Annotated in this window: 51 protein-coding genes and 1 pseudogene (2 of these 52 cut by a window edge); 4 read left to right on the forward strand and 48 right to left on the reverse strand. The window is 38.5% G+C overall.

Annotated elements, in window-relative coordinates; translation table 11 throughout:
- The 6 genes from MH215_RS23795 to MH215_RS23820 all read right to left on the reverse strand — a co-directional run.
- Window positions 1-382: the 5' portion of an SMI1/KNR4 family protein gene (locus MH215_RS23795; RefSeq protein ID WP_239293608.1), read on the reverse strand. It extends 473 nt beyond the left edge of the window; the window shows 382 of its 855 coding nt (coding positions 1-382); it begins with the start codon at window positions 380-382; the stop codon falls past the left edge of the window.
- 36 nt (window positions 383-418) lie between these two features.
- Window positions 419-676 carry a DUF7660 family protein gene (locus tag MH215_RS23800; RefSeq protein WP_239293609.1) on the reverse strand — a complete coding sequence of 86 codons (258 nt, stop codon included), beginning with the start codon at window positions 674-676 and terminating at the stop codon, window positions 419-421.
- 80 nt (window positions 677-756) lie between these two features.
- Window positions 757-1,041: a hypothetical protein gene (locus MH215_RS23805; protein WP_239293610.1), complete on the reverse strand. Its 285-nt coding sequence runs from the start codon at window positions 1,039-1,041 to the stop codon at window positions 757-759.
- Between the two features lie 504 nt (window positions 1,042-1,545).
- Window positions 1,546-2,289, reverse strand: coding sequence for a DUF3600 domain-containing protein (locus MH215_RS23810; protein ID WP_239293611.1), 744 nt, complete (start codon window positions 2,287-2,289; stop codon window positions 1,546-1,548).
- Window positions 2,286-2,867 carry a sigma-70 family RNA polymerase sigma factor gene (locus MH215_RS23815; protein WP_239293612.1) on the reverse strand — a complete coding sequence of 194 codons (582 nt, stop codon included), beginning with the start codon at window positions 2,865-2,867 and terminating at the stop codon, window positions 2,286-2,288. Before MH215_RS23815 ends, MH215_RS23810 begins: the two co-directional genes overlap by 4 nt.
- A gap of 368 nt (window positions 2,868-3,235) precedes the next feature.
- Window positions 3,236-3,784 (reverse strand): hypothetical protein, encoded by a 549-nt coding sequence (locus MH215_RS23820; RefSeq protein ID WP_239293613.1) that lies wholly within the window; start codon window positions 3,782-3,784, stop codon window positions 3,236-3,238.
- A 725-nt stretch (window positions 3,785-4,509) separates the two neighbouring features.
- On the opposite strand from MH215_RS23820, the gene MH215_RS23825 reads away from it, so the two are divergent.
- On the forward strand, window positions 4,510-5,988 hold the full coding sequence (locus tag MH215_RS23825) for an Lsa family ABC-F type ribosomal protection protein (RefSeq protein ID WP_239293614.1): 1,479 nt from the start codon (window positions 4,510-4,512) through the stop codon (window positions 5,986-5,988).
- 228 nt (window positions 5,989-6,216) lie between these two features.
- On the opposite strand, the gene imm48 is transcribed toward MH215_RS23825, so the two are convergent.
- The 4 genes from imm48 to MH215_RS23840 all read right to left on the reverse strand — a co-directional run bounded on the left by imm48 (window position 6,217) and on the right by MH215_RS23840 (window position 8,530).
- Complete coding sequence (gene imm48 / locus MH215_RS29360; RefSeq protein ID WP_481857484.1) at window positions 6,217-6,495, reverse strand: Imm48 family immunity protein; 279 nt, start codon at window positions 6,493-6,495, stop codon at window positions 6,217-6,219.
- A gap of 75 nt (window positions 6,496-6,570) precedes the next feature.
- Entirely contained in the window at window positions 6,571-7,026 is a 456-nt protein-coding gene (locus MH215_RS23830; RefSeq protein ID WP_239293615.1) for an SMI1/KNR4 family protein, read from the reverse strand.
- A gap of 3 nt (window positions 7,027-7,029) precedes the next feature.
- Entirely contained in the window at window positions 7,030-7,380 is a 351-nt protein-coding gene (locus tag MH215_RS23835; RefSeq protein WP_239293616.1) for a hypothetical protein, read from the reverse strand.
- A gap of 247 nt (window positions 7,381-7,627) precedes the next feature.
- Window positions 7,628-8,530 carry a diacylglycerol/lipid kinase family protein gene (locus MH215_RS23840; protein ID WP_239293617.1) on the reverse strand — a complete coding sequence of 301 codons (903 nt, stop codon included), beginning with the start codon at window positions 8,528-8,530 and terminating at the stop codon, window positions 7,628-7,630.
- 332 nt (window positions 8,531-8,862) lie between these two features.
- Here MH215_RS23840 and MH215_RS23845 point away from each other — a divergent pair, with 332 nt between their 5' ends.
- Window positions 8,863-9,972 (forward strand): nuclear transport factor 2 family protein, encoded by a 1,110-nt coding sequence (locus MH215_RS23845; RefSeq protein ID WP_239293618.1) that lies wholly within the window; start codon window positions 8,863-8,865, stop codon window positions 9,970-9,972.
- Between the two features lie 86 nt (window positions 9,973-10,058).
- Here MH215_RS23845 and MH215_RS29365 read toward each other — a convergent pair whose 3' ends face one another.
- The 18 genes and pseudogenes from MH215_RS29365 to MH215_RS23930 form a co-directional block, all read right to left on the reverse strand.
- Window positions 10,059-10,889 (reverse strand): YihY/virulence factor BrkB family protein, encoded by an 831-nt coding sequence (locus MH215_RS29365; RefSeq protein ID WP_481857485.1) that lies wholly within the window; start codon window positions 10,887-10,889, stop codon window positions 10,059-10,061.
- Between the two features lie 35 nt (window positions 10,890-10,924).
- Window positions 10,925-11,428: a DedA family protein gene (locus MH215_RS23850; RefSeq protein ID WP_239293619.1), complete on the reverse strand. Its 504-nt coding sequence runs from the start codon at window positions 11,426-11,428 to the stop codon at window positions 10,925-10,927.
- Window positions 11,428-11,766, reverse strand: coding sequence for an Asp23/Gls24 family envelope stress response protein (locus MH215_RS23855; RefSeq protein ID WP_239293620.1), 339 nt, complete (start codon window positions 11,764-11,766; stop codon window positions 11,428-11,430). The genes MH215_RS23850 and MH215_RS23855 overlap by 1 nt, the downstream gene beginning before the upstream one ends.
- Window positions 11,767-11,992: 226 nt before the next feature.
- Entirely contained in the window at window positions 11,993-13,885 is a 1,893-nt protein-coding gene (locus MH215_RS23860; protein WP_239293621.1) for an LTA synthase family protein, read from the reverse strand.
- A gap of 150 nt (window positions 13,886-14,035) precedes the next feature.
- A complete protein-coding gene (locus MH215_RS23865; protein WP_239293622.1) occupies window positions 14,036-16,249 on the reverse strand; it encodes an MMPL family transporter in 2,214 nt (737 codons plus the stop codon).
- A gap of 228 nt (window positions 16,250-16,477) precedes the next feature.
- Complete coding sequence (locus tag MH215_RS23870; RefSeq protein WP_239293623.1) at window positions 16,478-17,125, reverse strand: response regulator; 648 nt, start codon at window positions 17,123-17,125, stop codon at window positions 16,478-16,480.
- Complete coding sequence (locus tag MH215_RS23875; RefSeq protein WP_239293624.1) at window positions 17,112-18,320, reverse strand: sensor histidine kinase; 1,209 nt, start codon at window positions 18,318-18,320, stop codon at window positions 17,112-17,114. Before MH215_RS23875 ends, MH215_RS23870 begins: the two co-directional genes overlap by 14 nt.
- Before the next feature lie 1,097 nt (window positions 18,321-19,417).
- Window positions 19,418-20,272 carry a hypothetical protein gene (locus MH215_RS23880; protein ID WP_239293625.1) on the reverse strand — a complete coding sequence of 285 codons (855 nt, stop codon included), beginning with the start codon at window positions 20,270-20,272 and terminating at the stop codon, window positions 19,418-19,420.
- Window positions 20,273-20,324: 52 nt separating this feature from the next.
- Window positions 20,325-20,636, reverse strand: coding sequence for a cyclic nucleotide-binding domain-containing protein (locus MH215_RS23885; protein ID WP_239293626.1), 312 nt, complete (start codon window positions 20,634-20,636; stop codon window positions 20,325-20,327).
- Between the two features lie 815 nt (window positions 20,637-21,451).
- Complete coding sequence (locus MH215_RS23890; protein WP_239293627.1) at window positions 21,452-21,910, reverse strand: hypothetical protein; 459 nt, start codon at window positions 21,908-21,910, stop codon at window positions 21,452-21,454.
- Between the two features lie 84 nt (window positions 21,911-21,994).
- Complete coding sequence (locus tag MH215_RS23895; RefSeq protein WP_239293628.1) at window positions 21,995-22,159, reverse strand: hypothetical protein; 165 nt, start codon at window positions 22,157-22,159, stop codon at window positions 21,995-21,997.
- 47 nt (window positions 22,160-22,206) lie between these two features.
- On the reverse strand, window positions 22,207-23,178 hold the full coding sequence (locus tag MH215_RS23900) for a type II toxin-antitoxin system SpoIISA family toxin (RefSeq protein ID WP_239293629.1): 972 nt from the start codon (window positions 23,176-23,178) through the stop codon (window positions 22,207-22,209).
- A 148-nt stretch (window positions 23,179-23,326) separates the two neighbouring features.
- Window positions 23,327-23,794: pseudogene (locus MH215_RS23905) on the reverse strand (poly(ADP-ribose) polymerase family protein); the annotation flags it as partial.
- A gap of 101 nt (window positions 23,795-23,895) precedes the next feature.
- On the reverse strand, window positions 23,896-24,918 hold the full coding sequence (locus MH215_RS23910) for a hypothetical protein (RefSeq protein WP_239293630.1): 1,023 nt from the start codon (window positions 24,916-24,918) through the stop codon (window positions 23,896-23,898).
- A gap of 397 nt (window positions 24,919-25,315) precedes the next feature.
- Entirely contained in the window at window positions 25,316-26,254 is a 939-nt protein-coding gene (locus tag MH215_RS23915) for a hypothetical protein (RefSeq protein WP_239293631.1), read from the reverse strand.
- A 126-nt stretch (window positions 26,255-26,380) separates the two neighbouring features.
- Complete coding sequence (locus MH215_RS23920; protein ID WP_239293632.1) at window positions 26,381-27,928, reverse strand: TnsD family Tn7-like transposition protein; 1,548 nt, start codon at window positions 27,926-27,928, stop codon at window positions 26,381-26,383.
- Window positions 27,925-29,577: an ATP-binding protein gene (locus tag MH215_RS23925; RefSeq protein WP_239293633.1), complete on the reverse strand. Its 1,653-nt coding sequence runs from the start codon at window positions 29,575-29,577 to the stop codon at window positions 27,925-27,927. Before MH215_RS23925 ends, MH215_RS23920 begins: the two co-directional genes overlap by 4 nt.
- A 1-nt stretch (window position 29,578) precedes the next feature.
- Complete coding sequence (locus MH215_RS23930; RefSeq protein WP_239293634.1) at window positions 29,579-29,890, reverse strand: hypothetical protein; 312 nt, start codon at window positions 29,888-29,890, stop codon at window positions 29,579-29,581.
- A gap of 657 nt (window positions 29,891-30,547) precedes the next feature.
- Between MH215_RS23930 and MH215_RS23935 the strand changes: the two genes are divergently transcribed.
- Window positions 30,548-31,261 (forward strand): hypothetical protein, encoded by a 714-nt coding sequence (locus MH215_RS23935; RefSeq protein WP_239293635.1) that lies wholly within the window; start codon window positions 30,548-30,550, stop codon window positions 31,259-31,261.
- Between the two features lie 303 nt (window positions 31,262-31,564).
- Here the strand turns inward: MH215_RS23935 and MH215_RS23940 are convergent, their stop codons facing one another.
- The 16 genes from MH215_RS23940 to MH215_RS24015 all read right to left on the reverse strand — a co-directional run bounded on the left by MH215_RS23940 (window position 31,565) and on the right by MH215_RS24015 (window position 54,266).
- On the reverse strand, window positions 31,565-32,617 hold the full coding sequence (locus tag MH215_RS23940) for a hypothetical protein (RefSeq protein WP_239293636.1): 1,053 nt from the start codon (window positions 32,615-32,617) through the stop codon (window positions 31,565-31,567).
- A 214-nt stretch (window positions 32,618-32,831) separates the two neighbouring features.
- Window positions 32,832-33,986 (reverse strand): hypothetical protein, encoded by a 1,155-nt coding sequence (locus MH215_RS23945; protein WP_239293637.1) that lies wholly within the window; start codon window positions 33,984-33,986, stop codon window positions 32,832-32,834.
- Window positions 33,987-34,003: 17 nt separating this feature from the next.
- Entirely contained in the window at window positions 34,004-34,606 is a 603-nt protein-coding gene (locus tag MH215_RS23950; protein ID WP_239293638.1) for a hypothetical protein, read from the reverse strand.
- A gap of 811 nt (window positions 34,607-35,417) precedes the next feature.
- On the reverse strand, window positions 35,418-36,188 hold the full coding sequence (locus MH215_RS23955) for a ParA family protein (RefSeq protein ID WP_239293639.1): 771 nt from the start codon (window positions 36,186-36,188) through the stop codon (window positions 35,418-35,420).
- A gap of 789 nt (window positions 36,189-36,977) precedes the next feature.
- On the reverse strand, window positions 36,978-37,421 hold the full coding sequence (locus MH215_RS23960) for a hypothetical protein (protein WP_239293640.1): 444 nt from the start codon (window positions 37,419-37,421) through the stop codon (window positions 36,978-36,980).
- A 485-nt stretch (window positions 37,422-37,906) separates the two neighbouring features.
- Complete coding sequence (gene brxL, locus MH215_RS23965; protein ID WP_239293641.1) at window positions 37,907-39,961, reverse strand: protease Lon-related BREX system protein BrxL; 2,055 nt, start codon at window positions 39,959-39,961, stop codon at window positions 37,907-37,909.
- Between the two features lie 18 nt (window positions 39,962-39,979).
- Window positions 39,980-42,532, reverse strand: coding sequence for a BREX-1 system phosphatase PglZ type A (gene pglZ, locus MH215_RS23970; RefSeq protein ID WP_275446317.1), 2,553 nt, complete (start codon window positions 42,530-42,532; stop codon window positions 39,980-39,982).
- Between the two features lie 85 nt (window positions 42,533-42,617).
- Window positions 42,618-46,130, reverse strand: coding sequence for a BREX-1 system adenine-specific DNA-methyltransferase PglX (gene pglX, locus MH215_RS23975; protein WP_239293643.1), 3,513 nt, complete (start codon window positions 46,128-46,130; stop codon window positions 42,618-42,620).
- A gap of 75 nt (window positions 46,131-46,205) precedes the next feature.
- Window positions 46,206-49,769 carry a BREX system P-loop protein BrxC gene (gene brxC, locus MH215_RS23980; RefSeq protein ID WP_239293644.1) on the reverse strand — a complete coding sequence of 1,188 codons (3,564 nt, stop codon included), beginning with the start codon at window positions 49,767-49,769 and terminating at the stop codon, window positions 46,206-46,208.
- An 18-nt stretch (window positions 49,770-49,787) separates the two neighbouring features.
- Window positions 49,788-50,354 (reverse strand): DUF1788 domain-containing protein, encoded by a 567-nt coding sequence (locus MH215_RS23985; protein WP_239293645.1) that lies wholly within the window; start codon window positions 50,352-50,354, stop codon window positions 49,788-49,790.
- Window positions 50,355-50,357: 3 nt separating this feature from the next.
- Window positions 50,358-50,957, reverse strand: a complete 600-nt coding sequence (locus MH215_RS23990; RefSeq protein ID WP_239293646.1) for a DUF1819 family protein — start codon at window positions 50,955-50,957, stop codon at window positions 50,358-50,360.
- Between the two features lie 3 nt (window positions 50,958-50,960).
- Entirely contained in the window at window positions 50,961-51,251 is a 291-nt protein-coding gene (locus tag MH215_RS23995; protein ID WP_239293647.1) for a TIGR04540 family protein, read from the reverse strand.
- A 333-nt stretch (window positions 51,252-51,584) separates the two neighbouring features.
- Window positions 51,585-52,211, reverse strand: coding sequence for a MarR family transcriptional regulator (locus MH215_RS24000; RefSeq protein ID WP_239293648.1), 627 nt, complete (start codon window positions 52,209-52,211; stop codon window positions 51,585-51,587).
- Between the two features lie 300 nt (window positions 52,212-52,511).
- Window positions 52,512-53,072, reverse strand: coding sequence for a hypothetical protein (locus MH215_RS24005; protein WP_239293649.1), 561 nt, complete (start codon window positions 53,070-53,072; stop codon window positions 52,512-52,514).
- Between the two features lie 143 nt (window positions 53,073-53,215).
- Window positions 53,216-53,572 (reverse strand): hypothetical protein, encoded by a 357-nt coding sequence (locus tag MH215_RS24010; RefSeq protein WP_239293650.1) that lies wholly within the window; start codon window positions 53,570-53,572, stop codon window positions 53,216-53,218.
- A gap of 10 nt (window positions 53,573-53,582) precedes the next feature.
- A complete protein-coding gene (locus MH215_RS24015) occupies window positions 53,583-54,266 on the reverse strand; it encodes a Fic family protein (protein ID WP_239293651.1) in 684 nt (227 codons plus the stop codon).
- A gap of 189 nt (window positions 54,267-54,455) precedes the next feature.
- Between MH215_RS24015 and MH215_RS24020 the strand changes: the two genes are divergently transcribed.
- Complete coding sequence (locus tag MH215_RS24020) at window positions 54,456-54,776, forward strand: toxin-antitoxin system TumE family protein (protein WP_239293652.1); 321 nt, start codon at window positions 54,456-54,458, stop codon at window positions 54,774-54,776.
- 513 nt (window positions 54,777-55,289) lie between these two features.
- On the opposite strand, the gene MH215_RS24025 is transcribed toward MH215_RS24020, so the two are convergent.
- The 4 genes from MH215_RS24025 to MH215_RS24040 all read right to left on the reverse strand — a co-directional run.
- Window positions 55,290-55,520, reverse strand: coding sequence for a hypothetical protein (locus MH215_RS24025; protein ID WP_239293653.1), 231 nt, complete (start codon window positions 55,518-55,520; stop codon window positions 55,290-55,292).
- Window positions 55,521-55,726: 206 nt separating this feature from the next.
- Complete coding sequence (locus MH215_RS24030; RefSeq protein WP_239293654.1) at window positions 55,727-56,197, reverse strand: hypothetical protein; 471 nt, start codon at window positions 56,195-56,197, stop codon at window positions 55,727-55,729.
- A 123-nt stretch (window positions 56,198-56,320) separates the two neighbouring features.
- A complete protein-coding gene (locus MH215_RS24035) occupies window positions 56,321-56,980 on the reverse strand; it encodes an SEC-C domain-containing protein (RefSeq protein ID WP_239293655.1) in 660 nt (219 codons plus the stop codon).
- Between the two features lie 678 nt (window positions 56,981-57,658).
- On the reverse strand, window positions 57,659-57,671 hold the final stretch of the coding sequence (locus MH215_RS24040) for a TrmH family RNA methyltransferase (protein WP_239293656.1). 776 nt of this gene lie beyond the right edge of the window; the window shows 13 of its 789 coding nt (coding positions 777-789); its start codon lies off the right edge, out of view; its stop codon occupies window positions 57,659-57,661.

A 57,671-nucleotide genomic window follows, 5' to 3' on the forward strand; every position in this document is an offset into this window, starting at 1 on the left:
CAACTTCACCTATAAATCGTTCCACATCTACTTCATGAAGGGCATAAGGACTAAACAACCACTGGACATAGTCACATTTCTTCGAATAATCCATCCTTATCCAATGAGATTGTTGGATTTTTAACATGTAAGATAAGCAACGTTCCCAAATCCACTCTTTCTTGTGTTCTAGCCAGTTTGACCAACGTTCGATCTTATTCATATCTGTAGCTGACTGAAGCTCTACAATCGTTTTCAATACACGCTGAGCCAGTTCCGCAGTATACGGACTTGCCTGTATATCGATATCAGAGGGACTGAGGTTAAATTTAGCTTCGAATATAGCTCTATGGAGGGCAAGCAGTTCAGTTTCTTCCTCGACCACCAGTTTAGAACTGTCCATTCACGTTACCTCCTCATTTCTCTATTACTATCATGTTCACTCATACCGACTTCCTGAATATAAGATCATAGCAACTAGCTTCCAGTCCAAGTGTTCCAATTGTTCTCTCTCGGATTCTGGGTACAGCCCATCCATATCCTCAATCCATGATGCCATTCCGTTTAAATAATCCTCTAGTGAAATGTTCGCCCAATCCTCCGAATTGTTCTTCAAATCATCTACTAAAGAGGAAATAAATCGAACTATATCTTCTCGATTTTCAATCTTCTCCAGATTCTCATAGATACTAGACATATCATTTGCTTCTGAACTACTCATTCTGATCACCACTACTTTCTGATCGCTATGTATTGTGTCTAGACGCTTTGTTAGGTTTAAGCTTCCGTTTCTGACTGAGCTTTTTCTAAGCTTCTACCGATCCTGATCAGTAATTGAATCTGCTCATCACGTAAATGTTCATGTAACCCATCTATTTCATCATCTAGAAAGTTAAGACCGATATGTTCTAGACAAGTAGATAAGATAGCGATCATACCGTAAGGATTATATTGCTCCCAATCATCACCTAATTTGCCCCAGTTCTCAATTACTTTAAGAAAACTCGCAAAATCATTTACTGTTTCGAATGGTTTGTTCCAATCTGCCTGATCGGCGCTCATTACGATCATATCCTTTCGATCCATTTAACATCTCATTTTCTAGAAATGATGTATACTCCACTTCACACGCCCAAGTTGGATGTTTTTCATTCAATTGATGTAGTAATCCTCTCATGATTGGACATTTTCTCGATCTTCTTTTTCAGAATTCATTATATTAACGCAACCATCCTTCTATTAAATTCAAAGTTCTATACGTAGTATGCCACAGCAACATCTGAGTTGTAATACGAGTACCAACAATTCAAAGTTGCAAATATGTAAATCACGTTCACTTTAAGATGCAAGAAGTCTATAGGTTTATTTGGAAAAGAAAAGCAAAGTGTAAAATAGAAACTCCAACTTAAAAACTGGAGCAGAAGGCATAACCCAGCCCGGCTCCAGTCAGTCTGTATATGACTCCCATACTTCTACGCTCATATTACTTAATAACAACCATGACGCCAGCCAGTGGATGAGCATAATAAAATTGATTCTCAACCTATTTCTCACGCTGCCCTCTTCCTATCGCACACTATAACCGATCTGATCTAAATACGAATAAAATTGCTTTCGCACTTGATCCAAATCCTGCTTCTGTTCTGCTGATAATCGTTCCTCATGAATGCTACCATTCTCGTCCACAACAATGGCTTCATACTTCTCCATATTCTCGAACAAGACTTGAAATTCAATAAACTCTTCCTTCGAAAGCATCTCCTCGGCAGCCTTGTATGTTTCAGTACGGAATTGTTGACGATCCATCAATTCCTTCTCTTCACTAGCACCTTCTAACCGTTCAAAGAAAGACTCCAAACTTGCGACTAGTTGGTTGTACTTCTCCTGATCTGCTGTACTCCATTGCTCTGGATGCATTTCTCCTTGCGAATCAGCGTGAGTCAGAGACATCTGCCCCCATTGTTTCAGGAGCCCCATATACTGAGTGAACTCCACTTCACTGAAATAGGCTTTGGCTTCCTGCAGTTTCGCTTCCAAACGGTTATAATCAGCCGAGGTTCCTCCCATCACTCTTATGTTTTCTTCAGCACCATAGATATCATCTGCAAGATAGGTGTAGCCTGCATATGCGCCTGTAGGGATAATTAGAACGGCCGCTATTACGGTTGCGACTAACCATTTACGTGGACGATTTTTCCCCTTCGACTCACTTCGGATAGCTTTCAGCATATTTTCCTTCCCTTCTGGTGGGGTAGCCCACGTACTTGTTTCTCCTTGGTAAGCTTCACGTAATTCATCCTCCAGTTTCATGCCAGTCCTCCACCTTTCCTATTTTCAAATGAATAGATCATACTCTTCTTCTGGCGTAGCTTAGTCAGTGCAGCATGAATTCGAGACTTAACCGTACCGAGCGGAATATCTAGAATCCAGGCAATTTCTTCTTGGGTGTATTCGTTTAAATAATGCAGGGTAACCACTTGCTGCAATTTGTATGGCAACCGACGTACTTGTTCTAGCAGAGGCTGATGTGCCAATTTACTGATTAGATCAACAGAGAAATCAATCTCCATGCCAGTGTCTGATTTCTCAATCCGTTGATTAAACCGAAATTGGGTCAACCTCCGCCGCCGATAATTTTTCACCTGACGCATCGTGATGCCCATAAGCCACGGACGAAAAGCACGCTCCGCATCATATCGATCCAATGACCGATACGCCTGAATATAAATATCCTGCACCAGATCTTCCGTATCAGAGACATGATTAATCAGAAACCGGACTGTCCGGTACACATCCGTTACTGTTCTCTCATACAACTCTCCATAGGCTTTATCATCACCAGCTCGTGTTAACGCTACAAGTTCTATGTATTCGTGTTCCTCTCTCATCAGCCAACCCCTCTCCTCTATTCACTATATATTGGCATAACGGGCTCATATCGTTCGATTTATTTCAGTTGCAGGTGCATCTACACGGTTAGGAAAAGCAACGGACTAAGTAATTCACTGAACAGTGATGGAATGTCATAGACTGGCTTGAGTTCACCTGCTGTCTTCGAGATACCGGCAATGATCATTGATGAGAGGAAAACCGGTTCACAACTAACCTCCATGGTAAGGAAGTGTTCTACGTTTGAAAGAAAAGATAAAAAACCTGACTAGACTGAGACTGTGCTCTTGTCCGGGTCAGGTTTTTGGTTAGTCTTAATTTTCAGTTCTAAACCAAACTCGTTAGTTGAATTTTAAAAGAAAGACATTCAATAGCTTATAGTGATATTTTTAAATTTTTTAATCTGTCGATCGGAATTTTTATTATTTACATTTATCTCATATGTATGTGGTTTATAATACTTATATTGTTTGTTCTCTTCATCGTAAAAAGCTTCTCTCTCAATTATTTCAACTTCTTTTGCCCCAATAAAACATAAAAGGACATCGCGAAATAAAGATAACAGCTTGACATGTGAAAGACTTCGCAAATTCCCCTCATATACCACATTTCCAGAAGTATCACTTGTCGTATACATACCTTTTCTATTTTCATCTATAAACATAATCTCTTCATTGTGAACAAAAATTGATGTTTGATCTCCATTAAAACTAATAAACAGATGCTGTTTCTCCCCATCAAAACATATAAATTGAATTGGTGTACTTGATGTTATTTCAATCTCTCGATCGTCTTGAGACAATGTTCTTATAGCTATAGATGAGTTATTCTCGAATTTAGTTATAAAATACTTACAAAGTTCTTCATTAGAGAATTGCATACATGCCCTGGAACCATAGTTCACTTCTTCTGGCATTGATTAAACACCTTCCTTGGTACAAGTGTAAAAGTCATGATAACATTTACATCGATTAAGTTTATTGTTGAGATAAAAGTGCCGATATTTCTAATCATTAAATATTCTACATTAATTCCCACAATTTTCTCAAGGTAAGCCAAAAGCTCCATCTAAGGATATAAACTGAAGCTTAAAACAATGCAGCCGCACATAAATGAAAAACAATATCCTCCCTATATACAATATCACCACATACATATCCCTGAAGGGCGCTCATACCTTGACCCCTAGTTGTATTCCATGTTACGTTTCCTGTATTAAGTCGTTAAGCTTTTAAAGGGGGATCGGCAATGACTGAATTAGAAATCGTAGATGTTTATGTGAACCTGTCAACGAACATCAACACTGGCATGGTTCACAACATAACTAATCAGAATCCGGCACTTTATCCTCCTACTATATAGAGTAGCTTGGCACTAATACTTAGTGCTAAGTTTCTTCAACGTATATCTAGGCTGATGTTACGCAAAAAGGCACCGGAAAATGGGGCTTTTTATGTTTTTCATCTTAGGATATCCGGAAATTTTGACTAACCTAAACTTCTCAAACATTAGATAAAGTCATTCATTTCAGAGACGATCTGAAATTCTGATTATGTTCAAATGTAAAAGTGAAGCAATCCATGTCATGGTAGCTACTCTGCCGGACTAACTTTTATATTTCACATAAAAAGGATGATCTTTATGTCGTTAATTAACGTTACTAACCTTACCTTCGCCTATGATGGCAGTTACGATAATATATTTGAACATGTGAGCTTTCAGCTAGACACTGATTGGAAATTAGGATTTACCGGCAGGAACGGGAGAGGCAAAACAACTTTTCTGCAATTGCTGCTTGGTAAATACGAGTACAGTGGGCGGATCTCAGCGCAGGTTGACTTTGAATACTTCCCTTTCCAGGTAAAGGATAAAAGCATGATGACCCTCGATGTCGTCGAGGACATTTATCCTGAGTACCTACATTGGCAGCTCGCGCGTGAGCTTAACCTCTTGAAAGTATCGGAAGATATTCTATATCGGCCTTTCGATTCCCTATCTCAGGGGGAACAGACCAAAGTCATGCTGGCAGCCTTATTCCTGAAGGATAATCAGTTCTTGCTCATCGATGAACCTACTAACCATCTGGATCTACATGCGCGAAAAATCGTGAGTGAGTATCTTCGCAATAAGAGTGGATTTATCTTGGTATCTCACGATCGATCTTTCCTGGATCACTGTGTAGATCACATCCTATCTATCAACAAGACGAACATCGAGATTCAAAAAGGGAATTTCTCCGCCTGGTGGGAGAACAAAAGAAGACAAGATCAGTTCGAACTCGCCAGCAATGAGAAACTAATGAAGGATATCAAGCGTTTATCTGACTCAGCCAAACGGACGGGTGGATGGTCGCATGAAGTAGAGAAAAGCAAGAATGGCACCCGAAATTCCGGCTCCAAAGTAGATAAAGGCTATATCGGACACAAGGCAGCCAAGATGATGAAACGTTCCAAAAACATCGAACAGAGACAGCAATCTGCCATCCAAGAAAAGTCTAAACTACTCAAAAATCTGGAAAACGCAGAACGTTTACAGATTCATCAGCTCGATTTTCACAAGAATGAACTGGTCGAATTAGAGAATGTAACGATCGCATACGGCTCTAGTACGGTGTGTACCGATGTAAGTTTTGCGATTGAAAAAGGAGATCGCATTGCTCTATACGGTAAGAATGGATCGGGTAAATCAAGCCTGCTTAAATTAATCTGTGGCGAGGATATTTCATATACAGGTCTTTGTCGTAAAGACCCTCAGCTCAAAATCTCCTATGTGTCGCAGGATACTTCCGATCTTAGCGGTAATTTATCTGATTATGCGTCTAATCAAGGAATTGATGAGAGCCTGTTTAAATCCATTCTGAGAAAACTCGATTTTTCCAGACTACAATTGGAGAAGGATATTTCGAGCTTTAGCGCCGGTCAGAAAAAGAAAGTGCTCATTGCCAAAAGTTTAAGTGAGCAAGCTCACCTGCACATTTGGGATGAACCACTCAACTTCGTGGATGTTATATCGCGTATGCAAATTGAAGATCTACTGTTGGAGTTTGAGCCAACACTTCTCTTTGTAGAGCACGACAGTGAGTTCTGCGGCAATATTGCAAAGAAAGTGATTGAGCTATAGTTGCAAACAGAATGGAAAAGTAAGCCAATAAAGCCGCCATCAGGCGGCTTTTCGTTGTATATTCGATGTACGTACTTACTGCATTATTCTAACAGCGAATCCTTAAAATGCTCCTCACATATGAATGACCTCTCATCTATCGGAATTCCGCAGTTTTAGCATCATAGATAACCAGAGTGTCGGAATGGGTTGCAGGCTTACTACATAATACAATAGAACCATCTAAATTTATGCTTTCTTATTAACTGTATGTATAATATCAAGTAAATTATTTTTCAAATCATCAATCATATTTTCCAAATATTTAAAGTATCCATCTACTCCTCTACGAATTATTGCATTCATTACAGGATGGTAGTCTTTACTTGTCGCTTTAATCAAATCCTCTGCAAAGTTTACTGCTTGCTTTTCACTATATTTAAACTCGTTAATTAGTAATCCAATTATCAGAGCATGTGCCTGTGATGAAAACAGTCGTAATTCATTTGCAACATCACTTACTCCTATCTCATCATTATTTAAGTTTAATAAGTCCGTCTTTTTTCATCTTCTTTCGCGTATAGTCAATTAAACGTTTTTTTATCACAATTCCGTATGTTCCTCCTCTTCATCTTCAACTAATTTGGTGAAAAAATCTAAAAAAGTTTCCCATGTATCTGGTGGTGAAATGAAAGACATTGTATCTATTCTTTCGATATCCGTTGCATCACACCATATAACGGATGGATTATTTTGAGTATCCATAATAATAATACTGTTCGGTGGCTCAGCTAACACAACAAAATTTGATGGTAATTTAATTGCGTTCCGAAGCCTAAGTGTTTCGTCTACAATATTAGGTGTAATGTCCTTATATGCAAACGCAAAACAACTTATTCCCCCTAGTAAACCCCCACTGTAAAATTTCGCTATATCACAATAATCGTCGGGAAGTTTTAACTGAAGAATTTCTTCGATTTTTCTTATAACATCCTCGTTGATTCCATCTTCAGGACACAACTGCATATATCTCTCATATATTTCATCTAGACTTGACAAAGATTAAGCCTCCTTAAAATTATTTTTTTTCAATATTAACAAGTATGGGTGGTCATACGTGTAGTGTACAACACAGTCTGGCTCAGCGCCACTGCGCAAACGCTTCAATGTATCGTACGTGTACTGTTTATTTTCTTCCTTCAGCAGCAAGCCCGATAGACTGTACTCGTACTTAAATTGTTGTAAACGAATGCCATGTCCGCTCGTATCCGTCAGACGAGTCAGTTGGCCTGCGGCATAGTATTCCCCGTTGCTCCTGGTTACCGTTTTGGCGCGGGGTGAGATGAGGATCAAAGCAGCCGAAATGTTATTATCCCGAATGGAAAGCCCGAACAGCCTCATCAGATTTCTCATATGGTAACCAAGCCTATTATAAGAGAGTCTACACCCAGTATTATGGCAGCCAATCCGGAGCTTGTAAGCAAATAAAGGCTAAGCAATATATCCTAGTGATAATACGGGAACGTTTTACCGTAACTCGTAAGTGCTATAGAAATAAAAAGAGTGGGTATCCAACAGATGGATAACCCACTTCTTTACATTTTGGAATTCATATGACAAATCTCTATGTCGAATACAATTTTTATATCATTCTGCTCAACTACGCCACATCCGAGCTGCACGGCACTATCATCGTTAATCCACGCGGGATTACTTCAATATCCATTAACCCATTATGGTGCATCTCACCATCAATCCCCACTTTTGCTATGTCATCACCATATTGAGTAATTCTTAAGCGTTTTGTCGTAAAATACAAGACATCTGAGCGGTCAAGATGTCTTCCATTTTTTATATCTAAAAGAAGTTGCAAAGTATTGAACCATGACTTTTTTTGAATGACAAGCACATGAAGTTGACCGTCATCCATCTTAGCATCCGGTAAAATGCCCTCAATCCCGCCAATAATCGCTGATTTTGAAACCAGGTAGAGAAGCGCATCATGTTCTTGTTCTATTTGGTCACATTCAATCTTAATATGTGTTCCCGATAATATTTGGGGGAGTTTAGGTAGAGCAGACAAATAATACGCCTTATCTCCTATAACGTTTTTCAGCATCTGGTTGGTTGTATAGCTAATGGAATTCATTGCACCACCCGCCACAACGTAATGAAAATATTCATTTCCAGCCAAGCCGATATCAATCTTCTTGGTCATTCCTTTTTCAAGCATTCTCGTAAAACCTTCATAGGATCGTGGTAATTTCAGAGCATTACCAAAATCATTGACAGTACCTGTCGGTAGATAAGCTAGAGGTATATCTAAACCTAGATTCTTCATCGTGTTAATTGCGTAATGCAGGGTTCCGTCACCACCAGCCACTACCAGTGAATCACAATCTTCAAAAAATGAATTTCCTAAGTCATTATTCTCCTTACTTGTGTAAAAAATATCCCGATCATGCAAAGCATATTTCTTTTTCATATACGCTATAACTGAAGCCTTCGTTTTGTATGCTGTATGCTGCCCTGATACGGGATTTACAATCATTTTTGGTCTCATCACTGGAATGCTCCCTCTCAATAAATTCCCTTTCTTCTATGCTTTAATTTTATATTCATTACGAACGGTCAACATCGTACATAAGGGCGGATCTGATCCTGCCCTTTCGGGTACCTGTGAATAAAATAGGCCTCCGATTAACATACAACTCTATTTACAGACACTGTTCATGGGATACTTTCATTTTTTACATATGCCCAAAAGGGAAGCATAAATCTGCCTTTTTGAACGATGTTACAATTTTTTATCAGTTGTAGTATAGGTGTAAGCTATTAAATTAGTTGTTGGCATAGCAAAGCATGATCGTTATACGAAGAATTGAGAGGAGAATAATGATGAAGAATACTACGATGAGAATGTTGACCGCGAGTTTGACAGCTTTGGCCATTATGACCGTTGCTGTAGGTTGTGGAAATAATACAGATCCAACCTCTACCCAAGTTGAGGAGAATGTGAGTTCAGACGAATCTATGGTTAGTATTTCTGATTCCTATGACAATACAGAAGAACTTGCGGTTAAATTCCCAATTATTAACTCAACACCAATTGAGTCTGAGATGGAAAAGAATATACAGAACAGACTCCTAAATGGTTTTGAGAACTGGAATAGAGGATATGAGGCATGGGAAGCCTGGGGGGACATTCTTTATACAGAGGATTCTCTCTATAACGTCCATGGCGTGAAACTCACGTTGAAGGAGTATCAGGCTGCTATGGATGCACAGCTAAAGTCTACCGATATTCAGATGGGTAACTTCAACAATATGATCATTAACGATGATTGGGCAGCAATTCGATATGACATCTCATCGACTGCTCGAGACAGCCAGCAATCTTCCGATGGAAGTGTAATGGAGTTCGTCCATTTCAAGGACTATGGTGATTCGCTCGGAACTCGAGTTGTTGAAGGCTGGGCTGGTACAAAGGGAGCAGATTTTGACGCATTGACCCATTTTCAAACGGATGAAGCGAAGGCGGCACAACAAGCTGCATTGGATGAGATCGTTAACACCAAAATCCCTGATACTACAGATCTCAAAACCAAATATCCTGTTACTTATCCCACGCCGGTTGATACCGATATGGCTAAAAAAATTCAAAGCGCCATTTACAGCGATTTTGATAGATGGAACCAAGGTTTTGATGCTTGGAGTGACTGGGCCAATACGTATTATAGTAACGATCTGAAATATCACACTAATGCAGAGACTATGACTCTCGATGAGTACAAGGATGCCGTCAAGAATGATGCCGCAGCGACCGAGGTCAAACGTATTCGTTTTGATAATATGCTTATCAGCGGCGACTGGGCAGCCATTCACTATAGAATTACGAATGAGGACACGAAGACAGGGGAAAAGACTGCTGGGGACGTCATGCAGTTTTTACACTTTGCCGAAGAGAATAACAGCCTAAAAGTTATTGAATCCTGGACGAAGTGACCCAGGTGGTTATGAGAGCACTAAACACATACGAGGAGTATCCAACAATGGGTGCTCCCTTATGTGTTTTAGAAATGTAGTTGTGATCAGCAACTTACTTGTTTAACCCGATAATGGTATGCGTTTATAGAAATACCTAAAGTAAATACATAGGATAAAATGTACATCCACATGATTAAAACAATTACATTGGCAAAGTCTCCGTATAAATCGCTGTATTGGTTATTAAAATGATTAAGGTAATATGAGTATGCAAATGTTGAAATCACCCATACAATGCTTGTAAAAAGCGCTCCAAAATTGGTGTACTTTCCCGGGATTCGATATCTAGGTGTTACCATATACACAATTTTAATTGTAAGAAATAAAAATAATAAAACGACAGGCCATCTCAAAATAGCTAACAACAGCTTTGTTATTTCATTCATGCCATGAAGTAAATCGAAATGCAAAACAATACTACTATAGCTATACACCAACAGGCTAAATATAATCATAATAACTAACATGATGGTCAGAAGAAGTGCTTTCAGTCGACGAAGAAAATAGTTTCGATGTTTGAAACTAAATAGAGTGTCCGAACAGACAAGCACTGCATGCATTCCGTTAGAAGCCAGAATAAATGCAAAGACCATCCAGACACCACTATGAAGCGTGAGCCCTTTTTCAGTATAAGGAACCAGCATTTCAAATACAGACGTTGGAAGTATTCCTTTTAACGATTCTAGAATATCAATGATCGGAAATTTCAAATAGGATGATGTGTAACTAATCAAAATTAAGATTGGAATTAGGGATAATACGAAAAAAAGAGTAAGATGCCCGGGGAGTAAACGTAACTCAGGGACGACAATCTGCTTTACTTTATTCCAGTATGGAGCGCATTTTTCTTGAATATGTATGTAGGTTTCTTTAATTGCAAATCATCTCCTTTATATACGATCATCATATATCAATATCCCAAGACTTGCATCAACGATAAAACAGGCGCTTTAAAATAAATACCTATAACAAAATAAGTCATTGTCCAGATCAGCGCACTTGAATAGGTAAAAAGGGCAAATTTCTTGAAATGAATCTCACTCATTCCAATCAGCAAGGGCATGACATAGCGCACCACCGGAATAAACATTCCAATGAGCATTGCTAGATCACCCTTTCTCCTCAGCATAAACTCCGCTTTCAAGAAATAACGATTGGTTAACCATCTTTTTTTAAATCTATGCCCAAAAAACCTTCCTATGATATAGGAAGTTGTGATTGCAGTCAATAAGCCTGTTAGAATGGAAGTATACGTTCCCCAATACTTGACGACACCACTATGACTTAATATGGATCCAGATAAAATGATGACTTCATTAGGTACAGGAATTCCAAAAGGACCTAGTGAAAAAGCCAAGAAGAAAAATACATATCCGTACTGATTAACAAGTTCTAATAAAGTATCACTCATCATTATTGTTTAATACCTTCAATACGAATGTGGATCTGATCTGGAGAAATACCCGTCATATGATTCACCGATTCAAATATGCTGGACTGTAATTCACGGCTGACATAGTGGATTTTCACTCCGTAAGTGACAACAATTCGAAGCTCAATGATTAATTTTGAGTTTGAGAAAGTAACCGATACTCCCTTATGCATTTTTTTCCCGCTCACGTGTTTAATTAGGCTATCTACGGCTCCTGTTGACAACAGTATTATTCCAGATTCTAATCTTGCAACTCCTGAAACAATTGTTGTAATCGCCTGCTCTAAAACATTTATCTTCCCTATATCTGTCTGTATCATCAATTTTAATGTCCCCTTTGAACAATTTTGTAATGGTATACATCCATTTTATCTTGAATTAAGAGTTAGCGTAATGTACCTTGGGGCAGAGAAGTATTGTACCTTTGGGCATGTGCTTTTCATATCCGAGGAGCACACACAAAAGGGAGACATCGACTACTAATGTCTCCCTTTGCCTGTATCCCGTATCATAAAACAGTTATCCTGCAATCACCCATTCTAACTCTCATTTCTCCTGATTACTGTAGGCATCAGGTAACTGTAGTAAGTAGCTATTTGAGAGGTCAAGTAAACGCTGGGCGGCCGAGAATTGAGATGCAGTAGATCCCCCTTCAACGATCCTATTGTTACTTAGTTCATAATGTACTCCGTCGGCATATTGATTACCTGTCATATATAATATTTTATCATTTATAAAAGAACCATCAGGTAGAAAGTGTCTTAACGGAATCAAATTACGCTCTTGATTGAACAAGTCTTCACCTAAAACCAGTTGATGTCCCAATGGAATTCCCAACAGATTGGCTACCGTTGGTAGAATATCAATTTGTCCACCTATCGTATTAATTACAGGAGGAAGCTGTCCTGAAGGCGAATGCACAATGAATGGGATGTTCATCATATCTGTGTACCCATAGTTATGACCTAACAGGGAATTCATCAGTTCTTTTTCTTTTCCTGTAAGACCAGTCATTGGTATCCCCTGATGATCCCCATAAAATACAACCACACTGTTATCCCATAGTCCAGACTCTATCAGCTCATCAAGAAACTGACCCAGCGCAACATCTGCATAATTTTGAGCCTGAATATAATCACCCATCAATGTATCCTGGAAACGATCAGGAAGCTTCATTTTAGCCTTTTCTTCAGGCAAGTGATAGGGATGATGTGCACTCATGGATATGACCATCGCATAGAAAGGTTGATCCTGCTTATCCAACATGGACAATTCAGCAGATGTTTTGGCGTACAAAGCTTCATCCGATGCACCAAAAGCAATAGGATCATCTTCTCCAAAAAATACTTGATCATAATACCGTTCAAAACCAATGGCACGATATAATCGATTACGATTCCAGAAATCCACACTATTGGTATGGAACGTCGCTGTATCATAACCATTTTCCTTCAGTAAGTGCGGTAGACTTGGAAGCTTTTTATCCATATATTTGGATGAAGTTGCTGGTTCATCCTTAGGTACGTAAAAGGATGTATTTACGACGAACTCGGCATCCGAGGTTGTCCCCTGTCCAGCATTCGTATAGAAATAAGGGAAGTACGTATTTTTCTCGATCAACTGATTTAGGTGAGGGGTAATCTCTTGCCCATCAATTTTGAGGTCAATCAAAAAGTTTTGAAAGGATTCCATCTGTACGAGTACTAAATTCATGCCTTTATTAATTCCATGAAACTTGGGTTCGTCTTGAAGTGGAGAACTTCCCTTGGTTAAATGAATTGTTTCTTGGGAGATGTCATCAGGAGCTATAAGCACTTCCTTCTCCACACGATCGGCGACAACCTTATAGACTTCATAATTAAGAATCCCCATACTCTTCGCTTTATTGATTTCATTCAGACTTGCATGCGCCGGCCAGATATTGAATACACATAAAACGAATGATGCGCTAATCGTACAAGTTAACACCTTACGACTCATACGTGAAGCACGATCCTTCCAGATTGAAACATACTTAGGTAGGATAATTAGAACTAGAAATAAGGCAATATCAACAAACAAAAATAAATAATAGGGTGTAAGCAGAGATAATGTGCTCTCTCCAACATGAGTAACCTTTTTGGCTTGTTTAAGTGAATGATATGTAGCGATAACACCGTAATATTTATAGTACATGATGACTGCAAAATATATTAACGTCATGCAGAAATTGACCAGCATATAGTACAATATCTTCCTCTTGGCTGCAAACCATTCAATTAGGCTAAACACCAGGATAAAAAAAGGAAGCTCTGTTTGTACGATAGCCCAATTCGTTCCATCATGAAATACAACAGACCATGCGACTACACTTTTCAACAGGAGAATAAAACTAAACAAACACAAATTTTCATAGGATCGACGTTTTAATCTAACCAAGCCTTCATTTCGTTTGTACATACCATTCATCCTCTAGAATTATTAAAAAGGAGCAGAAGCAGCGCCTCCCTCCCCTACAACGTAATCAATCTTTTAGAATAGAAAAACCAGATTAACCTCTCGTCAAAACATTGGATGGCAGGTTTCATCATGAAACCTGCCATCTTTAATTTACACTTCTGCTCTATTTATAGGCTCTGGAAATAGATCATGCGGATTCGTACGTTTCTGATGACGTTCTTCAACAATTTCCATTACCTTTTCCCCCTCAACATCCAAGTTCGGAAGAAGTCGATCTAACCATTTCGGCAAGTACCAAGCTGATTTACCCATAAGGATCATCACACCTGGGACAATGAATAGACGAACAATAAAGGCATCAAACAATACTCCAAAGAGTAGGGCAAAACTCATGACCTTAATACTTGGATCATTGGTCATCATAAACCCTGCAAATACGGATATCATGATCAATCCAGCAGTTGTAACTACGCCCCCACTATGCTTTATTCCTGCGAGTACAGATTGTTTGGCATCACCGTTCTTTTTGAAGTCCTCACGCATACGGCTAACCAAAAACACTTCATAGTCCATAGCTAATCCAAACAGAATTCCCACAACCATTATTGGTAAGAAGTTAAGCACAAGCGATTGTCCACTGAAACCGAAGATATTTTGGAAATGTCCATCCTGAACAACGTAGGTAATAAATCCCATCGTAGCTCCGAGTGAGAGAACAAAACCGAGTACTGCTTTAATTGGAACCAAGATGGAGCGAAACACCATGACTAGCAGGATAAAGGCCAAACTAACAATTATGATACAGAACTTAGGTAAGGCTTCGTTCAGTTTTTGAGAGATATCAATATTAATTGCCGTACTGCCCGTTATTTGTAGTTCCACATGGTTCTGACGTTCAATCTCAGGAATATGACTGCGAATTGTTTTTACCAGTTCCACCGTTTCCACATCAGCGTGCCCCGTAGCTGGAATAACGTTAATCAAAGATACCTTTCCGGATGCGCCTGTAACCGGATCGGCAACCACCCCAATGTTCGGATAGGTTTTAAGTTGTTCCACTGTTTTTGCCACATTAGCCCCAGCTTCAGCACTTCCATCCGTTTTGACAAGGATCATCAGAGGATTATGGTATCCTACGCCATACGCTTCAGATAACAAATCGTATGCTCGTCGTTCCGTCATACTGGTTGATTTTAATCCATCATCCATAGTCCCTGTTTCCATGTGTAGAAAGGGTACCGATATCGTGGAGAGAAGAACCAATCCTAGAATCACTGTGATCCAAGGTCGTCCTGTAACCAATCTACCCCACAGATTTCCTCGGGACTGATTTAATTTCTTAGAATCCTTTATCGGCTTAACTTTGATCTTTCCGCCCATTACGTCAAGAACGGCCGGCACTGTAATTACTGCAATTAGTACAGCTACAAAAATACAAAGCGCAGCAGCTACTCCCATGGCTGTGAGGAAAGGAATTCCAACGACCACCATACCCGCAAGTCCAATAATTACGGTTATTCCTGCAAAAACAACTGCACTACCTGCTGTACCGTTAGCTATAGCAATAGCCTCTCTTTTCTCAAAACCCTTCGCACGTTCTTGACGATATCTTGAAATAATAAATAGTGCATAATCAATACCTACTGCAAGTCCAATCATACTTGCTAATGATAATGCGAAGGAAGGTGTATCCAGAAAATTAGATCCAAGAATGATCAGCATTACGCCGGTTCCAAGACCAATGACTGCGGTTAGAATCGGAATGATGCCAGTGAGGACAGATCCAAAAGCAATAGAAAGTATAACCAGCGCAATTAGAATACCAATTCCTTCTGTAGCTCCACCAATCTCCATCTTCACATAACCTGAGCCCGTGAGTTCTGCTTGCATTCCGGCATTCCGTAAAGCCTCTGCAGCATGAATTACATATTCTTTAGACGCCTCACTAACATCACCATCAGCCTTGTTATAAGAGACTGTCGCATAAGCGATCGTGCCATCCGTGTTCATTGATTCATTATCATATGGGCCAGATACTTCAGTTACAGCAGGATCTTTGGATATGCTCTGAAGTTGTGTTTCAATCCGTTGTTTTACCTTTTCAGAAGATAATGTTTCGTTTGCGGGCGCTTTGAGCACCAGCTGAATTGCTTTGCTGCTATCTATCATAGAAGGAAACTCCTGATACATCTGTCCCATCGTTTCAATTGATTCTAACCCCGGTATCGTAGTTTCTTCACTAAGCTTCGGCCCCATCCCCATTGCTACCATTGAGGTAATCAACATCACCATCATTGTTCCGATGATTACCTTAATGCGGTTCTTGGCAGACCAAAATCCCAGTCGGTATAACATTTTTGCCATGTCAGTTTCGTCTCCTCTGCTCTATATCTTAAATATAATCTTATTTTATAATTAGTTTGGAACAGCAACATCGTCCCAAAGGGCATTCAATTCTGCCCTTTGGGGAAAGATCTATCAAGTTGATATTCTCTTTTATGGATGTAAACTACAACATATGTAATCAACTCGATAACAACAGAAAAAAGCATGCAGTCGGTAGCCTGCATGCTCGTTAGCGTCGATTAATATTTATAGTTTCAGAATACCTCGATCCAGCGCAGTAGCTACGGCCTGTGATCGAGAATCTACCCCCAATTTATTGTATATGTTCGTTAGATGAGCTTTGACTGTTCGTTCTCCAATGTTCATATCGAATGCGATTTCTTTGCTTTTATAGCCTTTAGCCACGCATTGCAAAATGTAGCTTTCTTTATCGCTCAACAGTTTGACATCTTCCTTAACCTCTTGTTGCGATTTTAATTTAGCGGCCATTACTCGCTCTAGCATCTCCTCAGATAAAAGCATTTCCCCTCGCATTGCAGAATCAATGCTTCTGAACAAGCTTTCTCTGCTTGTGTCTTTTAACAAATATCCTTTGGCTCCCAAAGCCAACCCGTTAATCATCAGTTCATCCTCATTATACGTGGTCAGGATAATAATAGGGATCGTAAGGCCTTTCTTCTTAAATTCCTTCATCGTTTCGAGTCCACTCAGAACAGGCATATTCAGATCCATTAGAATAATGTCAGGCTCCAGCTTTTCAACCTTTTCAAGCGCATCCTGGCCATTAACAGCTTCCCCTACGACTTGATATTTTTCGCTGGTCTCTAATATGAGCTTCAGTCCTTCTCGAACTACAAAATGATCGTCCACCAACATAATTTTATAAGGGCTCATGCTGACCTCCTTCATGAATTGTCATCGACATTGTTATGGCTGTACCTTCTGAGCTGCTCTCGATCTTAATCTGTCCACCAATCAATCTTGCTCGCTCATGGATTCCAAGTAACCCATAGTGACCTGGTTCCTTTCCGATCGCATCTGGATTGAATCCTTTTCCATTATCTGATATTTCGATCTGAAGTTGATTGTTCGAGACGATCACACTGACTTTTGCTACATTTGCTTTGGCATGGCGTGCAACATTCGTCAACACTTCTCTGACGATATGCAGACTATGTTCCATCACAACTCTGGATAGTAGCTGATTCAGTTGTACATGGCAGTCTACCTGAATGCCCGTGGAATGTCTGAAGTGTCTCACCTCATCTTCAATCGCTTCCTTAAAATCGATATCAGGTGCTGATTTAGTTCTAAGGTCATCTATTGCCCTACGTGCTTCAGCCAGTGTTCTACGTGCTTGCTGCATGGACTTTATTATAATGTTATGAGCCTTCTCTGTATTCCCCTGCATCATGTGTGCATTAGAAGCTTCCAATTGCATAATTAGACCCGCGACTCCTTGAGCAAGAGTATCATGTAAGTCCCTAGCCATTCGCTGCCGTTCATTGGACAATGTAAGTTCTTCGACTTTTTGATGAGCTACTTGCAGTTCATTCAGAAACTTTTGCAATCTGACTCGTTCATGTACTTGACGGAAAAATAGGATGCCATAAGCGATGACGATAATTAACATCATGACAAACATCGGAATGAATACCAGCAGTTCCTTTGTATCTCCAACCGTTAAGGCAGAATCAAAAAATATAATAACACTAACTAAAGCTATAAATATCACCCTGCTGATTCGAAAAGAAAAACCTAAACTTTGAGCAATGAGTACAGGGAGCAACCCAACCAGAACTGCCTGATAACTCCCTGGGAAAAGAATAGCGCACAAATAAATTAGAATCCCTTGGACTCCAAAATAAAACCAAAATTGTCTTTGGCTAACCCGATAAGAAATCCAATGCAACGCGGCGTGGAGAATAAACAATCCCGTAAATACCAAACTGCTAATCACTCTAGGATCATCCAGAAACTGAAGCGTAACAGATCCTGCGTATACAAAGATTAACCAAATGAAGATGGGCTTTCTTGTTTCAAATAGTTCATGTATCGTCTCAAGTTTATTTTTCTTGGTAATCATCATAACAGTTCACCCCAGTCCAAGATTCAATGATCTAAATCTTCCTATAAAACTTATTATTGGCGAAGGTTTGCTTACTTAAATCCACCATCTATCGAGCTTGCTTCCACTCGAAGTTAGACCGCACTTTGAGGATTAATATTTTCAGCATTAATTACGTATGTACAAGTCAGTGGTTAGGTTGGCTTTCTATACATGTCCTAATTTGGTTCCGCAACAAGCTCAAAAACGTCTCGCAAATTACAAGTTATCTATGGACTGTACAACCTCATTATATTATTTCAACTTGTTCATTACAGCGTCTAAATGGGCATACTTTTATTGCCCTTTTGGGCAGATATATTAGGTTTACGTGAGTTTAGCAATAGCTTGATAAAAATAAGACTATCAAAAGTGATTTTTTTTATTATTTCGTAGACCCATCTCCCCTTTCAGCATTATCATGGCTGTCTGTTTAGTCATTTACAAAAAATAAAAAACAGCCCTAATAAAATTACCAGAACTGTTCAAGTTAACACAAGTTATGAAGTTCTCCGTAGGAAATTCCCTGTCGTTACTTCGTTACTTCCTATACCAACTGTAGAAAACTAAAAATAACTGTCCCCACCTCCAAATACCCAAATCCCTTACCCCATAAGGCTTCACCGCCATTTCCGAGATAAAAATTCGTGTCCCAAAAACGCTGAGAAAAAGCCCTGAAAACTGGAAAGAAACTGGTTCAATTGTGAACGAAAACAACTAATAATTCGTGTCCCTGAAAGGATAGAGAGATGCCTGAGAAAAGAAGGAATCTGCACTTAAAACTCCTGTGTGAGAGCCTGGGAAATGACTGAGTAAAAGCTTGCATCAACTGCTTTCAATCCCCAAAACCCTTGAGTAGCCTGGGTTTCTGCTTGATTACCTATTCGGGATTTGGATGGAAATTCCCTGCTGGGATACCTCAAAGCATGAGAAAATGACTGGAGAATTGGTTGGGACAATCATCAACCAGGCTCCAGTCTTTGGTGGTTTGGGGACAGTTAATTTTAGTTAGGACAGTAAAAATAAAATTGGACAGGAATTTTTAGTTAGTTAAATAGTAATCAGAACGTACTACCAACTTAGATTATTCCATAATCAAGATCGATAATTAGCTCTTTGATTTTTTTGTTTTTATCAAGGTACTTCTGTAGTCCATGAAACACTTTACCATATTTATCAAACCAACAAGATTTATGCAAATATTTATAACTGGACTCAGAATCACCATCAAGAATAATACTTGTATCTCCTACTTCAAGAACTTCAAATCTATCGTCAAATTCAATATATTCATGTTTATCAAGTTCTCTAATACCTCTAAAAAACTCTGAATCAGTATATATACCATCATTCACTAACTTATTAAAGATTGAACGTATGTCAATCTGTTTATTGGCTACATAATAATTGATAATACTTAAAAGTAATTTCCTCGTTTTCTTATCAAAATAGGAAAGTTTATTTATAGCTTGTTTCAAATTTTCCTTCTTCATTTCATAATAATCGGTATTTGTTTCAATCCACTCTATTACTTCCTCTAAGTAGTCCTCGTCAAAAAGCACTTCTTCATCAAAATAAAACTCCAATTCCTCAATTTGTTCAGAAGATAGTGTCTTTTTTATCCACTTTTCATGTTTAGATTTTATATCCTCTATAACTTCAACAGTATACTTTTCTTCGTCATTATCGATTTCAGTATGGTGATCACCACATAATAAAATTAAATTTTTATAATTATCCCTTGCTTTAGTGGTTAAGTCATTTATTCCTCTTGGACCTTTTTTACTCTTAGCAACAATGTGGCATTCCTGACCGATCACAGTATGCTTATCCATTTCAGATTCAATGCACAGTTCTTTTCTACAATTCTTAAAATTACATCTGTTAGCAGATTTAGCCCAAAGAATTTTTCGTGTTTTTCCCGTAATAGCCACTCTTTCACACTCCTCAAATAATTTCAATACCATTCTATTGTTTTTCTACGTTCTACCACATAAACTCCTCTTCTTCATCATCCATATCGACAAACATAAACTGTGAGCTGTATGGAAAACTTTGAATAATCCCTTCGTTACTCAAATTCTTAATTGCCAAAGAAATTGAGGCTTTATCCATATCTAAAGTGCTGGCAATTTCCTTTTGACTAACTTCAACAAAATGTTTAGAATCCGCCTTCGTTAATAAGTAAAGTAGAACCCGATATGATTTTTTTGTAATGTTCTCATTTTCATAACAAGCTTCAAGAAAGTCGTGATCTACCCTCACTGCAAATCGTTTTCTTGATTGTTTAATGCTCATCCAAAATCACCTTTTTTTTCTATTTGTTTATCTTATTCGAAACAAATATGACTAAAAACATTTAATTTATTAAACTTAAAATAACATGTGGCAAAGGATATAGTCAAGCTATCTCTAAAACTTGCCCATTATTTCGATATTTGACTCAAGGAACTTACAAGGAATACCACCTTTCTTAGTAACTCTCCACAGATCTTCGAATTTACATTGTATCTTTGATTTGGGATGCTGTTAATTATCCTCGACCATCTGTTCTCACAAGCTTTGTAGAACAAAGAAATTGTTTAACTACATTCTTTGATCAAACACATAACCAAATGCTTTATTTAGTTTTAATAATCAGTTGAAGATCAGCTAAAACGAGTGCCTTCATTGCTTCAACCCTTTCTCCTTATATAATGTTTATCTCTCTTTTATACAAATAAAATGAATTATCAATTAGACTTAACTCTTTTCACCTATTTTTTTAGGGTTCTTGTTCTTAATCTCAAGAAAAATTACGCCGTTTGATTCTGGAACCTGTAAACACAAAAAGGGAGTCTTCACTGGGAAGACTCCTAATACCACAAATATTCTATTGAGAAGAATTGTGTCGAGGTAATGATCGAAGCAATCGAAGTGCTTCCTGTGACATAGCCAGTTCTCTCTTTCCAATTATGGTTGTTTTCATTTCATACTTTTGCTCATTTTTATTCTTTTTTCCTTTCCTTACAGATGCCATGATACCACCCTCCAGCCCATAGATGTTATCTATGATATGTAGAGGGGTGGTGTTTTATGAGCAACTGTTTTAGCGTTTCCATCGAAGTGCTTCTTCATTTTATAAAGTTGTCAGGATTGTCAAAGAAAGCTTCTGCTTTCACCTTAGAAATACGTGCGCTCTTGTTACTAAATAAAATATCTTTCATTGTAGGGATTAACAATTTGTATCCAAGCTTATCATATGATTTTGCATAACGAATCAAAGCCATGTCGATCCTATCCAAACGTTGAGTTTTACTTGTTCCAACATGGTCTGGTCTATCAGGTGGCACTAAATCCAAGTCTGTGAATACACCTGAAAATCCGTCAAACACATATTCGGCAAGTCTATTTTTTTGCGGTATCTTAACATTTCGGCTTTTCTCGTAAGCATCCTGTATTTCCGTTTGAGGTATTCTCCCATTTAGTACGGCACCTTCATATGCCCAATAAAAATAATCAGGATCACTAAATAACAATTGAGGTAATGTTTTATTTGAGTGTTTCCCGAAACCCAAGACTGTCCAACTCAAGTGGCATACACCTACTGTCTTATAATTTTCTACGAATCTATGAAAAAACAGATGGGTTTAATCCCCACCTGTTTGATGTTATATCTAATTTTTCAAGTTATTCAATAATTTGCGGTTCATTTCACGGATTTCTTTAAACCCATTAGAAACGGAAACTCTCATTTCACGGTTATCTGGAGATGATGGTTTACTTTGACCACGATAGAGTGGAACTTGTTTATTTGTTACTCTATTCGAAACTTTAGCCACAATAATCCCTCCCCTTGGTTTATTCTTGCCCGTATTATACCATGAATCTATATCATGTACCAATGAAAGATTCGAGCAAGATTAATTAAATTCGTGATATCAGCTTCATCCACAGAGGATCCTTCACTCGATTTCACGCCAAGTAAGGCTGATTTTCCACCAAATATAGGAACAATAATCATTTTGTTATGCTCTACAACAATCCCTTCACCTGACAACAACTTCTCAATACAATTCATTCTCTGACTCGGCTCGTTTTCTCTCCCTGGCGTGTTGTCAATTTCATAAAAGAACAGCGTCTCCAGTTTGCCGAGAGAAATTCCAATATTTACTTTGGTAACATCATCTTGTACTTCGGACTTAAAATCAAACAGCTCTAATTTAAATCTGAACTTTTCGGTATACAGATGCAGATATTGCTTCAATTCTCTTCGGTATTCATTCCAGCTATGTATGGGTGACTTTGGAGCAAAGTAAGATTCTGTTTGTTTGATGACATCTGAAAATACTTGCATTTTCATTGAAGTCGACTTGATAAAATCCTCATTTACCTCAATTGCTTTCTCAATCTTTGTCCGATGCTGAAATTCAGCACTCCAAATTTTCGTGATATTTGGTGTTTGGAAAACGCCTAAGTCTGAAAATACAATAAATGCTGTTAATTGCAAAAGAACTTGCCAATTCCGATAGTCGATATAACCTGTAACGATTCCTATGCCTACGACAACAATAAATAAGGTGTAGTAGGTTTTTCTGTATTTCCAGAGATCGTCAGTGAACGTTTCGGGATTTTTTCTGAATTCATAGACAGATGAAACCAGATAACCGCTCATTGTGACAAAGAAGAACCCATAATAGAACTTTTCGCCGTTTTCATATAGTTCTTTGCTTTTGTTTAAGATCTCTCCACTTATATCTCTATAGATGAATCCAAGCACAGTGAGACTAATAATCATAGTTAATCCACTTAAAGCCCACCATTTCCGCTTGACCAGATACCTACATAAATCCATTAACATTTAATTTTCCCCTAACTATAATGTACTACCATTATTTTTTATCATCAGACCATTCTTGAATAGTGTACAATTTGTAAGATATTTTTACCACTTTATTTCTGGGACACCCAAAAAGAGACAGCTTAAATCGCTGTCTCCCCTTGCATTATCAGTTCGTTTTCTTGAACTCAATAATATATTTGATTTTGACTTGATTCTCACGATACAGAATGTACTGGTTATGAACCAATCCTCCAGGACTTTTCGCTCCTTTAACGGAATTATAAGGTCTTGGTGTAGAATCAAGTTGTGGTTGTGCAGACTTGTACTCTTTAATTCTACCCGTTGCGCCTTCACAGACAAACAGGAAAGTTCCACCGAGTGCACTACCAGCATCCCCCCAACAGTATTGGGCAAATTTCGTACTGGCATCCGTCGAGTAAATACCAGAGTCTAACATAGATCCTGTATGAACTGCTGATTTCGGTTTGATTTTCAAACCGTTCTGCATGATACTGAGGATGTTTTCGTTTCGAGATCCATGGAATAATTCCATCGTTTCAACCTTGTAAGGGTTAAAATGAGCATGATTCACCATGTCTTCCACTTCGTAAATCTCTTTGATCTCGAAGCCATGATAATTGTGCCCTTTCGACTTGTCATATTCTTATCCGTATAACTGGTTTTATAATGTAATATGATTTTTATGATTTGACTTATAGAGTCTATTGATATTATTTATGTTGTAACCCTTGTTATGATGTTTAACCCTCTTTTATAGTTCTGTAGACTTCGAAGTATGTCATTACGAATTAAATCATCATTATTAATGATTTGATGTTCTGGTTGTTCTGAAAATATCGTAGTAAAGGAATTCTTATTTGTGACTACATTTTTTCCAGCATAATGATCTGAAAAATTGGTAGTTATAATATAATTGTAAGGAGTTTTCTCGTTATTATTTACATATTTATTGTGATCACCTTCAAAGAAAGTAGTTAACTCATCAAAATAAGAAATTACACCCAAACCAATATCTTTACTCGGTGGGACATTAGTGTCTATAAAAACGATAAAGGGTAAATCCTCAAGCTTTTGCTGCTTTGCTTTATTAAATAAACCACCTAAAAAATTTGATTTCAAATCTTCTAAATTATTCCCTCCAAAAAACCCCAGAACTCCTTTGAATCTTTTACTTTTCGCTTCGAAACTTATTTTATCTTTTGTAATTTTATGAATTCCAATAAATTCACATGAGTTCCCATTTTTATTTTTTATAGAATCTCCATCATAAGTAAGTTTAAACCCCGCTCTCAGCAGAATAGAAGCTACAGCAATTTCATATTGAACACTTTGAAATTGGTCAATATGTATAAGTCTTTTTTTAAAAGCATTGTGAAATGCTCCTTCAATCTGAAGGCAATACACATCAAACGCTAATGTCAATAATGATCGAATATTACCTGTAACATATCTGCTGAAAACTTGTTTATTATCCTCAAATTCAATAATTTCATCTATATTTTCATCTACCCACTCGTCGTACTCTAAGTTCCATTCTGTTAATATACTATTCTTATAGACATCAATTGTTTTTCTTAAATTACTGATAATAAAATGTACAAATGTATCCTCTTCAGGATTGAAGACCGTTTTCAGAAATTTTGAATTTGGATTACTTCTGGGATCCAGATCAACGTATGGCTCTCTCCAATCCATATCATCTTCGAGTAATATTATCTTTTCATTATAGTTAGACATATCTAACCTCCCAAAGTTATCCTATATAATTTATTTGAAATTGCACCATCATATAACTCAAAAATCAATGTAATCTTCCCTTTGTTTAAACAATGATAAGTTCTAAATAATAAAAATCTATTGTCTACAGAAATTCGACAAACAGTTCCACATTCCTACTTTTCCCAATAATTTATTCCGAAAACGTTCCTTTTCGGAATAAATAACGATTTGGTATCTGACATAGAGAGATGAACGCCGAATTATAGGATAGAGAAAGACTGAATTTTTTGTGTAAAACAAAAAAGCCGAACGAATAATCAGGAATAAACACCTGAAATTCATCGACTCGACAATCAACTTATTATTCTTATGGACTTTCTGTAGAAGAAAACTCTAATTATAATTGAAATTAACTTTAACACCCAATAATTGGTTCAAGGACATCCTCACATAAATGCTGTAGCCCTTCTAATTGTAAGCAATTAGAACGATGATTAAAGAATAATGTAAGGATAATGGTAAGTTTCTTGTTTGGAAGAATTAACTCAGCTATCTCATACGATTTCCCATTTCTCAAAGTCTTTTTCGTGAATGTTAAATTTTCATTTCTGAAAATGAATTCCAACAGTTTCTTCTTAGCGTTTATATCTCCAACACCGATTAGTGTTGAGAAGGGGAATGTAACAAATACTTTCCTAATCAGCTCAGCACGATTCCATAGCATCTTGGAATACTCGTCGAGTTCTTCTTTTGCCAATTTACCGTTGTTTAATTCAGTTATTTTTTTCAAATTTGCATTAGCTAATTTGAAAGCTGAAATGTACTTCTTTTCGTCAATTCCATCGTATGGCCAAACATCCTCTGTAGGGCGAGGCAAGGGTCTCCAGTCTACTAATCCTGCCTTAATTTTAGTCTTGTTTGAATATAAGTGTTCTTTCAACTCTTGTATTTGATTCCATTGATTATTTAGAAGGTTTTTCTTAACATTGAACCAATTTTGATCCTTTTGTTCAAAATGTAATAGCATCCTTGCTTGGAATTCTAAGAACGGAGAAGCTGGAGGTGGAGGTGGGGCAACAGGTGACAGTCCACTTGCAGTTCTTATTTCATTCGTTATCCTTCCCAGGGTTAAGTACCCATCATGACTTGTTTCATCCCAATACCCCAGTCTCCAATCATTATCAATCCACGTATTCGGATCATATCCGTAAAGCTGACACCTTCCTAAAACCGCTTCAATTGGGTAGCCGCCCAGTCCTTCTTCATTTCCAAAAAAGACTACTTCTGCTTCATTAAAATTCCCATACCCAAACCAAGGTACTAATCTTTCAATGTGATGAGAGTCCAATTTCACTATATGCCGCTCCCGTTCTGAATAAAATATACAGCTATTGAACTACATTTCGACGAGAAACCAAAATATCCCTCCTATGTTGGGAATGATCGTCACACTTACAAAACTGCAATTCTTTCAACGATTTTATATTGCGGAGATCTTATTAAGATCATGTAAATATTCCTCTGGAACTCTACTTACTCCAGCCTTCACTTTAACCCTATTTAAAGTTAGCGATTCATCGTTCGACTTCAATTCCCCGATTGCCCACAATACTCTACGTTTTTGAAACGCTTCAGCATCTTCTACCACCTGCTCAAGAAAGGCTCGAGTACGTGGCATCTTCTTCAAATGCTTGGGCATTAAACATTTGCTACCTATAATCTCCTGTATTCTTTCCAAAGTGATGCGGCGTGGCTTTCCTTCTTCACTCATCAACTGTTCTGCAATCTCAGTAACTTTTTCAAGAATCTCCAGATCTCGCTTTTCCCAATCATGACGTGTTGTACCAGCCTTCGGTGGCAACTTTTGGGGCATGTGATCCATAAGAAATTCTCGATCGTACAGATAGAGCCACGCATATACCTTGGGATCAAGCCTCCTCAACTCCAATCTACCATGATGAGGATAATCATTTCGCATTTGTAACCATACTTCTCGTCTCTCCCTTTTGGCTTGCTCTCTATATTCTTCAGTCATTGTTTTCTTCATAATTTTTCTCTTTGGAGGAGATGTTTTACTCTCATGACCATCTATTTCAGATGGATCCCTATAAAAAACTTCATCCAGTGTCAATTCTAATAATTGCATGACCAACAGATGGCGAATAGGATGAAACCCCTTTCGATGCCTTTGGAAAATTAGCTTTAACCAGCTACTTTCACCATTTGCTGATGATTGGAGAATCTCCAGCAGTTCAACTCCGTAAAAATCAATAAATTGTGCTCTTAATCGCTTATAATCAGTTCTGCCTTTATCTGAGGCGTAGCCTTTCCGTATCAACTGATTTATATAGTGTTTATGAAACCAATCCATTGGACGATGAGGATATTTAAAATTGAGCAACTTCTCAATGTTGTTCACGATGCAACTATATTGGCTCAACATTTCCTTATCAGTAATCTCTCGAACAGAATGATCAGTGCGATTATCCTGTGTTGGAGCTATGAATGCATACTTCATTCTTTCTCTCATCAAAACCGAGCTTTCAGAAAGCCATATGCCATGTTTAATGCAAATTCGAACGCCTGAAATTTGATGATTTCGCCTCCAATAGTATTCACCATGTCTCTCCATATCTAATTGATTGCACAATACACAGTATTGGAAATGAGTATGTGGCTTTATAGCTGACGACATCAAACCAATTGCATTATGCAGATCCCTCCCATGTTCATCAAGCATACTCACATATATGGCGTGCGCCTGCTCTTCATCCCGAAAAGCGGTATAAAAAAGGTACATCGTATTCTGGACGATAAGCTGGTTGGATGATAACGTTGAACCAGCAGGCAAGTTGGTGACGATGTTACTAATACCTGGTTGCAATTCTACACCTGCTGTGAAGCTATCCATTCCGAAAATATCTTTCAAGATAGCTCTGTGACTTATATTGCCACTTCGAATCCCAACTCTGGCAAGCAAACTATATAGCAGTTCATCCTCGTAAGGAATCGGGAATTGGAGCATCATCCGATTTCACTTCCAGCGTCTATTGAAAAGTCCGATGCAATATATCCAGCATCTTTAAGCACTTGATAGGCAGTGAGACCATTCTCCTTTCCTGCCTTAACTAACTTCCTCAAGTCGCGTTCATCTTCGATTTGTGGACGTGTCTCGCTTGTAGTTTGCTTATCTTCAATTAGTCCGAGATGAAACTTGTATGCTACTTGGACAACCTCTTGAACGCTTTGGACATGTGGCATTTCCGAGAGAATTTTGCTGACATTATGTTTGGCTTCTTTTTCTGGAACCCCTAATAGTGTTAATCGCACCACGGCGTCCTGTTTCAATCGCTCAGCATGCACCTGTTGTTCTTTTTGTGTTTTCTGAAACGTTTGAAGCATATTACCTAAATTCAACTTGGATTGTTCCGCCGCAATAAATCCATTAATAGGAGCAATGTTGATATCGCCAAACTTGGCAATCCCGTTCAGGTTGCCTGAGCGAAGAGCGTTCAACATCGGCTCAACTAATTTCAGGCTATCCTTAACGACACCTTTAATAATCTGTGGAGTTATCGTCTCCGTTCCTGATGTTATTGCTCGTATTTGAGAGAACATAAAAATCTTGACGGCAATATCCGTTATTCCGCAACTCGCTTCATATATGGCATCATTCAACTCAGTTGTTAATTCCGTTGGATTTCGAACCCACTGATAGTCCCAAATTCCTTCGATGAAAAGCCTCCAACTCGGCTCTTCTTTCTTCATAGGTAGCCAGGCAACGTCACCCTGACCACTTCCGCGCCGTGCAATGCGAAAATTCGAAAAAAGAGCTTGGGCGGTGGGCGTTCCAATTAAAATTGTTGGGAGTCCAATAGAATTAGAGAGTGTGACGAAGAATGAGAGCATTTTCTCAGCACCTCCGCTGTTCGCCACAGACAAATTCTGAACTTCATCGACTACAAGAATTCCTAAGTTACAGCTTCTGGCTATTTGGGAAACAATCGGCATTAAGGAGGCGGCAGATAATTTTGTGTTCTTGCCAAAGCGATCCATATAATTTGTCCCGAGGAGCTGATCCAACTCCACAAAAAAGTTATTAATCAATCCTCTAATTGAGCCGTCTGGAGGGCATTCCAAACGCAGAAATACAACCTCATAGGCGCTTAATTGAACACCATTGTACTCCGAATGACTAATGTTTTGTGGCATCATAGAGAGGATGCGATTGATAGCCGTGCTCTTCCCCATACCACTTACGCCAACAATGGTCAGTCCCGAAGAAGAAGTTTGTATGTTTTGATGGATTTGCCCCCTTTGAATATCTGCATATCCTTGAACCATTTGGCTCGCATAGTTGGGCTGTATAGGGTTTCGATTGACATAGCCCTGCCGAATCAGTCTCGATATTCGATTTTCAAGATCAATGTGAAGAGGCATCACCTGAAAATAGCCAAGCAGTTGCTGGATCATGTGAAAGCGGTAATGACTGTCGGCATAGCGTTCTTCCTTATCAAAATGAGGGTAACTACTCAGGGCTTGAACTACTTCTTCTTTAGACATGATAGAGGGCAGTGCCTCAATCATTGCGTTGTCTTTGTATTGACTCACGATTTGGGATGAATATCGAGCTACTTGTGCCAAAGCGCCGTTAGGAATCTGTATCCATTCATTCATGCTATTCCTCCCCTCGTTTCTTTTTCAGCAAATCGAAATCATTAAAATAGTCAATGTTGCCAGCGGAATCCACATTGTCTTTAGAATTCATTGATTTTCCGAACCCAAGCTGAGCGTGTATGGATTCCTCATTTCGCATGAGTTGCTTTTCAAAATTCCGATAGTCTTGAATTCCACGAAGTTTTTCAGCTTTTGTACCCGAGACATATTGCTCTTTCGTTTGCTTTTCCGCTTCCTGTACAATAGCTTCGATGTGCGTTATCAAATCAATTTGAGGCTGTAGCTCCTTTTCTGCATGTTGCGCCTTTTGCATCCGCTCAAACTCCTGCAAATACTCAATTTCCTCCTGCGTTCGACCGTTGTATTGATTGTACTGGCCCAGAAGATAGCATGGTTCAAACCCATTCTCGCCTACACCTCTCAAATATATTGTCCCAGCGAACCAAATCCGTACTCGATATCACGTCCTGGTGCTCACGCTACAACTTTGCTGGACTCGATTCAGGTAGAAGTTATATGGTGGAAGTGAAAACAGTGGATGCAGAAGGGAATGTTTCTTTGGGAACAAGCCTGATCGTTCAGACAGAACAACTACCTCCAGTAGATAGTATATGACAACCCATATAACTTAGTTATTTCTTTTTTCGTCAATCTACAGATACTATCTTTGTCTGTATTATCCTCAATGATTTTGAGCAATTTTTCATAGCCAGCTATTGTGTCACGAATCTTTTGTACGCCATCCATTACCTTCCCTCCCACTTTCCCTCTGCCGAATCAGCCTGACCAATTATTGCTATTATATCAGCATGAAATAAAAATAAGGGGATGGCTTTCTTCATTTACATTAAAGTGGAAAAACAAAGACTTTTTTTTGGACAGGTGCAACCGAATGCCATATTCATCGTTTAATAGGGCAAAAGCAAATTCGAAAAGTAAAAATAAATATTTGAAAGGGGGCTGGTATGGCTTGAAGACATTAACTGCTGTCGAAGGATGGGTTTCAAATAGCTCTGAAATTCAGGGAAAATATCGGAATGAGCAGGGAATTGGACTTTCTGGTTTCTATCGGAGAGATTACAATGATACTTCTGATATGGTAGTTATGGGTAACGATCACTCCATGCTGAGGTATAAATACCCCAAGGCTTCGAATATTCCTTTCCATTCTTCATTGGTTCGTTGGCATAATTTATTCTTTTGTGGCGGATATTCAATCAGATTCTCAAACGGAGAGCAAACTGATACTTATGATCGTTTGTTTGACGCTGTTAGGACTGGACTAAAACCAACTGGTTTCTGGCCACTAACTTCGGAAGAATTGGAGGCTACTCTCCAGAAATTAAAACAGACCGATTTAATCTGGAAGGTAACAATTAATGATCATCCGTACTTTCAGTATGAAATCGGCGTGGCAATCAAAGGCAAAATGAAGGATCATTTCGATATGAACAAATTGACTGCTTCCTACCAGCTCTTTAGTAAGAAACTCGGCTACGATCTTCTTTCAAAGAAGGATGAGGATATTATTCTAAGCTATGAAGATGTTGATTTGGCATGGTTGCTTGAGGGATTTGATTATGGAGATCCAGGAAAGAAAAATCATGCCCGCGTTTTGACAGGTTTAATTTTAGGATATCCCATCGAATCGACAGTAGCACTGCTTACAGGACGGATCTATTAGGCTTCTGAGGGGAAGATTACAATGATTTCAGCAAGTTTGTGACTATCCGAAATGTGATGAAAAAAATAGTCGGCGGGCAAGTATTGTTACTAACCTATACGAGACGAACAAATGATCAATCTGATAGTTCATTCGAGATATTGGGAAGCCCTATCTTTACAAGAGCGGGCTTCCATTTTTTATTTGTGTAAATGGTTACGCAAATGTTATGAACAATTTCACAAATTATATGAAGGTGTTCGTAATTGTTCACGACAGTTTCATACACGATGTGTAGCACATGCGTAATCCGAAGTTTCTTAATCAGGTAGGATATATTTGAACATATTCAACTCCAGTAATTCGATCTTCAAGATCTTCTATTTTTTCATTCCATACCTCTTCAATAATGTGAAATGACGACCATAACTCATCAATATGTTCTGGAACCTGGATATTTTGTAGAATTTCCAGCATACTGTTCTTGAAGTAGCGATTCTCGTTCTCTATTAACAATATTCGTTTATATTCGCTGGACATGTAATCGGAAAATTTAAGTTCGCAGTCTTCAAAATGCTTGTTCATTCTAACTTCAACAGCTTCCTTTGTAGGAATGAAATACTCACTTTCATCAACTGGATACTCAGTATACTGAACATAAAAGTCACTACCTAAATCAGCTTTCTGAAGTATAAAGGATAAGTTATCAATGGTATATTCATGTCGAGCACGGAATTTGTCACCTCGGTTCAAGAGGCAAGTAATAATATTGTTAAAGAGGTGCTGAACGTTATTTTCTACAATAGCATCTATCAACCATTTTTCCTTTTTACCTCTGTACGATAATAATTCTTCAACTACTGAATGGAGGACTCCTATTGTTTTCCCCATAAATTCTACATTTTCTGGAATTCTTGAGATTCTTAAAACATATTCGCGCAAAAAGAAGCTTTCCTGGTCACGAGACAATACAATATTGTATTTCTTTAATAATTCGTTGGCTCTTACGAATGTATTTTTTGCTATAATATTAATGATTTTCTTTTCAAAATACATTCTTCTTCTTCTTTCTTCTTTATCCTTCGCAATTTTTGTTTCGTACACTTGAAGTTGTGATTTTACTTCTATAACGATTTTTTCATTTGAATCATTTATATTGACGAATGTAGCCTCTGGCTTCTTACCACTACTCCCCACCTCAACATCACAGCATCTTTCCAATCTAAAACTTTCATAATGCTTATTCATAAATAGCCCTAATGAAGATACATATTCGCATTTTTGGCACATATTTTTCAAAAGGCTTGTATCACCTTTATAAAAAAAATGATCTTCATTCCTTTCAAGACAGGGAAGTATTAATTCTAAGTTAATCATTGTAATCTCCTTTCGAGTGGCAACAGAATAATCAGTTTCATTCCCGACTTCAATGATGACATGCTCGTTCAAGGGGAACATGCCCGTTTTCTACTTATATCGACATTCAATTGATTTTTTTTATGTTCATCGATTGTACACATACACAAAGAGCTGAGTAATCCGTATCCCCGAATGGATTTATGTAGTGGATGGCGATACCATCCGATAAAAATTAGCGTCTGACCAGGTTTGCGTGCTTGATGCCATCTAAAAACTGATTCGTTATATCATAATCAACAAAATGCACCTCAATCCTTTCTTTCATTAAACGATTAACATGCCATTTCTCAAAAATATGAGATAGTCGCGAATCCCTACGCTCTTTTGAAACAAAGTCGATAGTTACCGATTCAGCCTGCGACTTTAGATGATTGGAAGCAAACTCGTCAATGGATACGACGCCCACCTTCAGCTCAATCTGACACTCGAAAAAGCGAGTGAACATATGGTACATACATGCGATATGCGTGGCTACCTTATACACATTTGATCTGTTAAAAATGTCGAAAATAAGTACCGTAATTTTAACCTGCCCCTTGTCGATCCTGATCTGTGCGACATACGCATTGAACGCGAGCATTGTATCAATTGTATAATTATCAATCTTATCTTCCTTGCTTAAATCCTGGCTTCGCTTAGCAATGTTATCAATGCGATTCATTGAGGACACTTCAGGAAGATAGAGTCGCCCCCTCCCTTTCCCGTCCGATGCTTTCGATCCTTTCTTCAGTCCTTCTCCCATTCTCCGCTTGATGTCTTGCATGTTCTCGATATCTTGCTCGACCGAAAGCATATCCAAATACTTTTGAAGGGTTGCTTCATTATGCATTTTCATCAGGAAGGGAAGTCCTTGATTTTTGTTATATAAAATTGTACTGTGGTCGCGTTCCAACAGATCAATGATTGATCCAAGCGTTACCCTCATTCCTTCCTTTTGAATGCGGGGAATGACTTTATTGAGAATATATTGGTTTTTAAAAATGCTGATTAAAATCCTTTCATTCCCAATAGCTTTCTTGACCGATGCAACACTGTAGCTGTCTGGCTTTTCCTCTAAAAATCGAATGCCATATTTTCGCATCACAAGCATTTGAAGCTGAGTCTTCTTACCGAAAGCGTTAAACGACTCTTTTCTGAGAATATCGGCATTTACAAGATCTGTTATTGAGCCGTAAAAAGCTGAAAAGCTTCTTGCTATGCCCATCATCTGAGCATATTGATACAATTGCTTCATGAGTATTACTTTGTTGCCGAAACGGTAGATAATCTCAAGATATAGTCGATACTTATCGCAAACTGTTTGTTTATTAGCATTGGATATAGTCATAATTTCAATTCCCCCTTTCAAACCCTAATTGATTCGTATTGACATCCAATCATGCTGACGAATGTTTCTTTTGATCTCATTTCATCAATGCCATACGAATTTGTGAGAATTTCCACCCCCACCTCTTTGCCCTCAGCATTGCTATATAAGCCGTCTGGCATTGATATTAGTTTCTCTTTGAGCATATCTTGGTACAATTTTGCTTCTACCTCGTTGCCTTCTTCTCGTATATTTGAAATTCGATCTTCAAATTCCTTATGAATTAGAGTTTCCGTTTTCCAGCTTTCTCGCGATTCTTCTGATAAGCTGAAATATTTTTCTGCTATCGCAAGGTCGTGTATCGGGCTTTGAGCATGGTATGCATAACTCAAAGCCCACAGACGAGCGGCAGTTTCACGTCCAAGCTTACTAAGCTTAAAACAATACTCACTTTTCCCTTTTCTTTTGTACGCGACTTTCTCAACAAGACCGTCTCGTATAAGGTTTTGTATACGTCTATCGGCTAAGCCGCATGTGTGGAGATGATCGGAAGAGACATGACCGACGTTGTGCATTGCCGTAAATGCGAGCCGATCTCGGGCAAAAAACTGGGTAACGAGTGTTTTGCTTCTTCTTGCCATTGCTTGCACCTCCTTTTGATGAGTGAATAATTTGTTCGTTGGCAATGTTTATTTGACCATCTACGATGGTCAGTGTGGCATTTGCGTCTCGGAGAGACGATTGTCGCGGCGAAATTACGCGGCAACATGCTTTTTTGACTCATCGTGAGATGAGGCAATGTAGTTGTGTTTCGCAGAAACACTTGTCACATTGCAAATGGGGCAACGGCTTTTCCCAAGGGGCGAGTTTCCATGGCTCCGTTTTGCAGGGAGTGCCGTAGGCCGAGCGGTCGGCGATAGCCGAGCACAACGGGGCTTGGTGGTTCTTAGCGAGCTGATTTTCCGTAGGAATAAGGCGAGGTTAGAACCCACCCATTGAAACGAAGCCCCTCTTCCAGAGATGATAGCATTATAGATTTTGAAGGAGGATTTATAACCTTCTCTCGAATATTGCAAAAAAAGGCTCCACGCCTTTGAGCGTAGGAGCCTCTTCTCGCTCACGAGAAGCATGATTTTCATGTTGTTGATGCCGCGCGACAATCCATACTGTAATTGCCCAATTAGATTGTTAGATTGGGTAAGAAGCATTATTAGAGTAGTTGACACACCAACACTGATCAACCTATCTTATTCAACCGATTCTTGGTTTGTCAGCTAAATAGTTTATTTTCCTTATTTTATTCTTTCTTCTTCCACTTTAAACAAGCACAACTGTGGTCAGGGTTTAATAAAAGTTCTAACGCCATTTTTGATATTTCAAGTTGATCTCGCCCGATTAAAGTAGTCTTCATATCGTACTTAGTATTTTTCTGAAGCTTTTTTCTATTTACTTTTACCATAGCCCAATACCATTTCGAGTCTTCAAAAGTCGAAGAATCATTTCATCTAAACCAGGTTTAAAGGCATTGGCTACTGGTGATTTCTGAATAGAGTGAGAGTCGATATTGGCGAAAAGAGGCGAGTTGGGGAAAACGCTATTCCAACAATAATCAGGATATAGCCGATAAACTTCCTGGTTATAAAATTTGTGCGAAGCTTCAATATCGTTAAATCGCGTCCTTAAAATGCCACCAATCTTGAGATTCGGGTTTAATTCGTCTTGAACATACCTAATTCTGTCCAGCCACTTTTCAATAAAGTTTAAATTATTTGGGGAGTAAGTCATGATTGCAAAATCGGAGATGGATAGAGATACATTGAATAATTCGTCAGCACACATGCTTGGACAATCTACAACGACGAAATCATAATCATTTTTTGCGCGATTTAGTAAATCTCTCAAAACGACAACAATCTCTGTTGTTTTAAAACCTTGGATATAGAGGTTCGTTGGAATCCCACTGACCCACAAGTCGCCAGGTAACACATGAAGGTTTTTAGTTATAGGTGTGATATGGGAAATAACATCTCCAGCCTCGAATGCATCACAAACCGTACTCATCTCAGCATGATTATCGATAAAAACTTCTGTAAAGTTGCATTGCCCACATAGGTCGAGTGCCAACACTTTATAATTGGCACTTAATAAGTGTGCAAACATACAGGCAATCGTTGTCTTGCCAGAACCGCCAATTGTACTACTGATGCTGATCGTAATAATCATTTTTCACTCACCCCCTATTTCGAGGGTAATCTTAGCTTAAACGTTCGAAAAAAGTCAATACCAAAATAAAAATAATTATTATAACATAAATCATCTTCAAAAGTAAATAAGAACTTATCACACATTGTATGAAACATGTTCATACATCCTCATATATGTTATGAACAAGTTATGAACATCCTCACACATATTCGGTAACATGTTCATAACTCTTATGAATTTGTTACGCAACCCTTATAAAGAAGCCGATCAACAACCAGATAGATTGTTTGAGCATTATTGTCGGCAATGAAAGTTGTTTTCATATTGGAATTTGAAATATAGTCAACTGGGTATGCTTTTGATAGCGTCCTTATAATTTCGTGCCACATAATCCTGAGTGATTGCCCTTACCTCTTTTAAAGATTCCCACAATATCTAAACCTCTTCCTCTGCTGAACACAGATTTCAGAGGAAGATGTCGATATATTACCAAATTCTTCTAAAATCTCGCCTTTCAAAGTAAAAGTACCGAAGAATCAGCTATATTCACCGATATCGACGGTACTTTTATTGATTCCCTCTAATTATCTCTTAATTATTCTTGTACATCTGAATACGAAATCTCAGGGATGGAGAAAGCGTTCGTTATAATCATCGCTTCAATGACAGAAAACCTACCTTCTAATGACCACACAACTAAGAAAAAAACCGCCAATCTTATATTAGTGACTGAGATTCTCAAGTAATCTCATCCTGTTCAGTCCACACTTGGAATTAAGACTTATATTGATCTAAGAAAAATGTGTACTATTCATTTTTTTCGTTATTTAATTGACTCTCAAATACTTCTTTTGCCCCTTCGTGCCAACCAGTAAACTTATAAATCCTTTTGGTTACTTTCCTGCCTTCACCTGTAACGCCACCAGTAATAGACCCCTCGTTTATTGTCGCAGAAAGCCCTCCTTTTCCACTTGTATCATAAAACTCTTCTATCTCCACAGTTTCGGCCGTATTTATTCGAGTCGCAATTGCAAGTTCTTGAGCAACTCGGGCTTGAGCTTGAGCCATTTGCGATAAAAGTTCTTGTCTTGCAGTTTCTATTTGCAACTCGGAGACAGGTGACTCTGACATGCCTTGTATTTTCTCAACCGCCTTCTCTGCTCCCTTATTAATTAAATAAACTGAAGGATTTAATGCAAACAACACTTTCTCCTTCGTGCTCATATTCCTTGGATCGAACATACTCAGCATTATTGTGATCCTCCTCTAATAATCTTGAAAACATTCCAATATGATCCTACACAATAAGACAATATGAAACGTATATTACTCTCTGCATGTGACTCCAAAGTACATTACCGAAATCTACTATTATGATCAAGTTAGATCTAAGAGTACACTCCTGCATAGTATACCGCTCTTCTTCCGAAAACCCACCTTCCAACAACCTGATTACTTTCATTTTTAGTCGATTTCAAAGACTTGAAACTGGTTGTAGACTGACATCTTAATCAATTTCCTTGATATTTCAGTCTTACTGTCCCCCTCGGTTTCCCAGCCTTTTTCTGCTTTACCATCAAGCAAATAGAAGGAATTGTAATCGATATATCGTTTCCCCTTTGTTTAACCAAAGATCAAAACACTTTCCTTCCCGTATGAGTGGGTATAAGGTAATGGTTCAAGCAGAACCATATTAAGCTCGGTAACGATGTTATGTATATTTTTCCTCCGTAAGCTTATCCAACTCCCAGAGCTTTAAACACAGCATCAATCGGATCCGAGTAAAATACAGGCTGAACCTTTATCAGCAGATCAGCAGGAACAGTTTGAAAATCTACTACAGAGGATGCAGGAATCAGAACTTTCTTCGCTCCTGCATCCACGCACACCTGAAGCGTATTAGCGAACTCATCGACCTTTGCAATAGTTCCACCAACCGTCATGTTACCGAGCACAACCATATTATCCTGAACGGGACGTTCCAATGCCCCAGAACATAATCCGATCAATTCAGCTATAGCGAGTTCATCTGTCAAACCAATCCCTTGCAAATCACTAATATGCATCAAATAATCCTTGGTCTTCGTGCTAATCGAGCCGCTGATACTCTTACTGTTTGAAGTGAAGTAGCGGAAGGCGGTATCCAGGCTCTCTTTCGCTCCTCGATGGGATCCGACACCCGACTTCTCAAACTTCCCTGCCCCCGAAACGACTTGGTTCTCCAATTTGTAAACTCCGATCATGCCAGAATCTCCATGACCAACCGTATATACATGTCCTTGTTTGCCCATTCCTTCAGGGATCAACTTTCCACCACCTTGTTCTGGCACTGACACATATTCTTCGCTCATTGTTTCCTTATCGATATAAGAGAAATGGACATCGTAAAACTCCATCCCGCCTATCTTTTTGAGCTGTTCCTTGACCCTTCTTCTTCCTTCGAGAGCATACTTCAAGAGCTCCTCGATGTCGTCTCTCGTATACTCCCCGTCTGGATACAGAAGCTTCACTAACCCTGATACCGTTTTACGCACCGCAATAACATCACGTTGATTCAGGTTATTACCCAGCCTAAAATACCGATCCAGAGCATCCGCAAACGAACGCTTCCGCATTTCTCTAAAGTATTCAGCCATGTAATCGACGATGAAGCCATACTTATCTGTGAAGAAGTCAGGTCGCATCTTCGGTACTTCCCAGCCTGGGAGGTAGTAATGCATTCGATCAAAGAATGCAGAGTCATTCGCCATTGCTTCAGGGAACGGTGCAAATAGATGAGATGTCTTGATCAGTGAATCAAGACTTTGGTTGATGTTCCCTACAAACACCATGGAAGCAGAAGCCACCTTCTCTTCTCTTCCCCGTGCAAAAGATCCTGATGCCATGTAATCCTTCATGATCTGTATACCATCTTTGTCCTTAAAGGTTATACCCGCTACTTCATCGAATGCCACCGCATCGTACATTCCAACAAGTCCTACTTTTTTCGAAGACATGTTGTAAAAAAGGTTAGCAACCGTCGATTGTCCACCAGATACGAGAATCGAGTTAGGCGATATCTCTTTATATACATGTGATTTACCTGTCCCCCGTGGACCCAGTTCACACATGTTATAGTTGTTTTCAACAAGTGGTACAAGTCGAAGTAATAGATGCCACTTCACTCTGTCCTCAAGTTGGGTCGGCTCCATACCTGTAGAGCGAATAAGTACATCGATCCATTCCTCTTTCGAGAAGCTCTTCCTACCCTCAAACACCTCGTTCAGATCCATGTTCGGCATTTGAATCGGCTTCAAGCTACTGATGCTGAACGGATTGCTGTTCTTGGCCTCTTCATCAAAGAAGTACTCCATCTTCAGCATACACCAGATCCCGCCTGCCAAGAGCTTGTCGTACTCTTTGACATAGTTCGGCGAGATCGGAACCCCTTTTAGTCCCAAGTTAGAGAACTCTGCCACATAGGAATCGATCTTCTCATTGAGCGTTACCGTTATCTTGTCGATAACGGAATATTGACCGAGTTCCCGAATTCTCGATTTTACCTTCTCCGCTTCATCTGGTCTAACAAAATTCTCTGAGAGGATCTTCTTTACCCGTTGAATCCCTTCTTGAATGTTGTCTTCATCATCTGTAGCGGCATACATACCAAGAAGATATTCAAGAACATAAACAGGGACATTTGCCCCCTCTTTCATTAGCTTTGTCAGGTCTTTTCGAACAACCCTGCCTGAAAAGACATCATTCAGTTTCCTATCTAAATCGATCGTTTGTCCTTCGCTTATTGACTCCATTCGTTCCTCTCCTTTCCTCTAAAAATCGAAGTCACTAACAATGCCCAAATTGATTGTGAACTGCGTTTTTTCAATGACGATATTTGTCTCAATATCTTTTGTAATGAGGTAATAGTTACTATTCTTATCATATGGTATCGACTTTAACGCAAAGCGAAGCTTAAATGTACGCTCGTCTGGCTTATCTGATGTGCGATCACAGATGAGCATTTCCTCGTTACTAATCACGTTATCAGCATCATCCACTATATAGATCTTCACTGTTCGAGGAACTCGTTTGTCCTCTACTTTCTCCGTCTGGAAGAAGGTAAGGTTGAACAGGCTATTCGTGATTTTTCTGGTGGTATTTGTGAGCTTTACATCCACTTTCTCGATTTCACGACTATTCTTTTGCCCAGCTCGAATATTCTTAAATTGTATGAGCGGCACAACGATCTCTTGAAGACTGGCTCCGCCATGAACAAAATTAGCACCAGCACCTTGAATTTTAAAACGAATAGTCGCCTTAGGAACATAAGTGGTAATCTTATGCTCATTCTTAATTAGACTATCCATGTTGATATCAAGGAGACCGCTTCGTTCTCCATTTTCTTGCGAGAAAAGATGTCTCCGTTTGACCTCAAACGCTTGAATACCTTCCTTTTCAATCTTGTCACTCTCTTCCAATGCATCACGTTGATAAACGAAGCCATGATCCGCAGTGATGAAAATGTTTGCACCGCTCAAATCATCCTTGATGATTTTAACTATATCGTACAATTCATCAATAGCTTTCTCTGCCGCTGTGAACGTATAGACCTCGGTCGATGCCTTATCTCCCGTTGCATCAATGCTGTCGTGATAAATATATACCAGTTTCTTACCCTTGAAAGTTTCCCTGCGGCCAGCCTTATTCATGTTTTTCAGCTCTTGATAGTGAATGGCAGCACTATCAGCTACTGCTCCTTGTAGGATATCAATACGATTATCTATCCCACTGGAAGATCTCCCATTCACCAATACTTTTCCACTTAGATCGATCTCCAAATTCTTATACGGAAGAAGTGATGCCATTCCCATCTTAGTTACAGAAGGTACGACTCCTAACAGTGGTTGAATGTCGCAAGTTCCCGTAGTCTCCGAATTCAGCTTATCCGCCAACTCCGCCGCTATCTCATACCGAAGGGCATCTGATATGATAACAAATACTCGATCACCATTGGAGATTTTAGGATCAACAAAGCTTCGATAGAAATCTTTCTGGCTTTGGATCCCTGGCAGAACCCAACTTGATTTCAATTCATCATGCACAGCGGCCGACCAGTGCGAGCTTAATTCGCTCATATACCAATTGGTATATAGGTTCTCAATCATCACTTTGAGCTTCTTCAAGATTTCGCTGTTCGAATCATTATCGTTCGCAATATAGAATTTCCGATAGAATATGTCCATTTGGTAATAGTCATTCACATAAGCTCGGTACATGTCCACTGCTTGCGTTTTCGGAATACCCATGCTGTATTTCTTATGAAACTCGAACATCTTAACGGTGTAGTATAGGGCTTCATAAATGGATTGATATCGCTCGTAGTAATGCTTCGCTCTCCGCAGGTTAATTAGCTTCGTATATGCATCATAATCCTCAAGTCGATCTTCCAGACTATTGGCGATATAAATGATAATTGCTTTATCGAAGTAAGGGAATATATCCGCCGCCTTGAATTCTTCAATAGGGAGCTGATTTACGATATCCGATAGCTTGATTTCTTTCTCAGCGATTTCTGCATACTGGTCATACAGATGATAATCCGTTTTATGATGCATCCAGTGGTCAACGAACACCAAAGCATTGGACTTATTTCGAGTAGCAATGTAGCCTTCAACCAGTGAAAGACGTTCCTCATTAACCGCATGGCTAAGTGCAGTGACTGTCAAATGGATAAACAGCGTTTTAAGTGACTTTTGACTTTGCTCATAGCCATACCGCTCAGCTGCCGCATTCCAAAATACATCTACCCCGACATACTTCGAAATCGTGTCCAGATGTTTATTGTCGCTGTCATCAAGTGAATCCATCAACACAACTTTCAGTACATCCTCAAAATCAGGAGTCTTGAGTTTACAGAGCGCACTCATCATCACTAATTCAATTGAACCTTCAGTAAACGCCGACACCTCAAACCCTTTAAACTTCTTCCTCCTATCCTTACTCCAAAAAAACTTATCGTATTTCTTCACTGTACTCCGAAGAGAAGGATCAATATTCAGCTCATTCATGATGAGAGAGATCTTATCCGCATAGAACGTCTTCGAGTACAGAATCGTATCCAACAACCAATTGTCTTCCATGCTCATATCAAGGTTTGAATAGATCAAATAATTCGACGTGGGATCCTCTTCTTCGAGCAACACTTTTGTATAAAAATTGTTACCCTCAGTTAACGTATGTACCTTGACATTCTCTATATTGATCTCATGTATATAATCAACAAACTCCTGGTCTTTATCGAACCAGAAGATGATCTTACGTTGCTCTCCCTCATTGAGCGGTTCAAGAAGACCTTCTTGTAGTGCCTTTGTTACCTCATCCATATTCACGATTTATCAACACCTTTTTTCATCAGGCTAAAAACAGGGATACACCAAAATTAACTGGCATATCCCCATTGTACCCAATTTATTTGATTGGAGCGAGCAACCCTTCGAATTTAGCGTAGTTAACAGTAACACCGTCGTCCAGATCAATCTCGATCTGCATGTCTGCCATGTGATGAAGTTTTTCATCGTATGCCCGAAGTTCATCAATCTTCAGATCAAGAGACTTCAGTTCTTTTTTGGCATTGGCGATTTCTTTGGTCGTTCCGTCTCCATTAATAACATCAAGCAGAGTTTTCTTCTCTGCATCCATCCGAACCTGGAGTTCATGCAGGTAATCCGTTCTGATTCTCGACAAAGTTGATTTGTCGTAACGGTGCATGTAGATTAGGCAGTTGAATGCTTTTTGTTTTCCTGAAGAGAATAGCCAGTAAATCGGTCGCTTCTTATATACTTGCGTATGATCTTTGAAGAAATCATTTAGGATATATCTTCTGATTGTTTCTTTTGCTATCTCTCCTTCTTTCTTACCGAGAGTGACTGCGATATAGTCAAGATTTTCTATTAATTCTTCTTCCCCAAAAGTTAGTTTAACAAACTCAATGAATCTGGAGACAATATCCTCTTCAAGGTAAGCACTCGAGAGGATAGGAAGAATATTGTCTTTATCGGGTGCAAATGTATGATACTTGTTTGAATCAAACTTTCCCCCTGCAAGGATTAGACCCTCTTCATCCAGAGAAAACCTTCCGAACATACAACCTAATGCATAAGATATAAATGATTTAATATCTCTTTCAGAATTGGCTTTCCGAATTGAAATACTTTCTTCCGAAACCTCCGTGCTCACATCCTCCTGAAGACCATATACTTCAATAAATACTCTGTTAAGTTCTTCTTCGTTCTTTTTTAATTGTACAAATAGTTCTTCTGTAAAATGACTCCATTTTTTTTGTGACTCATTAATATTGTTTTCTTTATATATCAATAACGGATGCCTCTTGAAATCCCAAGATATTTCAAATGAGTCCCAATCGACCTTGCACATAGATATGTTATCAAGCACTTTACTTCGTACATATGCTTTAGTTTCTTCGTTATTCGGAAACATAATTGGAATCTGCTTCATATCACCAACTAAATAGTGAATTGTGTTATTTATAATTGCCAGTATATAATCTGTAATTTTGGTATTTAGTAAGCCAAATAACAAATACTTATCCTTAACATTAAAAATAGTAGGTGCTTCTACGTTAAAAGTAAAACCCTTTGGTAAAACTCTACCCCCAAAACTAACATTTGTAGTGTGTGACCATGTGATTCCATCTTTAAAGTAAAGATGAGGACTCCTTAATACACCGAATCCTTCATAGTTTTTAATCTCATAACCATTGTTTTTAAAATTTACAACATAGTCATAATTACCGTACCATTTTCTATATGATCCACCTTTTGCGTGTGGAAACCACTTAAGGCCACTTTGATTCGCCTCCTCTAAGCTCTTATAATTAAAGCCAATATTATTTTTATCCACTTCATGCCAATATTTTAAAAAATAATTATTATTTCCAGTCTGTAAACCACTTTTTGCTTCTCCAACTTCTGACAACGGTATTCCTTCACTAAAAACTGCATTAAATCTCTCACTTATCCAATATGCTATTGGCATTGAAGGTATCTTTAAAAAACTTTCTTGTTTAATTCTATATTCACCCATTCTCTCAAAAAACCATCTTTCTTTTTGCTCGATACTGTCTACGTCACCCTTATTTCCAAACAACTTTCTATACGTAGCTCGATAATGCCCTACATTTGAATTTAACAGAACAAAGGCAGTTGTCCCAAAATCAGAACCAAAAACACCTCTTCCAAGATGTAACATATTAACAAACGTCTTGTTTAGAATTAAATCTTCCCTCAACCTTTCAAAACTTGATAAAAACATCCATACTGGAATATTTATCATCGATACCATTCCGAACATTTTACAGAGGTGTAGAGCTTTCTCCATAAAGACAGTACTCATATCTGATTTAGAATTGGGATAAGTCTCTTTAACGTAAGAAGAGAGCTTAGGATTCATCCCACCTCCACCCATATATGGCGGATTAGTACAGACAACATCATATTTTCTTACTATAATTTTTAACTGCATGAGAATGGAGGGGAATTTCTCCAGTATTTCTTGTTTGAGAACAACTCTAAAAATATCATCACTTGTTTCATCCTCAAGTTTTATAATTGCTTCTTCGAGGAAACCTACATTTATGGGACTTACATCTAAAATTGAGCCAAACTCCTTAGCATCTATAAATGTATCCCTCAAGTACTTTAATTCTTCTCTTTGTTTTGATATTTCAGAGTTTTCCGCTGAACTGTCAACTAAAATATCAAACATTTCATCTGTCAACCAGTTGCTTTCTTGTATGGCTAATATGTTCGGTCTAATGCCTTGATTAAATATCCTACGAGATTTTTCTCTTGCCTTCATTAACAACGCAAAGGACGCCAATTGTACAGCTCGGTCATCAATATCAAGCCCGAATAGGTTGTTTTCGAGTATTAGTTTAGGAATTTCGAGGTCGGTATAACCTTTCTCTTGGTACATGGTATAAAGAATATCAAAAGCATAAACAAGGATATGTCCACTTCCACAGCAGGGATCGAGGAAAGTAATATTTTCTGGGTTCACATTTTTAGAGCGAGCCTCCTCAAGTTGGCTTATAAATTCCTCTTCTTGTTCAACTTCATCCACATAATACTTCCAATCAGATTTCATCAAACTTTCAGGATTGCTCTCCAACCAAACTCGTCCTAATGAGTTTTCAACCATATATTTTACAATCCATTTAGGGGTAAAGAGTTGCGTCGCCGCTGGGATGTTTTCCTTACTAATTTTGATATTTTTCTTGAGATCAGCAAACACCTGATCTTTCTTTTCAGAAATATAAAATTGATAGAGCCAACCGATTATCTCGACCTGCTCCCAATCTTGTTCAGGGATCACTTGTGTGTCCGTCATTTCACGTAGAAATGAATCCTTTGCTAATAGTCCCTCTGGAAAAAGAATTTCTTTATAGTCATCTATCGTTTCAAACATGAAGGGAAGAACTTTATTCAAGCTATTGCACTGCTTTATGATCAAATACTTGAATAGCTCTTCTGTCTTATTATTAAGCTTCAGTTCATAAACCAGCTCTTTATCAATATCTAAATCAACCGTCAATGCCTCTTTAATGAGATCAGGCTCAGAACTGACAGCATTACTGGAAGACAATACCCTTACCTTTGTTGGAAGATAATTATTAACCTCCATGAACCGCAATGCTGTAAAACGGTTAAACCAAGTGTAAGAAACTTCTTCAATTACTTGCGTATATCCAATTTCTTTAATACGGGATATAAGTTTCTCACGTTGTTTCTTCTCTATAGCCGAGAGCTGTTTCCCAGCAATATAAATCGCATCCGAACTTTCAAATTGAGCTTTCTTGATGTTTTCTTCGGTAATCCCTATCTTAAAAGCCTTAGCTTTTACTTTCTCAATCAATTCCTTACGAGCATTCGTCGCAAAGTTTTTCAATGCTGTCTTATTCATACGTAATGTTCACCAACCTATATTGGAATGTGCTTATAATCAAAATGCCGTGGCCAAAGACCACGGCACACTTTACTAATCAATAAACTCGATCTGCTTGTTGCTCATAATAATCTGTTTCAGCTTTGCCGACAATGTGTCCAGCAACATATCCACATCCGCTTCGGTTTTAAGGGTCTTGGTGGAAAGCAGGGTATTCATTTTTACACGTTCACGCTGAGGGACTGGCTTCACTACAACATGACGCTTGTCTCCTCCACGATCTGTTGTTGTTTCTACTTGTTGCTTATCTTCAAATTCCCGAATTTCTCGATTAATAACGAGTTCTTCTTTGTCTTTGAATGCCGAGCTTTGTGTTATGGATGCATCCACCTTAAATATATCGACAAGCGTGTTCATAGTATTGAACAAGTTATCATAATGGGCTTGAATCCGCTTTTTCGTCTCTTCAGACACGCCATCCTCATTCGCACGCAAGGTCAGGTGATTCAAATCCAACTGAATAACACTTTTCGCCGCTACTTTCTTTTCTTCGAGTACGCTATTAATTTGCTCATCAATCTTATTCACAAGCTCAGGGATCTCCTTGATTTGGCGATAAGGTTGCACCTCGGATAAAATCCCTTGCAATTTTTCAGCATAACCCTTGATTTCGTTACCTGACAAATAAACATCGTTTTCTTTGTACTTCTCAATTGCATGAAGACCCTTGTCGAAGATTTCTTTTTGGGATGCGAAGAAACTCTTCACACTCGCTACATCTTCTTCCCAATTAAGAAGATTATCTTCCAAATCACGAAGTTTGGTAAAGAATGATACGTTATCTAATCCTTTAGTAAATTCTCCGAAATACTCCAGTCCTTTATTCAACAAACTGCCGCCAGGATACTTCCTACCTTCATAGCGGTTCTTGAGAGCGTTGATCTCTTTCATCTGATCTTCAATCAATTCTATAATATCTCTAATCAGACCATCCTCGTCATCTGCTACATCTGTTTTATTAAACACTTGCTTACAGATGTTCCTTGCTACCTTCAATAGCGTCTCGTCAACGATTACACGTTTCACAACGATAACCCTATCGATGTCACTTGCTTTGGTCAGAGCATTAACAGTGTTGCCGTCTTCTGGTTCCAGATACTCGGAGTTAAGTCTCAGGCGAATCCGCTGTTCTCTCATTAACTCCGCAATCAATCCAGATATATCGAGATCCTTCCAGCCATACGGTTTATCCTTGTAGCGATCCAGGATCGTTTTTACTCGCACTTGCTTCTGAATACTATCCTGCAAGCTGATGAAATCCATGACTTCTTTTACAGCCAGTTCATTTGCATTCGATGATCCACCATCAATAGTCAGTTGCTCATTATTTCTCCTCAAAATCGAAACAAGATCCTTTTCTGAATCCAAGAAGCTCTTAACATAACCAAGCTTCGTATACACATTTTCAACAAGTGAAAGGAATCCAGCGTTTATCCGTTCTTTAACCGTCGAACCTTTGATCTCTGCTTTATTGCCGTTGATAAAGAATATGCCGCCTTTGATAGCTTCTTCCATCATATCTCGCACTCTACGTCTGCGGTCCCTTGCCTCAGCTTGTTTATTGTTCAAGATATTCTGAATGCTTTCTGGAAGTTGTGTCGGATTCTTCTTCTTCCTATATTCCTCGATCTTGAGGACTTCTTCCATTTCTTCCACGAATGCTTCGTTCGCACCCAGTTTGAGAATCATCTCTCCAGTACCCGAAGACATGAGCATCAATTCTTGTTCTGATTTGGCATAGTGATCCGACAGCGGCGAAAGAATATTAATACCAATACTTGATGTTTGATTTCCGATATTCTTCTCATCCATCTTCTGATTGTATGGGAATTGGTATTGTGCCGAGTATCGATATCTCTTGTCATCGTATAAGTCCTGATAGATATAATTGGCAAGCTCCCGCTTGATGACATCCTCTTCAATCTTTATCGCTTTGATCTCACGATTGATATCCTGCTCATCATCCGTCAAGAACAAGTAGAACTCACCGTTCTTTTGGATAAGCGTCTGTGAACTCAACTTACGAAGCGATACCCTGATTTTCTCTTTCAAAGCCAACTTATCCTCATCGATCTGTGTAACCATAAGTGTAGCAATATTATCGATGTTTGCAGGCAGTTCTTTGATGTATTTGATCATGAACAGCACTTTAAGCAGATCTATGTTAAACTCATCGTCACGCAAGGCAGGGTTCTCATATGCTCCCTCAATAACCCTTGCAATGGAAGGGGTTAGAAACTCCTTTATTGTATCGTAGAATGCGTAAAACGGAATGAGTACACCTTCCTCTGCATCCTTAAACCGAAGTCCAGCTTCTTTGAATGCCGAGAGCATAGAACGTTCTCCCTCAGACAAGTGCTTGCCCGAACTGCCATGTTTACGAACTTGCTCGAATACGTTCTGAAGAAGCTTGAACTGATAAGGCAGGAACGGATATACTTCCGCAAACTCCAGATCGTTCTCATATCCACGCAAATCCGCTGAGCTATCCTTGAAGCTCATCAGGTTTTTGAGTGTCGCACTTTCACCATGATAAACTTGCTTCAGCTTGTCGGTAACATACTCTTTCTTTTCAAGGATACGCTTCTTGATAACTTCATCAACCGAGATGGAAGAAAGCGACAATCTCGTATCGAATCGACCTTGGATACGGGAAAAGTCATCACCTTTTACCTTCACGATGCTGTCGATACTTTCCTGCGAAGTAACCATTATCCACACTTTCCCTTGACAATGCGTTCCAAGGTCTTCTGCCAGTGTTTGTAAATTAAGCATTAAATTCCTGCTGTCACCGATGTATTGACCAATCTCATCGACCAGGAAAATCAAGTGAAAATTGTTTCCCTTTTGAGCTATGTATTCTTTTACATCCTTCGAGAATTTCTCAATGCTGATTTCAAAGTTATTTACACCATTTTCGAACCAGTTTCTTGCCGTTTCTTCCGACATCGAAGTGACCTTCGTTAAAGCTCGAATCACATAATCGGCATCAAAATAGAAGGTGTTTCTGCGATCCATCCACTCTTCGCCTGCCGCCGCTTTGAACTCCCGCTTAAAGTCTTCATACACGCCTTCTTTGGTTAGATACTTCTCCATCTCTGCCACGCCAGGAATATCGCCATAGAAGCCCTGGTGCTCGTAGAACACTTTGGTAAATACCCGAAGGATGGCATCATCTTTCGACTTATTATCGAGCGAACTCTTCGAATCGATATTAAATAAAATGACTTCGGTTTCTACATTCGACGTTCTCTTCATGTTGGCGTAGAATAGTTCATCTTGAATTTTATCAGCAAAGAAATCAACAGCTCGTTTATCTTTTGCCTTTTTATTTTCCAACAAATACGCAAGAATTTTCAAAAAGTGAGATTTACCCGAACCAAAGAAGCCCGAAATCCAAACGCCCATTTTGTCAGTATTCCCATCAACACCTTGCTGATAATTATCATAAAATTTGGATAAGTGCTTGTTCAACTCTTGTGTCACGACATACTCATCGAGTTCCTGATAAATGTTATTTTCATCGGTTTGAGCAACCTTAATTACACCTTTAATACTACGTTCAATATCTTTTACGAACATGTCTTTGATTAACACAAGTCTTCCCCCTCTGGTTTAATCCACTAAACGGAATGCTCTATAATAATTGTCGTCTTTAAAACGATCGAATAAGCGTAATGTAAGTCCATCATACTTCCCTGGAAAGAACATAATGACAGGTGTCTTATCCAATACTTCCTGAAGATTATTCAGGATATTGTGTGAACGTACAAACGGATATACCTTACCCACACCTGTGATGAGTACGACATTGTGATCCTGCATCTGATCCTTGATCTTTTGCAGAAAGATTTCAGGCTTTGCAAAGTTAGACATCGCTTTAAACAAGGTATCCTTGCCCTGTTTTTCTTCCATTTGAGGAATTCGGTCATAGATCCGTTTCTCTTTGGCAATCTCAATGAGCATCTTATATAAATCGAACTCAATGAGTTTGCGTCCAGAACCTTCGTAACTGAACTCCTTCAATACGTGAAGGATATAATCTCGAACCAGCAGTTCGTTCTCAGGCTCGTAATCAAACACATAGAAGCTAATTTCGTTTCCCAAGCCTTTGCCCTCAATGAATTTATCTTCCCTGATCTTCGGTATTATTTTATCAAGCTTACTTTTAATATTCGCCATACGCTATACCTCACCTATTGCTCGAACATAAGCAATGTCTCCGATTTGAATCAAGTGCTGTTTCAATTCCTCATCTATCATAGGTCTGCTTAATTCACCAGACTTCTTGTCCTTAAGGAGTCCTGAATCATGTATAACCTTTACATATACTTGCTTCAGTCTGGTAATCGTTTGTTCTGTCCAAGCCGCTACCCCAGCATTTTGCTCAGCCTTTGAAGCAATATACAAATTGAGGTCTTTCTTTTCCAACAGATATTTGTCAGAATTAAACTTTTCTTGAATAACTTCAGTCATAAATTCAAAGAAGAGCCTGTCCGTTTTCATAATGGCATACAAATTGATGATCTTCCCTGACTCTAATGAATGCTCCAAAACCATATGACAGAGTTCTTCATCGAGTACGCCTGCTCTTCGCAATACCGATGGCAGACTTCTTTTAATACTTGATTTGACCTGATATTGAAATAGATTTTCCTCTGCTACCTTTTTTTTTATTTGCAATTCCGTTAATCCCTGTATTCTAAGTCCTAAGACCTGCTTTAATTCATAAAATAGGAACGATGCACCAGTTATCGTTACACTATAATCTAATTCTATAGTCATGGTTTATCTCCCTGCTTTTACGCCAATAGTATTTTGTTCCTTCATCATTCCAGTCAGCAATAGTACCCGTTCAACAACTTCCAGTCGTCGTTTCCCGCATTGTTGTTTGAGTATAGTTGTAAACTGTTCTTGTTTTAAAATCTTGTTGGGATTGTTTACGTAGATATTCGATATACACTGCATTAGCAAATCTTCGCTTACGCTATTATCCCAATAAGCATTAACAATCTCGTTTAACGCCGTGGCGAGTTCCCTCTGGGTTTTATAGAAAAGCTTCAGTTCCAAATTAACCACCTCGCACAAATCTGCTTATACTTTATTATTACTCCACTCTTACTTTTTTATTATACAAGATCACCTCAAAAAGAAAAACCGCTTGTTCAGCGGTTTAGGTTAACACTATTTCCCAAATACAATTCGAGCCCCATTACCTTTAGCATCTTCTCAAGAATATTGACCAACTATCTTATCGTATCATCCAATCTATCATGCGGATTAATGCATACTACTTTGTCATTCCTTCTTCATTAACATTGGATATATGCTTGTTCGAAGTTCTAAAAAAGTAATTATTGTAGCACCCAAGCAGTTCGTACGTTAAATATTCACTTTCAATTACTGAACTTATTAGGTTTCACATTGATGGACTTTACCTTGTCCATCAATGAATATTGCCGTTATTCCTGTCCGCTTCTTCGCTAACAATGGCAGTCTATTCCAAAGATTCCGAAACTGCTTCACGTCGGGTAAAGCAATGCTATACTTTGCATTCGGGTCATCCATTCGTTGAAGCGTTTCTGCCAGGACTCCTAAAAAGTAATTTACGTTCATTGTACTTAATGACCCTAACCCTTTGACTTCTAAAATCCATCGCTCTGTTCCCCGAATCGCATTGATATCCATCCCAGGCGTTCTCCCCCATGCAATCTGCGTTTCCCATCCATCAGCATGCAAATAATCCTTCAATATCTGTTTGAGATGATCTTCTTTGAACACTGTGGAAGCCTCGGTCGCATGCTTTACCTGAACGAATGAAGGTGGTTGAATGTGCACGTCCTGAACAACTATGTAATTGCCAATCAGCCCATCTCTACGATTAACCCGCCTAATGATTCCTTTGCTCACTAATGCTCTACATATCTGGTTTACTGCCTGTTGTGGTTCGTTCACACCTAAAATAGCATTAGTAATCTCGCGATCAGTTAAGCCGTCCTTGTCTTTCAGATAGCTGATTATTTCGTCCTTTAAAGTCATGTTCCAACTCCCCTCCCTGCGTTGTATTATAGGCTACTTCCGTTATCTGCGTAAGTAATTGGAGCATTGTGATTGATGAATGTGATTGATGAATGTGATTCATATTGTGAATTAGTTTGTGGTTAACTAAAGATTTTAAACTAAGTTCCCCTCGCCTTAACTACAACCGAATTGAAGCTTACCATAACCATTCTGTCTCCAAACACAAAAACACCGCAGATCCAACTCGTTAGTAGAATTTGTTTGCGGTGGTTCAGCAAATTTGTACGACTTTTGTTTTTATTCATATACATTCGCTAACTATAATGCAATGCCTCGTTCGGGTTCTTGATTTGTGATTCTCAGGATTTCCTCACCAAACTTCTTTTTCAGATCAGCAATTTGCTCATCCGTTAGCAGTGCTTCAACCTCAATTACTTCATCAACAGGATTATAACTGACAGTCAAAGCTCTGCCTTTTTCAACTATGGATTCAACGTCCGCCCTAACTTCATTAGCAGTATCACTCAGAAGTTTCGGGCTATACTTCGCTTTTTTGAATATTACTTTATCTCCAAGCTTTTCTTCAAGCTCCTTGCGAAAAGCATTCATTTCTATTGCATTCTCTTGATAAAAGAGGAATACAACCTTAGAGTTATCATTATCGAAATAGCTGGTTGCTTGCTCAAAGAATACATCCCCATTCGAATCATTCGGAAAATGCACCTTCATGACTTCCTCAATAACAGGAATAACGTCACCTTGGAACGTGACGACTGGGTCCTCAACATATTTTACCTTTGAATTTTTGTCTGCTACGTTACTACATGCAGTTACGATTAGCAAGCAAAGGCACAAACACATTATTTTCTTATGAATCAAGTCATCCACACCCATCTGCTCAAATACATTCCGTCGATGATACGGATGCAAACTAATTTTAAATGTTCCCATTTTTAAAATTTCAATTTTTGGATATCAGAATCTGTTATAGAGCTTAGCCCTGATATAACCCTTATCCTTGCTCACTTTTTATAATACAGCGAAAACACATCCAAAATCTGCTCCAGTCCATCCAGCGCCTCTTGAGCCAGCGCACTTCTTTCTGTTTGAGCAGGCGGAGATGGTGACAAATTAGGCATATGCGTTACTTTCAAGAGATCTTCCTCCATGAAATTAAATCTCTGATTGATTTGCAAAATATACGTGTTATATGTCGATAGAGCCAAATTCTCTCCACTCTTTAGCAATAATTGATCAATCACTGGTCGAGGAACATCTGTTAATTTTGATAGCGTTTGCTTCGAATACCCTTTTTTACGCATAAATGCTTTCAAATTATCAGCAACGTTTTGCTGATAATTGTAATAGTTTACTCCCATACTTATCCCACTACTCCTTGGAAAGTGAATTTAAGAATGCATTGTAGCGTTGCCGATCTTTATTAATATTTTCCGTAGTATATACTGTAAAACCCTCTGTGTCTTGCTTATCAAGAAATTGAAAATATTTATGCTTTTGATCTTTAAGAATCACAAGGGGTACAACTCGATTTTTCAACAGAAGATGCATCATAATTAATCGACCCGTTCGTCCATTACCATCTTTATATGGATGGATTCGCTCGAACGCAATGTGACTGGAGCAGATTGAAAGAATGATATCATCAGATGACTTCGCCTTTTGAATGCGATTGTTCAGATTTAGAAGCCACTGATCCATAAGCAAAGGCGTTTCTTTGGGAGAAGCTGTAGGGAATGTCGCTCCTACAATTACATTCTCGTGAGACTTGAAATGCCCCTTCTCATGATCAAGTCTATCCATCAGAAGAGAATGAACATCATGAATCAAGGATATCGTAAGTTCTTGATTAATACTCTCTATGATATAGTTGAAAGCTATCCGATGATTTTCTAATTCGTAGAATTCGCGTACAGATACTTTGCCTGGAATCATTTGATAAATTAGGATGGAAACAGTTTCGCTAAGCGTAATTGTGTTATTCTCTATCGCACAAGAATGATGTGTCATACGCACTAAGAGGTCGTCCAAATAATCTTTCGGAAGATGCATCATTTATCACCCGTTCCTAAAAAGCTTGGAGATTTGTTTGATATGAACATACACAAGCATATTAATTTCGTCAATAAAAACTGGATGGTGTTGCAATTGTAACCACATTAAAAATAAATCCAACTCCATCTTGCTTTATGCTCAAAATAGGATTATACATGGTATAACGATCAGACGGAGGGGTGAAAACGATTGGAGAAGTTGACCGATCTTGAAAGCTTAACAAAGGAATTTATATTTGCCATAAAGTCAGTGAAAAATACAGACAAGTCAGGAGAGCCGAGTTCGGAGCAGATTCAGATGGCAACGATTATTTTTATCGACGACACCATGCTACATGTTACAGAACATCTCAATAAGGGTTATTGGTATGATTGGGTTTCGAAAGACGGGAAGTTGCTGTTTCATTACGATCCTGAAAGTACAGCTCAAAACTTCTTCCATCAGGATTTGTATTCAATAGTAAGGGGAATTGTTACTTTTCATCTCTTGATAGGTGAAAGCCATGAGTAGTGATTCAAATCATTATTGGATAAATTTGGTGAACTGCACTGGTTAACCACTCTTTGAAGGTTGCATAAAAGTCTTTTCGCAAATGCTTTTTATTGAACCCTATATCTTTAGAGTCTAATTGCATAATACTTATCAGATGAACGCCTTGAACAATCCTATAGTTGCGTGCAATGTAACCATAGCGTAGGCTCGTTTCAAAATTAGAATGAGTTCACCATACCAATATAGATGGTCGGAACCTAATGATGAATAAGCAACTTTCTTCGAAGATGGCATGCGTAAAACCGATAGAAGAACTTTTTGTCCCTATATATAGGTTTATTGTATTCCGAAAGTTGTTTTGCCTCATAAACTTCGACTCTCACCTCGTCTTTTGAAATTCCAACGATATCGATCTTAGTCTGAAATATCATATCCAGACTAAGCTATGCAAATAAAAAGAAGCCTTGGGATTAACCCCCAACCTCTTCATTTGGAAGCCCAGTGATTTCAGCAACTTTATCTGGATCAAGGTCATTTAGCATTTTGGGCAAAGTCATTTGCCTGTTCTTTTAAGGCTTGCTCTTTTTCCTGTAAGTAGATCTTCTCAAGCTTTGTCATTCTTATCCGCTCCCTTACATTTTCAAATATCGCTCTCTCATATAGGTTCGCTAATACTCCAACCACTTTTTCAAGAATAGCCTTTTCCCGTACAATCATAAATTGGGTTGAATAATCATCGCAAATTATTTCAGAGTTGTTCATTTTTTATATGAGCTATAAACCAAATCGGGTAACAACATTGGACGGATAAAGAAAACCCGAGTGAAATCAGGAGAAAATGCCTGAAATCAGCTCGGCTTGCGGTCAAGCTTTATTAGCTTTTATGGTAGGCGTTAAGTTTTTTTGAATATGAACAGTAGGGTTTGTGGGATGATAACAATATTGACTCTCTTAAATTATGAATCACATTATTTCTCAAGCATATTGTCTATAGAACCCCATGTCTTTGAATCTATAAAACGATTGGCACTCTCCCGAATAATACGACGTTTTTCATCATGTTGCCGCTGGTTTGCTACTTCTTTATCTAAATTCTCTAATATCTCCATGAAGCCAGCATCGGGTATGAGCAGACTAAACTCATAGAAATGAACCCGATAGCTTCCTTTACGTTCATCATCATATTCAAATTGGAATTCGTATGTACGATACCTGAGGTTCTCTTCATCTAAATAATCATTGAACTCCATATTAATGTATCCGCCATTTACATGAAACTGTACACCGTTGTGGATCGGTACACAACGTTCCACCTGTAGATTCATTGTGAGTGTTGGAGATGCTGTACGGTCACTTCGCTGAATAGTAATATAATTACCTGACTCAATAATCCTTATTATGAACACCTTAATTTGTTCTAAGGTCCACTGTTTTTTCATAAAAATCACTCCTTGGTTAATAGTTCAACGGTCTTTTCTATGCATATTGGCTTCTTATTCAAATTAGCACTTCATCCTTCCATCGCTTCAATAATTTAAAATTGGTTGAACTATCAGAGAGTATTAATTCAAGATAAATTGGGAAGGTGTCAACCACTCAATAGTTGCTTTTCTCATTGACAATGTCTTTGTAGGAACCGTTATTTTCTGTTCCATCATGTATGATTTCTCTTTTTCGTTTAATGGTTTGTTATCTTTTTTGAAATCCTCCCAATTTGCATCAGCCTCTTCCCCAAGATCATAGATCACGTTAAGCAAATACCTTGCATGTTCACTTTCAGAATAAGCTTTAGAAATCTCTTTTGCACTTATTAAGTATAAGTGATTAACAATCGTAGGATGCGTCTTAATGATCTCCTTAACTAACAACTGATCCCCGTCGTTCACATACATACCTAACTGAAATATAGGAGATAGTCTGAAGCTTAATGGCAATTTATCTCGGTTTTCGGTTGTATCTTTACAACCAACATATTTGCAATTCTCAAGGGAGTAAACCAATTTTTCAACATTGTAGGTACAACATGATTTGTATTTTTGACCAGAACCACAAGGACAAAAACTATTTTCATTTATTCCATTAAACAACGAATGAGTATCATCATCAGGAAATCCATTTTGTAAAACATAATCATATGTATTCTTGTCATAAGATTCGTCTAACTTACGTAATGCTCCATCAGTTAGACTTTTAATCATTTTTGAATATTGATTTTCATTCATTGTAACAATACCCCCGTGATTATGAGTGCAACTGAGATTAAACAAAAATCTTATGCATTAGCAGAATACCTACTAAACTTCTTATTGCAATAGTAATTCGACATTTGATTATATAGTCCTTCCATCAATAACCTTTTTCACTCTCCCCCCTTCACCCAAAACCTCACTTCGAAAACCTATTACTTTGTAGAAAACTAAAAATAACTGTCCCCACCTCCAAATACCCAAATCCCTTACCCCATAAGGCTTCACCGCCATTTCCGAGATAAAAATTCGTGTCCCAAAAACGCTGAGAAAAAGCCCTGAAAACTGGAAAGAAACTGGTTCAATTGTGAACGAAAACAACTAATAATTCGTGTCCCTGAAAGGATAGAGAGATGCCTGAGAAAAGAAGGAATCTGCACTTAAAACTCCTGTGTGAGAGCCTGGGAAATGACTGAGTAAAAGCTTGCATCAACTGCTTTCAATCCCCAAAACCCTTGAGTAGCCTGGGTTTCTGCTTGATTACCTATTCGGGATTTGGATGGAAATTCCCTGCTGGGATACCTCAAAGCATGAGAAAATGACTGGAGAATTGGTTGGGACAATCATCAACCAGGCTCCAGTCTTTGGTGGTTTGGGGACAGTTAATTTTAGTTAGGACAGTAAAAATAAAATTGGACAGGAATTTTTAGTTAGTTAAACCAACCGC

It is taken from the genome of Paenibacillus sp. ACRSA (assembly GCF_022346845.1).
In the GTDB taxonomy this organism is placed as follows: domain Bacteria; phylum Bacillota; class Bacilli; order Paenibacillales; family Paenibacillaceae; genus Paenibacillus.

What these genes read in the sequence shown, in the direction of transcription:
- MH215_RS23815 (WP_239293612.1), bottom strand. Translation starts at nt 2,867, where the DNA reads ATGAGAGAGGAACACGAATACATAGAACTTGTAGCGTTAACACGAGCT.
- MH215_RS23950 (WP_239293638.1), bottom strand. Translation starts at nt 34,606, where the DNA reads ATGGCAAGAAGAAGCAAAACACTCGTTACCCAGTTTTTTGCCCGAGAT.
- MH215_RS23845 (WP_239293618.1), top strand. Translation starts at nt 8,863, where the DNA reads ATGATGAAGAATACTACGATGAGAATGTTGACCGCGAGTTTGACAGCT.
- MH215_RS24030 (WP_239293654.1), bottom strand. Translation starts at nt 56,197, where the DNA reads ATGAAAAAACAGTGGACCTTAGAACAAATTAAGGTGTTCATAATAAGG.
- MH215_RS23800 (WP_239293609.1), bottom strand. Translation starts at nt 676, where the DNA reads ATGTCTAGTATCTATGAGAATCTGGAGAAGATTGAAAATCGAGAAGAT.
- MH215_RS23860 (WP_239293621.1), bottom strand. Translation starts at nt 13,885, where the DNA reads ATGTACAAACGAAATGAAGGCTTGGTTAGATTAAAACGTCGATCCTAT.
- MH215_RS23870 (WP_239293623.1), bottom strand. Translation starts at nt 17,125, where the DNA reads ATGAGCCCTTATAAAATTATGTTGGTGGACGATCATTTTGTAGTTCGA.
- MH215_RS23810 (WP_239293611.1), bottom strand. Translation starts at nt 2,289, where the DNA reads ATGAAACTGGAGGATGAATTACGTGAAGCTTACCAAGGAGAAACAAGT.
- MH215_RS23865 (WP_239293622.1), bottom strand. Translation starts at nt 16,249, where the DNA reads ATGGCAAAAATGTTATACCGACTGGGATTTTGGTCTGCCAAGAACCGC.
- MH215_RS23930 (WP_239293634.1), bottom strand. Translation starts at nt 29,890, where the DNA reads ATGCAAAAGGCGCAACATGCAGAAAAGGAGCTACAGCCTCAAATTGAT.
- MH215_RS23840 (WP_239293617.1), bottom strand. Translation starts at nt 8,530, where the DNA reads ATGAGACCAAAAATGATTGTAAATCCCGTATCAGGGCAGCATACAGCA.
- MH215_RS23960 (WP_239293640.1), bottom strand. Translation starts at nt 37,421, where the DNA reads ATGCTGAGTATGTTCGATCCAAGGAATATGAGCACGAAGGAGAAAGTG.
- MH215_RS23990 (WP_239293646.1), bottom strand. Translation starts at nt 50,957, where the DNA reads ATGACTATAGAATTAGATTATAGTGTAACGATAACTGGTGCATCGTTC.
- brxL (WP_239293641.1), bottom strand. Translation starts at nt 39,961, where the DNA reads ATGGAGTCAATAAGCGAAGGACAAACGATCGATTTAGATAGGAAACTG.
- MH215_RS24015 (WP_239293651.1), bottom strand. Translation starts at nt 54,266, where the DNA reads ATGATGCATCTTCCGAAAGATTATTTGGACGACCTCTTAGTGCGTATG.
- MH215_RS23940 (WP_239293636.1), bottom strand. Translation starts at nt 32,617, where the DNA reads ATGATTAACTTAGAATTAATACTTCCCTGTCTTGAAAGGAATGAAGAT.
- MH215_RS23985 (WP_239293645.1), bottom strand. Translation starts at nt 50,354, where the DNA reads ATGGCGAATATTAAAAGTAAGCTTGATAAAATAATACCGAAGATCAGG.
- MH215_RS23910 (WP_239293630.1), bottom strand. Translation starts at nt 24,918, where the DNA reads ATGTCTAACTATAATGAAAAGATAATATTACTCGAAGATGATATGGAT.
- MH215_RS23835 (WP_239293616.1), bottom strand. Translation starts at nt 7,380, where the DNA reads ATGAGAAATCTGATGAGGCTGTTCGGGCTTTCCATTCGGGATAATAAC.
- MH215_RS24000 (WP_239293648.1), bottom strand. Translation starts at nt 52,211, where the DNA reads ATGACTTTAAAGGACGAAATAATCAGCTATCTGAAAGACAAGGACGGC.
- MH215_RS23955 (WP_239293639.1), bottom strand. Translation starts at nt 36,188, where the DNA reads ATGATTATTACGATCAGCATCAGTAGTACAATTGGCGGTTCTGGCAAG.
- MH215_RS23920 (WP_239293632.1), bottom strand. Translation starts at nt 27,928, where the DNA reads ATGATGCTCCAATTCCCGATTCCTTACGAGGATGAACTGCTATATAGT.
- MH215_RS24010 (WP_239293650.1), bottom strand. Translation starts at nt 53,572, where the DNA reads ATGGGAGTAAACTATTACAATTATCAGCAAAACGTTGCTGATAATTTG.
- MH215_RS23885 (WP_239293626.1), bottom strand. Translation starts at nt 20,636, where the DNA reads ATGAGCATTAAACAATCAAGAAAACGATTTGCAGTGAGGGTAGATCAC.
- MH215_RS23850 (WP_239293619.1), bottom strand. Translation starts at nt 11,428, where the DNA reads ATGATGAGTGATACTTTATTAGAACTTGTTAATCAGTACGGATATGTA.
- MH215_RS23925 (WP_239293633.1), bottom strand. Translation starts at nt 29,577, where the DNA reads ATGAATGAATGGATACAGATTCCTAACGGCGCTTTGGCACAAGTAGCT.
- MH215_RS23900 (WP_239293629.1), bottom strand. Translation starts at nt 23,178, where the DNA reads ATGTTAATGGATTTATGTAGGTATCTGGTCAAGCGGAAATGGTGGGCT.
- MH215_RS23875 (WP_239293624.1), bottom strand. Translation starts at nt 18,320, where the DNA reads ATGATGATTACCAAGAAAAATAAACTTGAGACGATACATGAACTATTT.
- MH215_RS23855 (WP_239293620.1), bottom strand. Translation starts at nt 11,766, where the DNA reads ATGATACAGACAGATATAGGGAAGATAAATGTTTTAGAGCAGGCGATT.
- MH215_RS23805 (WP_239293610.1), bottom strand. Translation starts at nt 1,041, where the DNA reads ATGAGCGCCGATCAGGCAGATTGGAACAAACCATTCGAAACAGTAAAT.
- MH215_RS23820 (WP_239293613.1), bottom strand. Translation starts at nt 3,784, where the DNA reads ATGCCAGAAGAAGTGAACTATGGTTCCAGGGCATGTATGCAATTCTCT.
- MH215_RS24025 (WP_239293653.1), bottom strand. Translation starts at nt 55,520, where the DNA reads ATGAACAACTCTGAAATAATTTGCGATGATTATTCAACCCAATTTATG.
- MH215_RS23945 (WP_239293637.1), bottom strand. Translation starts at nt 33,986, where the DNA reads ATGACTATATCCAATGCTAATAAACAAACAGTTTGCGATAAGTATCGA.
- pglX (WP_239293643.1), bottom strand. Translation starts at nt 46,130, where the DNA reads ATGAATAAGACAGCATTGAAAAACTTTGCGACGAATGCTCGTAAGGAA.
- MH215_RS23825 (WP_239293614.1), top strand. Translation starts at nt 4,510, where the DNA reads ATGTCGTTAATTAACGTTACTAACCTTACCTTCGCCTATGATGGCAGT.
- MH215_RS24035 (WP_239293655.1), bottom strand. Translation starts at nt 56,980, where the DNA reads ATGAATGAAAATCAATATTCAAAAATGATTAAAAGTCTAACTGATGGA.
- pglZ (WP_275446317.1), bottom strand. Translation starts at nt 42,532, where the DNA reads ATGGATGAGGTAACAAAGGCACTACAAGAAGGTCTTCTTGAACCGCTC.